Raw genomic sequence first — 56168 nt, forward strand, 5'->3', positions numbered from 1 at the left:
GCCGCGGCCGCCGCCGGGGCCGGGGGTGCGGCCGGAGCCGCCGGCGCGGGCGGCGCCGCCGCCTGCCCGGACGCGCCGGCGGGCGCCGACAACAGTGCGCTAAGAGTTACAATGACGAAAGCGTTTTTCAAGGCAACCCCAACAAGACGGTGATGTACGATTCTACGCCGAAGCCCGCGCCGACGTGCGCATGGGAAATGCGAAAACCGGCGCCGCCGCGCTCGCCCCGAACCGACCCCAGACCCGCCATGCCAGAACTGCCCGAAGTCGAAGTCACGCGCCGCGGCGTGGCACCCCACATCGAAGGCCGCCTCGTCGAGGCCGTGCTGACCCGGCGCGCCGGCCTGCGCTGGCCGTTCCCGGACGGCCTGCCGGCCCTGCTCGCCGGCCGGCGCGTCCTGCACACGGGCCGGCGCGGCAAATACCTGCTGATCGGCTTCGAGCACGGCACCCTGATCATCCACCTGGGCATGTCGGGCCACCTGCGCGTGCTGCCGCGCGGGGTGCCGCCGGGCAAGCACGACCATTTCGACCTCGTCGTCGGCGGCGCCGGGCCGCAGGTGCTGCGCCTGACCGACCCGCGCCGCTTCGGCGCCGTGCTCTGGCACGCGCACGCCGACGGCGAGCTCGGCGGCCACCCGCTGCTGCGCGGACTCGGCGTCGAGCCGCTCGGGGAGGCCTTCTCGGGCGCGCTGCTGCACCGCGAAAGCCGGCGCCGCGGCGCCCCGATCAAGCAGGTATTGCTGGCCGGCGACATCGTTGTGGGGGTTGGCAATATTTACGCCTGTGAAAGCTTGTTCAGGGCGGGCATCAACCCCAAGACAGCGGCCGCGAAGATCGGCCGCGCCCGCTGCGACAGGCTCGCGGCGGCCATCCGCGAGGTGCTCGCGGCCGCGATCGTGCAGGGAGGCAGCACTTTGCGCGACTTTATTGATGTCAATGGGCAATCAGGGTATTTCCAACAGACATATTTCGTCTATGATCGTACCGGAGTGCCTTGCCGCAATTGCGGATCCCCCATTCGCCAGATAAAGCAGGGGCAACGCTCGACATTCTATTGCGTCCGTTGCCAAAAATGACACGGGCGACAAGATTGGCGGGGGGGTGGAAGGATGACAAATTACGCCGGTTCGCGAGGACCCGCATCGAAGGTTTAAGTGAGCAGGAGGTTTACGTGAGCATCATTGTGCAGGATTTCCAGCATTACAGCAGCTGGCGCGAAGGCGTCGTCGCGGCGCTCAAGCGCTACCAGTCCTGGGTCGGCGCGGCCGAGCTGAGCGACGGCGCGACCGAGCAGCGCATCGCGCGCGCGCTGGCGCGCCTGGCCGACGACAAGCTGTCGGTGGCCTTCGTGGCGGAGTTTTCGCGCGGCAAGTCCGAGCTGATCAACGCGATCTTCTTCGCCGACTACGGCCAGCGCATCCTGCCGTCGGCGGCCGGGCGCACCACCATGTGCCCCACCGAGCTGATGTACGACGCGGCCTACCCGCCCTGCATCCGCCTGCTGCCGATCGAGACGCGCGCGACCAACCTGTCGACCAGCGACTACCGCGACGACAAGGCCGCCTGGACCGTGCTGCCGCTCTCGCTCGACGCCGGCGACGACATGCACGAGACGTTCAAGCAGGTCAGCATGACCAAGCACGTCACGCTGGCCGAGGCCGCCAGCTACGGCCTGTACGACAAGGACGACCCGGACATCGCCGCGACGCTCGACGCCGACGGCAGGATCGAGATCTCGCTGTGGCGCCACGCGATCATCAACTTCCCGCATCCGCTGCTCAAGCAGGGGCTGGTGATCCTCGACACGCCGGGCCTGAACGCGATCGGCACCGAGCCCGAGCTCACGCTCAACCTGATCCCGAACGCGCACGCGGTGCTGTTCATCCTGGCCGCCGAGACCGGCGTGACCAAGAGCGACATCGAGGTCTGGCGCACCCACATCGGGCCCGGCTCGGGCCGGGTGGTGGTGATGAACAAGATCGACGCCATGTGGGACGAGCTCAAGTCGGGCGCCGAGAACGACGCCGAGATCGAGCGCCAGCAGACCAGCGTGGCGCACACGCTCGCGCTCGACAAGCAGCAGGTGTTCCCGGTGTCGGCGCAGAAGGCGCTGGTGGCCAAGATCAACGGCGACATGGCGCTGCTCGAGAAAAGCCGGCTCGGCGCGCTCGAGGGCGCGCTGTTCAACGAGCTGATCCCGGCCAAGAAGGACATCATCCGCAAGCAGCTCTCGGCCGACCTCGACGCCCTCTCGGGCGCCCAGCACGCGATGGTCGGGGCGCGCATGCGCGACGTGGTCGAGCAGCTCCAGGAGCTCAAGAGCCTGCGCGGCAAGAACCAGGGCGTGATCGCCCACATGATGAAGCGCATCGACGCCGAGAAGAAGGAGTTCGACGGCAGCCTGTTCAAGCTGCAGGGCACGCGCTCGGTGTTCACCCGCCTCTCGACCGAGCTCTACAACACGCTCGGGATGGCCATCATCCAGCAGGAGATCGGCACCGTGCGCGATTCGATGGAGGCGAGCCGCTTCGCCACCGGCATGCGCGGACCGGTGCGCCAGTTCTTCGACCAGGCCCGCGCCAACCTCGACCAGTCGTCGCAGAAGGTGGTCGAGATCAGCGAGATGATGGAGATCATGTACCGCAAATTCTCGTCCGAGCACGGCCTGACGCTGGCGCTGCCGGCCACCTTCTCGCTCGACAAATACCGGCGCGAGGTCGACGCCATCGAGGAGGTCTACACGCGCCAGTTCGGCACCACCACCCTGCTCATGAGCACCCGCGGGACCCTGATGGAGCGCTTCTTCGACTCGATCGCCTCGCGCGTGCGGCGCAGCTTCCGCGCCGCCAACGCCGACGCCGAGGCCTGGCTCAAGGTCATCATGGCCCCGCTCGAGGCGCAGATCCGGGTCCACAAGGAGCAGCTCAAGCACCGGCTGGCCTCGATCCAGCGCATCCACGACGCCTCCGACAGCCTCGAGGAGAAGATCGACCAGTTCCAGGCCGAGCTGGTGCAGCACGAGCAACTGCGCGAGCGCCTCACCGCGATGGTCGGCGCGGTCAGCGCCGCCATGGACGCCGAGCGGGTGGCGCTGGGCGCGGCCGCGTGAGGGACGGCGCGGCCGGCGGCGGCGCCGGCGGCCCCGCCGATCCGGCGTTTTCAAGCGCCGTGGTCGCATGGCAGAGGGCGCACGGGCGGCACGCGCTGCCGTGGCAAAACACGCGCGACGCCTACCGCATCTGGCTGTCCGAGATCATGCTCCAGCAAACCCAGGTCGGCGCCGTGCTGGCCTATTACGCGCGCTTCCTCGCGCGCTTCCCCACGCTCGAATCGCTGGCCGCGGCGCCGCTCGACGACGTGATGGCGCTCTGGAGCGGGCTGGGCTACTACACCCGCGCGCGCAACCTGCACGCCTGCGCCAGGCGGGTGGCGGCCGAGTACGGCGGCGTCTTCCCGGGCGACCCGGCGCTGCTGGCGCAACTGCCCGGCATCGGCCGCTCGACGGCGGCGGCGATCGCCGCGTTCTCGGTCGGCGCGCGCGCCGCGATCCTGGACGGCAACGTCAAACGCGTGTTCGCGCGCGTGTTCGGGGTCGAGCAGTACCCCGGCCTCAAGCCGGTCGAGGACGCGCTGTGGCGGCGCGCCGAGGCGCTGCTGCCCGACGGCGGCGGCGGCGCCATCGAGTCGTACACCCAGGGCCTGATGGACCTGGGCGCGACGCTGTGCACGCGCTCCAGCCCCGACTGCGCGCGCTGTCCCTTGCGGGATCGCTGCGTCGCCCACGCGGGCGGGCGCACGGCCGAACTGCCGGTGCGCAAACCGAAGAAAACACTGCCCGAGAAGCAGGCCGCGATGCTCGTCATCGTCGAGGGCGGCGAGGTGCTGCTCGAGCAGCGCGCGGAAAAGGGCATCTGGGGCGGTCTGCTGTCGCTGCCGGAACTGGCGGGGCATCACGCCAACGCGGACGACACGCCCGACGGCGCGATGGTCGACGCGGCGTTGGCCGCGTTTGGCAGCGTCGACCAGGTGCGGGCGCTGCTGCCTTTGGTGCACGTGTTCACGCATTACAAGCTGCACATCACGGCGCACCACGCGACGCTGTCGGCGCGCGCCCCGCTCGCGCGCGGCCACCAGTGGTGGAGTCTGGCCGACATCGGCGCCGCGCCGCTGCCGGCGCCGGTCAAGAAGCTGCTGCTCGAGCTGCACCGGCCGGGCCTTTTCTAAGCAGCAAAGGCCGGATATCGGGGTCTGACCCCGATATCCGAACTAGTTGCCGCGCAATCGGGGGCTGACCCCGATACCGGAACTGGTTGCCGCGGGTTGCTACAGATCGTCGATCGAGTACAGGCGCCGGTGTTCGAGCACGGCGTAGCGGTCGGTCATGCCGGCGATGTAGTCCGCGATCGCGCGCGCCTGCCGCTGCGGCTCGCCGCGCCCGCTGCGGTGATCCGGCGGCAGCAGCGTCGGGTCGCCGTGGAAGGCATCGAACAGGTCGCCGACGATGCGGCGCGCCTTGAGCGTCATGCGCTGCAGCTGGTAGTGGCGGTACAGGTTCTCGGTCAGGAAGCGTTTCAATTCGGTCGCGTCGGCGCGCATCGCGTCCGAGAAACAAATCAGCGGCGCGCCCGCGCGCACCGCCTCCACGCTGTCGGGCCGCGCCGCCGCGATCCGCTCGTTCGACGCCGCGATCAGGTCCGTCACCAGCGCGTTGATCATGCGGCGCAAGGTCTCGTGGATCGCGCGCCGCCCGCCCAGCCCCGGATACGCCAGCTCCACCTCGCGCCGGTGGCGCGCGAAAAAATCGACCTCGCCGATCTGCCCGATCGTGATCAGGCCGGAGCGCAGGCCGTCGTCGATGTCGTGGTTGTTGTAGGCGATCTCGTCGGCCAGGTTGGCCACCTGCGCCTCGAGCGTGGGCTGCCTGCGCAGCAGGAAGCGCTGGCCCAGCGCGCCGAGCGCGCGCGCGTTCGCCTGCGAGCAGTGCTTGAGGATCCCCTCGCGCGTCTCGTACATCAGGTTCAGGCCGTCGAAGGCGCCGTACTGCTGCTCGAGCGTGTCGACCACGCGCAGGCTTTGCAGGTTGTGCTCGAAGCCGCCGTGCTCCCGCATGCAGTGGTTCAGCGCGTCCTGGCCGGCGTGCCCGAACGGGGTGTGCCCGAGATCGTGCGCCAGCGAGATCGCCTCGACCAGGTCCTCGTTCAGGCGCAGGCTGCGCGCCAGCGCCCGGCCCACCTGCGCCACCTCGAGGCTGTGCGTGAGGCGGGTGCGGAACAGGTCGCCCTCGTGGTTGAGGAACACCTGGGTCTTGTACTCGAGGCGCCGGAACGCGGTCGAATGGACGATCCGGTCGCGGTCGCGCTGGAACTGGCTGCGCCCGGCCGCGGCCGGCTCGTCGACGACGCGCCCGGCGCCGCCGCCCGAGCGCGCCGCGTACGGCGCCAGGCCCCGCTCGTGCTCGGCGCCGCGACCCATCAGCCCGGTGGCGCGGCGCAGGCGGCCAGCGTCGCCAGCAGCGCCGCCTCGGGCGCGCCCGTGATGCTCGGGCTGCCCAGCGGCTTGAGCAGGATGAAACGGATCGCGCCGCCCTCGTTCTTCTTGTCGACCTCCATCAGCTCGAGCCAGCGCGCCGCGCCCAGGTCGGGCGCCACCGTCGGCAGCCCGGCCGCCGCCACCAGGGCGCGCATGCGCGCCACGGTGGCCTGCTCGACCAGCCCGAGCCGGCACGACAGGTCGGCCGCCATCACCATGCCGCAGCCGACGGCCTCGCCGTGCAGCCAGGCGCCGTAGCCGAGCCCGGCCTCGATCGCGTGCCCGAAGGTGTGGCCGAAATTGAGGATCGCGCGCAGCCCGCCCTCGCGCTCGTCCTGGCGCACCACCTCGGCCTTGATCTCGCAAGAGCGCGCGATCGCGTGCGCCAGCGCGGCCTCGTCGCGCGCCATGAGGCGGTCGATGTTGGCCTCGATCCATTCGAAGAACGCGAGGTCGGTGATGGCGCCGTGCTTGATCACCTCGGCCAGCCCGGCCGACAGTTCGCGCGCCGGCAGCGTGGCCAGGGTCGAGGTGTCGGCCAGCACCGCGCGCGGCTGGTAGAAGGCGCCGATCATGTTCTTGCCCAGCGGGTGGTTCAGGCCGGTCTTGCCGCCGACCGAGGAGTCGACCTGGGCCAGCAGCGTGGTCGGCACCTGCACGAACGGCACCCCGCGCATGTAGCTGGCCGCGGCGTAGCCGGTCAGGTCGCCGACCACGCCGCCGCCGAGCGCGACCAGGGTGGTCTTGCGGTCGCACTTGTTGGCCAGCAGGGCGTCGAAGATGGCCATCAGCGAGGACCAGTTCTTGTGCTCCTCGCCGTCGGGCAGCACCACCGTGATGACGTCGCGCCCGGCCGCGCGCAGCGGCGCGGCGAGCCGCTCGAGGTACAGCGGGGCGACCGTGGTGTTGGTGACGATGGCGACCTTGTGGCCGCCGATGTGGCGCTCGAGCAGGCCGGCGTCGGACAGCACGCGCGCGCCGATCGCGATCGGGTAGCTGCGTTCGCCTAGCTCGACGTTGAGGAAAATGCTTGATTGTTCGATCATCGATGCGTCCGCGTAAGGTCTGTGCGCCGACTGCGCGCCCGAGGCTTCGAGCGCGGCCAGCTGCGTCAGTATGGTCTGGACCATCGATTGTACGTTAGGTCGGCCGGTGTCGATGACCAGGTCGGCGATTTCGCGGTACAGGGGTTCGCGCTCGGCCGTGAGCTCCTCGAGCCGGCGCCGCGGGTCGGCCGTCTGCAGCAGCGGCCGGTTCTTGTCGTGGGAGGTGCGCGCCAGGATCGAGGCGACGTTGGCGCGCAGGTAGATGACGGTGCCGCGCGATTTGAGGAAGGCGCGGTTCTCGGCGCTCAGGATGGCGCCGCCGCCGGTGGCGAGCACAATGCCGTCGCACGCCGTGAGGTCGCCGATGACCTCGGCCTCGCGCCGGCGGAAGCTCGGCTCGCCCTCGATCTCGAAGATCCACGGGATCGAGGCGCCGGTGCGGGCCTCGATCTCGTGGTCGGAATCGATGAAGCGTTTCCCCAGCTTTCTGGCCAGGATGCGGCCGATGGTGGTCTTGCCGGCCCCCATCAAGCCGACCAGGAACAGGTTGGCCGACCTCAAGGCGCCACTGGCCCCGACTGGAACGTGAACACCGAGCCGTTCTGCTTTGGCGTGAGCACCCTGACCCCGAACGAGTCGGACGAACAGGCGTCGTCCGGCTTGACCGTGACGGTGTGGAATGTGCCGCCGGCCGCGTTGGTCGAGGTGATCAGGTTGGGCGCGTAGGTGCCCGGCAACACCTTGCCGGTGTCGACCGAGCTGACCGTGGTGCCGAACGGCATCGGATTGTCGTGCAGGTCGGTGATGCGCATCTCGAGCACCATGCTCTTGCAGCCGGGGCCGTGCAGGTTCGGGATCACGCGCTGCGGGCTGGTGCTCCAGGCGTTGCACACGCCGGCGAAGGTGCAATGGCGCCAATACATGGTGGCCACCGAGCCGCTCAGGATCAGCTCGATCGAACTGTTGATGTAGGTGATGCCCCAGCGCCCGCTGTCGGCGCTCAGGTAGTTGGCGTGGCCGTAGGGGAACGGCAGGTCGCCCTTGTCCGCCTCGTACACCTTGTTGAAATCGGTGTCGAGGAAGGCGTCGCCCTGCGCCGTGTAGGCCTCGCCCTGGTCCTTCACGCACAGGTCGATCAGCGGGCGGTACGGGTCGGTGGTGGCGGTGCCGTCGGGCTTGGTGTAGACCTTGCAGGTGTACTGGCCATCGCCGTTGGCGTCGTTGAAGGTCTTGATGCCCTGCGCGTACGCAAGCACGCTCACCCGGCCGTTGACGGGGCGGAAGTTCTGGCTGCGGAAATTGACCGTGCAGCCGCCGTCGACGGTCACGCAGGCGCCGATCTGCGAGGAGCCGACCGCGCCGCCCTCGGCGACCAGGTTGACGGCGGTGTCGTCCGAGACCGGGTTGCCGTACTGGTCGGCCATGCGCACCGTGACCCTGGAGATCTCGCCGTCGTAGCTCCAGCCCTCGATGTTGTAGATGTCGGCGCTGAGCGAAAGCGACTTCTGGATCGGCAGCCCGGTCGAGATCACCAGCGTGTCCGACAGGCCGCTCATGACCACGCCGTTGCGGGTCGCCTCGGCGATCACGCGCACCGGCGTCGGGATCGTGCCCGACGAGACCGTCACAGACACGTTGCCCTGGGCGTCGGTGGTCGCGTTGAGCGGCGACAGCGTCAGCCCGCCCGTGGTGGTGGTGGCGGTGAAGGCGACGTTGACGCCGCCCAGGCCGGTGTCCTGCTGGTCGACCACGCGGAAGTTCAGCTGGGCCGACTCGGAGCGGCCCAGGCCGCCCGAACCCTTGAGCACGATCGAGGTGGCCACGCTCGAGCTGACGAACTTGACGGTGCCGATGTTGGCGGCGCTGACCGGGATCGTGATGCTGGCCGACGAACTGCCGATCGCGGCCGTGATGACGTCGTTGACGCGCAGGCAGCCGCGATTGGTGTAGGTGGCCGACAGCTGGCCGTTCGAGAGCGAGCCGACCACCAGGCTGGCGCTGCCGTCGCCGGTGCAAAGCGAGGTCAGCACGAGGCCGTTCGCGGTGCTGGCGGGGGCGCCGCCGCTGGTGACGGGGATGACCAGCGAGGCGGTGCTGAAGGCGGGCAGGCTGGCCGGCGGCAGCGGCGAGAAGCGCAGCGCGCCGACCGTCAGCGGGGCCGCGCCGACCGCGATGTTCTTGGCCGCGGCGGCGGTCTTGGCGCCGACCACGGTGCTGGCGCTGATCGACAGCGCGCCGGCCGAGCTGAAGCTGGCCGGCTTGAGGCTGACCACGGCCACGCCGGCCGCGTCGGTCAGGGCCGAGGCCGATTCGGGCGTGAACGTGACGAGCGTGGCGTCGGAGGCCTCGAACTTGACGATCGCGTTGGGCACGGCCTTGTCGTCGGCGCCGAGCACGGTCACGCGCACCACGGCGCTCTGGCCGCCCGACAGGGTGGTGATGCCGTTGCCGGCGCCGTCGAGGATGACGAGCGTCATTTTCGGTCCCGGCACCGGCACCGGCGTGACCGGGTCGCCCGGGGTCGGGGGGACGATCGGCCCGACCTGTCCGGGCGAGCCGCCGCCGCCGCCGCAGGCGGCCAGCAGGGTTGCGCAGGCGAGCGCGGCCAGTAGGCCGGGCAGGCGTTTCGTGTTGGTGCTGTCAGTCTTGTTCATATTCCTGCCTTGTCGATGCGTTCTTGGTGGTGCGAATTGGTCGCGGACGGCGCCGGCCGCCCGCCGCGCCTATTGGGCCGAGATGCGTTCGGCCACGATCTTCGGCGTGATAAACACGAGCAATTCGGTCTTGTTGCTGGTGCGCGAGTTTTTCTTGAACAGATTGCCGAGGATGGGGATATTACCAAGCAAAGGCACCTTCGTGGTGTCATTCAGGTCCTCCTGCTGGTAAATACCGCCGAGGACCACGGTGCCGCCGTTCTCGACCATGACCTTGGTCTTGACGTGCTGGGTGTTGATGGCCGGCCCGAAGGTGGTGTTCTCGCCCTTCGAGTCCTTGTTGACCTCGACCTCGAGCACGACGTTGCCATCGGGCGTGATCTGGGGCGTGACCTCGAGCCGCAGGTTGGCCTTCTTGAACGTGACCGCGGTCGCGCCGCTGCTCGAGGCGGCCAGGTACGGGATCTCGATGCCCTGCTCGATGATCGCGACCGCCTTGTCCTCGGTGACCACGCGCGGGCTCGAGATGATCTTGCCCTTGCCGTCGGCCTCGAGGGCCGACAATTCGAGGTTCAGGAAGCGGTTCGAGGCGGCCGAGAACAGGCTGAAGGCGATCGTCGCCGGATTGAGGTTGCTCGCCACCGGCAGGTTGACCATCTGGGTGTTGGTGTAGCCGTCGCCGGTGTCCGGGGTCTGGCCGGTGACCTGGCCGATGCCCGTCATGTTGCCGCCGAGCGCGACGCGGTTGCTGCTGCTGTTGTTGATCTGGTAGCCCGAATCGCCGCCGCGCAGGGTGCGCAGGTCGGCGAAGCCGAGCTTGGCGCCGAGGTTGCGGCTGAAGCTGTCGTTGGCCTCGACCAGGCGCGCCTCGATCAGGACCTGGCGCGAGGCGACGTCGGTCTTGCTGATCAGGCGCCGGATGTCCTCGATCTTGGACGGCACGTCGGTGACGAACAACTGGTTGGTGCGGGCGTCGATCACGGCGCTGCCGCGCTTGGACAGGATGCGGTTCTTCTCGCTGCCGCCCGAGCCCTCGATCCCGAACACGGACTTGAACGCATCGGCCTTCTGGTAGTTGAGCTGGAAGATCTCCGACTTGAGCGGCTCGAGCTCGGTGATCGCGGCGCGCTGCTCCATCTCGAGCTTCTCCTTGGTCAGCAGCTCGTCCTTGGGGGCGATCCACAGCACGTTGCCGTTCTTGCGCATGTCGAGGCTCTTGACCTGCATGATCACGGCCAGCGCGTGGTCCCACGGCACCTCCTTGAGGCGCAGCGTCAGGTTGCCGTTGACCGACTCGCTGGTGATGATGTTCAGGCCCGAGACGTCGGCGATGGCCTGCAGCGCGGCGCGCACCTCGACGTTCTGGAAGTTGAACGAGAGCTTCTCGCCGCGGTAGCCCTGGGTGCCCTGGGTGAGCGCGTTCGGATCCTCCTTGATCGGCTTGACGTCGATCACGAGCTGGGTGTCGCTCTGGTACACGGTCTGCTCCCACAGGCCCCTGGCCTGGATCGTCATGCGCGTGTTGTCACCCTGCGGCACGGTGGTGATCATGCTCACCGGGGTGCCGAAGTCGGTCGGGTCGAGGCGCCGGCGCAGCGTCTCGGGCAGGCCGGTGTTGAGGAAGTCGACCACGATCGAGTTGCCGACCGTGCGCACGTCGACCGCGACCTGGTTGTTGGGCAGGTCGACCACGACCCGGCCCTCGCCGTTGCTGCCGCGGCGGAAGTCGAGGTTGCGCAGCATCTGGCGCTTGGGCGCGGCGCGCCCGACGAAGGCGCCCGCCTGCGCGGCCGGCAGGCCGTTGGCCTTGACCGCCTGGGCCACGCCGCCCGAACCCTCGACCGTCACGATGACCGACTTGCCGTCGATCGCGGTGGCGTAGTTGAGCGAGCGGTTGAGGTTGAGCACGAGGCGGGTGCGCGACCCGGCCTGCACCACGTTGACGCTGCGCAGGTCGCCCACGTTGAGCTCCTGGCCGGTCTTGCCGCTGGCGTTGCCCGTGGCGCCGAAATCGAGCGCGATGCGGCTCGGGTTCGAGATCGAGAATCCGATCGGCAGCTTGTCGGGCGCGCGCGTCATCGCGATGTTGACGATCACGTTCGAGCCCTGCTGGTTGGCCGTGATCGATTCGATCGCGTTGTCCTGGGCCTGGGCCTGGGCGGCGCCCGCGCCGACGGTCAGGGCCAGCAGTGCGCCAAGGCGCAGGACTGGGGTCCACCAGCTGCGTGCCACGATGTTGTTAATTGAAATCATTTTCCGGTCTCCTGTACCTGCAACTCCAGCTTCGACATGCGCTCTACCCACTCGCCGGCGGCATCCTGTACTACTTCCCTAAGGTCGATCTCCTCTTCGCCCACGGCCGTGATGACGCCGAAGTTCTGGGCGATCCGCTGTCCCGGGCGCACCTTGTGCAAGGTGGCGTCGATCCTGACCAGGCCGTACATCACGCCGCCCTTGTTGAGAGTGCCGACCATGCGCATGGTGTCGAGCGGGTAGGTCTCGAGCAGCTCGCGCCGGCGCGTGTCGTCCGGCTTGAGCGGATTGACCGACTTCGCCGCGACCCGGGCCAGTTCGGCCAGCAGCTTCTCGGGGTTGTACGGGTCGGTCGCGTCGGTGCGCGCGTAGGCGAACGGGATGAAGGTCTTGGGCGGCGCGATCGGGTCGACCCGCACCTTGGTCTCCTTCTTGACCTGGGCCATCCAGTCCTGCACCTCCTTGACGTCGCTGTCGCTGCAGGCGCCCAGCAGCAGCGGAAGCAGCAGCGGCAGCAGCGGCGCCAGCGGCCCGCGCGGCCGGCCCGGGAATGGTTTGGTGGCGCTCATCATGGTTTGTTATCCTTCTTGGCGGGGCCCGCTTTGGCCGCCGCGGCGGCCTTGGCCTCGCGCTGGGCGTTGACCTCCTCGGGGTCGAGGTAGCGGAAGGTCTTGGCGAGCGCCTCGAGCAGCAGCACGCCATCCTTGGCGGTGAGCGACATGTTGTTGAGCGTGACGATGCGCGGCAGGTTGGCGATGTCGCCGGCGAAGGCGCCGATGTCGTGGTAGCTGCCGGTGACCTTGATGTCGATCGGCTGCTCGGCGTAGTAGTCCTTGACCACCGGCGGCTCCGGCTTAAACAGGGCGAATTGCAGGCCGCGGCCGACCGCGGCCTGGTTGATGTCCGACAGCAGCTCGTCCATCTCGGCCTTGCTCGGCAACTGCTTCTGGAGCCTGTCGACGTACTGGTCGACCAGCCTCTTCTGCTCGATCAGGGCCTCGAGGTTGATCGCCTGCGCCATCTTGCCGCGGTACTCCTCGCGCAGCTTGACCTCCTCGCCGGCCTTGAGGGCCTGTTCCTCGAACTGGGCGCTGAGGTAGGTGAAGTAGCCGAGCGCGACGACGCCGACGACGACCCCGATGCCGCACAGCACGCGCGGCACGATCGGCCACTGGCCCGGATGGCGCCCGTTGAGGTTCTCGAATTGCCCGCTCAGCGAGGCGCCGAGCTGTTTGATGTCAATGCTCATGTTGGTGTCCGATCTGGGCTACTGGGCGGGTGGCGGTGTGGTGGTGACCACGGTCGAACCGGCCGGCGCCACGACGGTGTTGGCGCCGTTGGTGACCGTCACGCTGCCTTCGGCCGCCTTGGTGGCGGCGGCGTCGCGGTCGCGCGGACGCTTGATGCCGACCGCGAGCGTGAAGTCGACCACCTTCTTGACCGCCTTGCCCTGCTGCAGGCTGGCCGCCTTGACCTCGGTCAGGTCGGGCCGCTCGAGCCACGGCGAATGGTTGTTGACGTTGCGCAGCAGCTCGGCGACCCGCTCCTGCGACTGCGCGTAGCCGTTGATGACGACCCGCTGGCCCTCCTGCTTGAACGACTTGAGGAACACCCCGTCGGGGATCTGCTTGACCAGTTCGTCGAGCAGGAACACCGGCTGGTTGCGGTCGCCCTGCAGGTCCTCGACCGCCTGCTGGCGCGCCTTGAGGCCCTCGATCTCGATCTTGAGGGTGGCGATCTGGGCGATTTTCTTGTCGAGGTCGACGTTGGCGCTGCGCAACACCGTGTTGCGCTCGTCCTGGATCGACAGCCGGCTGGCGTTGTAGCCGGCCACGACGAGCACGATGGCGCCGCCGACGACCGCGCCGAGCGCGAGCAGGGCGTAGAACGCGGCCATCTTCTGTTTGCGTTTTTCCTCGCGGTGGGGCAATAGGTTAATTTTGATCATCAGTCAAATCTCCGCAACGCGAGCCCGCAGGCGACAAGATAGGCGGGCGCCTCGGCGCGCAGCTGCTGCTCGCGCACCAGCGGGCTCAGTTGCATGCCCTTGAACGGCGACACCACCGCGCTGGCGATCTTGGTGCGGCTGGCGACCGTCTCGAGCAGGCCCGGGGTGACCGCGCAGCCGCCGGCCAGGAACAGCTGGTCGATCCGGGTGTACGGGGTCGAGGTGTAGAAGAACTGGATCGCGCGCGTGATCTCGAGGGCGGCGTTCTCGAGGAAGGGCGTGAGCAGCTCGGCCTGGTAGTTGTCGGGCAGGTCGCCCGACTTCTTCTTGGCGTCGGCCTCCTCGAACGACATGCCGTAGGCGCGCACGATGTCCTGGGTCAGCTGGTTGCCGCCGAACGGCTGCTCGCGCTCGTAGATGGTTTCGCCGTCGAGCATGACCGAGATGTGGGTGACCTGGGCGCCGATCTGGAACAGCGCCACGATCTGGTCCTGCGGCGCGCCGGCGGTCTGCAGGTTGACCCGGTCGAGCGCGGCGCGCGCCGCGTACGACTCGATGTCCATCACGACCGCCTTCAGGCCGGCGGCCTCGGCGATGGCGATGCGGTCCTCGACCTTCTCCTTGCGCGAGGCGGCCAGCATGACGTCGATGTCGTCGGGCGAGCCGGCCGACGGGCCCATGACCTCGAAGTCGAGGCTGACGTCGTCGAGCGCGAACGGGATGTACTGGCTGGCCTCGGATTCGACCTGCATCTCGAGCTGGTCCTCGCTCATGCCGGCCGGCAGCACGATCTTCTTGGTGATCACCGACGCCGGCGGCATGCCCAGCGCGACGAGCTTGATGCGGGTGCCGCTCTTCTTCCAGACCCGGCGCACCGCCTCGGCGACCTGCTCGATGTTCTCGATGTTGCCATCGACCACGGCGCCGCGCGGCAGCGGCTCGGACGCGTAGCGCTCGAGCCGGATGCCGGTCTTGCCGGCCATCACCAGCTCCACCAGGCGCACGCCCGAGGTGCTGATGTCGAGCCCCAGCAAGGGTGGGCTCGCTTGCCCGAACAAGGTACCTAGATTGACCATAACACGCGCACTCCCTGACCCGCCGAATCACTGCTTACACTGCGAACACATGAAAAAAATGCATTGCAGAACGAATAACGCCCGGTTCCGCGCCGGGAACCGGTTTTAAAACCGCCATTTAGAATGTATATATCAGGCATTACATTAAATCGTAGCAATAAGCGTCATGGCATGTAAAGGTATTTCTGCTTTGAAATTTTCCGCGGGCGGGCGGATATGCGACACTGTGTGACCGTGGCGACATCACAGTTGTCGCTTGGTCCACCCCGCGCGCGCGGGCGCCGCGCGGCCACCTGCGCCCGTTGGCGGTGCTTTATAATGATTCGCATCGACAAAGCGAAAGAAGCCGCCCGCATGACAACCTCCCGTCCGGACCCGAATCCCCCCCATCCCGCCGGCGCCGCCCGGCGCCGCACGCCCGCGCGCTGGCTCCTGCTCGCGCTGGCAGTGGCCACCGGCGGGGCGCTGGTGGCCCTGCTCGTGGTGGTGTTCGCGCTGGCGATGGCCTACCCCAACCTGCCGGCGCTCGACGCGCTGACCGACTACCGCCCCAAGATGCCGTTGCGCATCTTTTCGGCCGACAGCGTGCTAATCGGCGAGTTCGGCGAGGAGCGGCGCAACCTGGTGCGCATCAAGGACATCCCCGACATCATGAAGAAGGCCGTGCTCGCGATCGAGGACGACCAGTTCTACGACCACCAGGGGGTCAACTACCTGGGCATCGTGCGCGCGGCGCTGCACAACGCCTCGGGCGGCGCCAAGCAGGGCGCCTCGACCATCACCCAGCAGGTGGCGCGCAACTTCTTCCTCTCGAGCGAGCAGACCTACAAGCGCAAGGCCTACGAGATCCTGCTGGCCTGGAAGATCGAGAAGAACCTCTCCAAGGACCAGATCCTCGAGGTCTACATGAACCAGATCTACCTCGGCCAGCGCGCCTACGGCTTCGCCTCGGCCTCGCAGATCTATTTCGGCAAGCCGCTGGCGGCCGTCACGCTGGCCGAGGCGGCCATGCTGGCCGGCCTGCCGAAGGCGCCGTCGGCCTACAACCCGGTGGTCAACCCCAAGCGCGCGCGCACCCGGCAGCAATACATATTGCTGCGCATGCACGGCCTGGGCTACATCACGGACGCCCAGTTCGCCGCCGCCAAGGCCGAGCAATTGAAAATCAAGACCGACAGCAGCGAATTCGGCGTGCACGCCGAATATGTTGCGGAAATGGCACGCCAGCTGGTCTACGAGCAGTTCAAGGAGGAGACCTACACGCGCGGCCTGAACGTGTTCACCACCATCACCAAGGCCGACCAGGACGCGGCCTACCTGGCGCTGCGGCGCGGGGTCATGGAGTACGAGCGGCGCCACCCGTATCGCGGGCCCGAGGCCTACATCGAGATCCCGGCCGCCAAGGAGGAGGCCGACGAGGCGATCGAGGCCGAGCTGGCCGAGCATCCCGACAGCGACGACATCGTCGCCGCCGTGGTGCTGCAGGCCTCGCCGGCCGGGATCACGGCGGTGACCGCCTCGGGCGAGGAGATCAGGCTGTCGGGGCGCGGCCTCGCGTTCGCCTCGTCGTGGCTCTCGGCCAAGGCGGCGCCGACCCGGCGCGTCAAGCGCGGCGCCGTGATCCGCGTCACCCGCGAGGGCGGCAAGGACTGGAGCGTGAGCCAGATGCCGGCGGTCGAATCGGCCTTCATCGCGGCCGACCCGCACGACGGCGCGATCCGCGCGCTGGTGGGCGGCTTCGACTTCAACCGCAACAAGTTCAACCACGTAACCCAGGCCTGGCGCCAGCCCGGCTCGGCGTTCAAGCCGTTCATCTACTCGGCCTCGCTCGAGCGCGGGCTGTCGCCGGCGACCATCATCAACGACGCCCCGATCTCGTTCGACGCCGGCCAGACCGGCGGCCAGGCCTGGGAGCCCAAAAACTACGACAACAAGTACGAGGGACCGATGAGCATGCGGCGCGGCCTGACGCGCTCCAAGAACATGGTCTCGATCCGGATCCTGAACAAGATCGGCGCCAAGTACGGCCAGGAGTACACCAGCCGCTTCGGCTTCGAGCCCGAGCGCAACCCGCCCTACCTGACGCTGGCGCTGGGCGCCGGCGCGACCACCCCGCTGCAGCTGGCCGGCGCCTACGCGGTGTTCGCCAACGGCGGCTACCGGGTCAGCCCCTACCTGATCTCGAAGGTCACCGACAGCGACGGCCGGGTGCTGTCGCAGGCCACGCCCGACCTGGCCGGGGTCGAGGACAACCGCGTGATCGACGCGCGCAACGCCTACCTGGTCGACTCGATGCTCAGGGACGTGGTCAAATACGGCACCGCGACCAAGGCGCTCTCGCTCAAGCGCGCCGACATCGCCGGCAAGACCGGCACCACCAACGACTCGATCGACGCCTGGTTCGCCGGCTACAATTCGAAGCTCGTCGGGGTCGCCTGGATCGGCTACGACCAGCCCAAGAACCTTGGCAACAAGGAGACCGGCGGCGGGCTGGCGCTGCCGATCTGGATCGGCTACATGCAAAAGGCGCTCAGGGACGCCGCGGTCGAGGAGCGCCCGGTGCCCGAGGGGCTGGTGCTGGTCGGCTCCGAGTACTACTACGCCGAGAACCCGCCCGGCACCGGGGTCGAAAGCCTCGACATCGGCGCGCGCGGCACGCCGGCCGAGGAACAGGTCAAGGACGCGGTCAAGAACGAATTGTTCTAGCCGGCTGCCGGACCCAGGATCGGCGCTTGGACTACAATGCCACCTGGGCCCCGCCCTGCGCGCTCGCCAACAGCGACAGCGCGGCAAACAATTCGGAGCCGTCGCGCGTGTTGATCCACGCCCCGTCGACGCGCCGGTAGTGGAATCCACCCGATTTCGCCGCCACCCACAGCTCCTGCATCGGGGCCTGGCTGTTGACAATGATTTTCGAGCCGTTGTCGATGAATTCGATCTCGAGCACGTTGCCGCTGCGCTTGCATTCGACGTCGATCAGGTCCTCGTCGTTGAGGCGGTCGAGCGCCACCTCGATCGCGCCCAGGGTCGACTCGGCCAGGTCCAAAAATTCATTTTCGCTCATGCTACACTCCAAAGTCTTTTAATCAAACCGTGATTCTAATCGTGAAGCCCACCACCGCACGCAATACCGCACTCGCCACCATGGTCTTGGCCGCCACCGCCGCGCTCGCCGGCTGCGGCCAGCCCGGTCCGCTGACCATGCCGAACGCGCCGGGCGCGCCGGCCAGGGCGGCGCCCGCGCCCGCGCCGGCCCAGGCCGGCAGCGAGGCGCTGCCCGAGGCGGCGCCCGCGCCCGCCGCCGCCCCGGCCAGATAGGCGGCGCTTCCAATCCGGGCCCTCCAAGCAGCATTTTCAAATAAGAACGAGTCCATGTCGCACTTCACCCACCACCACGGCCAGCTGCACGCCGAAGGCGCCGCGCTGGCCGCCATCGCGCAGCAATACGGCACCCCCACCTATGTGTATTCGAAGGCCGCCCTGCTGGGCAATTTCGACGCCTACGCCGACGCCTGCGCCGGGCGCGAGGCGCTCGTGTGCTACGCCATGAAGGCCAATTCGAACCTGGCCATCCTCGACCTGCTCGCGCGCCGCGGCGCCGGCTTCGACATCGTCTCGGGCGGCGAGCTGCTGCGCGTGGTCGCGGCCGGGGGCGACCCGCGCAAGGTCATCTTCTCGGGCGTGGGCAAAAGCGAGGCCGAGATGCGGCTGGCGCTGTCGCACGACATCCTGTGTTTCAACGTCGAATCGATCCCCGAGCTGCACCGCCTCAACCGGGTCGCCGGCGAGATGGGCATAACCGCGCCGGTGTCGCTGCGGGTCAACCCGAACGTCGACGCCAAGACCCATCCCTACATCGCGACCGGCCTCAAGGCCAACAAGTTCGGGGTCGCCTTCGACGACGCGCTGGCCACCTACCGCGCGGCGGCCGCGCTGCCGCACCTGCGGCTCGAGGGCATCGACTGCCACATCGGCTCGCAGCTGCTCGACGACGCGCCGCTGCTCGAGGCGCTCGACAAGCTGATCGAACTGATCGACACGCTCGGCGCCGAGGGCATCGTGCTGCGCCACCTCGACATCGGCGGCGGCATCGGCATCAACTACGGCGAGGCCGGCGAGGCGCCGCCGGTGGCCGTGGGCGACTACCTCGGGCGCCTGTTCGCGCGCATCGACGCCTGGCGCGCGGCAAGCCACGCGGGCGCGCCGATCAAGGTGGTGTTCGAGCCGGGCCGCTCGATCGTGGGCGACACCGGGGTGCTGCTGACCAGGGTCGAGTACCTCAAGCCGGGCGCCGAGAAGAATTTCTGCGTGGTCGACGCGGCCATGAACGACCTGATGCGCCCGGCCCTGTACCAGGCCTGGATGGACGTGCAGCCGGTGCGCCCGCGCGCCGGCGCCGCGCTGGTGTACGACGTGGTGGGGCCGGTGTGCGAATCGGGCGACTGGCTAGCGCGCGGGCGCGCGCTGGCGGTGCAGGAGGGCGACCTGCTGGCGGTCATGGCGGCCGGCGCCTACGGCCTGACGATGTCCTCGAACTACAACACGCGCGGGCGCGCCGCCGAGGTCATCGTCGACGGCGCCGCGGTGCACCTGGTGCGCCAGCGCGAGCAGCCGGCCGACCTGTTCGCGCTCGAGTCGCTGATCAAATAGGGACCGGGTCCGGCGCGCGGTGGTCGAAAAAATTCTGGCACGCCATGCGCCGTCGCGCCCGCCCGGATGCATAATGGGGCCACCGAACCCATGCATAAGGGAGAACCAGCGTGCCGAATCGCCCCACCCCACCCCGCGCCCGGCTGACGGCCGGCCTCGTGTGCGCCGCCCTGCTGCTGGGCGCCTGCGGCGGCGGCGGCGGCGGCGCCAGCCCCGCGCCCAGGCCCACACCCGCGCCCACCCCGCCGCCCGGCAGCTTCGCCGACCCGGTCGGCTATTCCGGCGCGTCCAACGGCGCCCTCGCCGGCGCGCAGGAGGGCAAGGCGGTGGTCTCGACCCACATCACGCTGGCCGGCAAGACGCTCGCCTACACCGCCACCACCGGCCACCTGAACGCGACCGCCCCGGGCGCCAGCGGGCCCGGGGCCTCGTTCTTCTACGTGGCCTACACCGCCGGCAACCTCGAGGCGGCGCGCCGGCCGGTCACCTTCTTCTACAACGGCGGCCCCGGCTCGTCCACGCTGTGGCTGCACATGGGCTCGTTCGGGCCGCGCCGCGTCGTCACCAACTACCCGTCGACCAACATGCCCAGCCCGGCCCAGCTGGTCGAGAACCAGGAGACCTTGCTCGACCACTCCGACCTGGTGTTCGTCGACGCCATCGGCACCGGTTTTTCGCAGGCGGTGGCGCCGCGCCGCAACATCGACTTCTGGGGCGTCGACGAGGACGCGGCCGGGTTCCGCGATTTCGTGCAGCGCTACGTGGCCGTCAACGGGCGCCAGGCCTCGCCCAAGTTCCTGTTCGGCGAGTCGTACGGCGGGCCGCGCTCGGGCGTGCTGGCCAAGCTGCTCGAGGTGGCCGGCGTGCGCCTGGCCGGCGTGGTGCTGCAGGCGCCGGCGATGGACTACAACAGCAACTGCGGCGTGTTCAACCCGGGCAGCATCAGCTGCGAAGCCTACCTTCCGAGCTACGCGGCGGTCAGCGCCTACCACCAGCGCGCGACCCCGGCGCCGACCGACTTCGCGGCCCACATGCAACAAACGCGCGACTTCGCCGCCGGACCGTACCAGGCCGCGGTCGGACCCTGGATCAGCGCGAAAACCACGCCGCCGGCCGACGTGCTCGCGCATCTGGCCGCCTTCACCGGGCTGAGCACGCAGCAATGGACCCAGGATTTCTCGATGGGGCCCGGCACCTACCGCCAGCATCTGCTGCCCGGCACGATGATCGGGCGCTACGACGGGCGCGTCAGCGCGCCGCTCGGCAGCGCGCTCGCGGCGCAGGGCGACCCGTCGCTGACGGCGGCCAGCGCGACCTTCACGAAGACCATCCTCAGCTACCTCCAGAACGACCTGCTATACACGGCGGCCAGCTCGTACCTGCCGTTCAACGACATCATCAACAGCTGGAATTTCAGCCACGACGGGCGCAACGTTCCCGACACCATCCCCGACCTCGCCGCCGCGCTGATCATCAACCCGGACCTCAAGATCGTCGCCATGAACGGCTACCACGACCTGGCCACGCCGTTCCACCTGACCGAGCGCGACCTCGCGCGGCTGGGCAGCAATCCGAACATCACGGTCAAGAACTACCAGAGCGGCCACATGTCCTACCTCGACGACAGCGCGCGGCGCGCCCAGCGCGCCGACATGAACACCCTGTACAACAGCGAATCGGTGGCCAAATGAACATGCCAAAACCCGTGAACAGGCTAAAACCCGTCCTCACGCTCGGCCTCGCCGTGCTCGCCGCCTCCGCCGCGGCGCAAACGCCCCAGTTCGGCCCCACGCTGCCGCCGGCGCTGCGCACGCCGTCGGGCCCGCCGCCGGCCTCGGGCCCGGCGCTGCGCGAGCAGGCCATGCAAAGGCTCAAGCGCCATTTCGACGAGGCCGACCTCGACGCCGACGGCCGCCTGACCCGGCAGGAGGCCGAGCGGGCCGGCCTCGGCTTCGTCAGCGGCCGCTTCGAGCAGATCGACCAGGACAAGCGCGGCGCGGTCAGCTTCGGCGACGTGCGCCGGGCGCTGCCGCCGCGGGCGAGGTAGCCGCGGGCGAGGCCGCCGCGGGCGAAACCGCCGCGCGATAGCGAGCGCGCATGAAAAAAGGGGGCGGCGCCGCGGCGCCGCCCCCTTTCGTTCGCGCGCGCGGCCTACAGCGCGCCGTACGAGTGCAATCCCGACAGGAACATGTTCACGCCCAGAAAGGCGAAGGTCGTCACCAACAGGCCGAGCACCGTCCACCACGCCGCCACGCGCCCGCGCAGGCCCGACATCAGGCGCATGTGCAGCCAGGCCGCGTAGTTGAGCCAGACGATCAGGGCCCAGGTCTCCTTCGGATCCCACGACCAGTAGCCGCCCCAGGCGTCGGCGGCCCACAGCGCGCCGAGGATGGTGGCGACCGTGAAGAACGCGAAGCCGATCGAGATCGACTTGTACATGATGTCGTCGAGCACCTCGAACGCGGGCAGGCGGTCGGCCAGGATGCCGTGCGATTTGAGCAGGTAGGCGCTGCCGACCATGGCCGACAGCGCGAAGCTGCCGTAGCCGATGAAGTTGGCCGGCACGTGGATCTTCATCCACCAGCTTTGCAGCGCCGGCACCAGCGGCTGGATCCCGGCGGCGTCGCGCGAGACCGTGTACCAGAGCAGGAACACGACCGCCGCGGCGATCACCAGCAGCACGAAGGCGCCCAGCTGGCGCGTCGCGTAGTGCTCCTCGTAGTACAGGTAGAACATGGCGGTGATGATCGCGAACAGGATGAACACCTCGTACAGGTTCGACACCGGGATGTGGCCGACGTCGGCGCCGATCAGGTAGGACTCGAACCAGCGCACCAGCATGCCGGTGGTGCCGAGCACCACCCCGGCCCAGCACAGCTTGGAGCCGACCGAGGTGCCGAAATCCTTGCGGCTGAGCAGGCCGATCCAGTAGAACACGGTCGAGAACACGAACATCGCGCTCATCCACAAAATCGCGGACTGGCTCGACAGCATGTACTTGAGCAGGAACTTCTGGTTGCCCATCGCCAGGTCGCCGCCGTACAGCGAGATCGCCCACAGCGACAGCAGCGCCGTCAGCGGCATGAGCCAGCGCACCGGCTTCCAGTGCCAGCCGAGCGCGGCGAAGGTGGGCGCGCACAGCGCCAGGATCACCTTCTCGTAGATGTCCATGTAGGCGCCGTAGCGCGCCAGCGCGTAGGCGGCGGCGCCGGCCAGCGCGGCCGCGAACAGCCAGTCGAGCGCGCCGAGGCGCTTGAAGTAGCCCGGCGCCTGCGCGTAGGTGGTGGTGGTGGTGCTGCTGCTGCTGTGTGTCGCTTCCATCATGTTCCTCCAGATGCGGCCGGGGCCGTTTTATCGGCCATCGGCAGGATTGCCTTGATTTCGTTGAATTCATGCTCGAAGTCGAGCGTCTTGCGCTGGGTGCTCATCGCCATGAGGGCGCGCGTGCCGCCGCCGGGCTCGTCGCTGAGCCAGACCCACAGGCGCCGCTCGCGGATGTAGAACATCGAGAACACGCCCAGCACCAGCAGGATGCAGCCGAGGTAGACCACGTTCTTGCCGGGCGAGCGCGTCAGCTGCAGCACCGAGGCCCGGACCTGGGTGAAGTCCTCGAGCTGCAGGTAGACCGGGGCCCCGTACAGGAAGTTGTCCGACAGCGCGTTGGTGGCCAGTTGCAGGAAGCGCGCGTGGGCCTCGTCCTCGGCCACCGGGGCGAGCGCGTCGCGCGCGCGCGCGGCCTGCCACAACTCCCACAGGGTGCCGTTGAGGATCTTCATGTAGATCTCGGCGGCCTTCTTCTGCTCGGCCGCGGGCACCTGCTCGAGGAATTTGGACACGGCGGTGTAGCCGCCCTGCTTGCCGTCGCCGGCGAAGATGGCGAGGCTGCGCGCGCTCGAGCCGGCCAGTTGGTCCCGCAGCGCCTCGCTGCTGCCGGCCGGCATCGCGCGCGCCGCGTAGCGCTGCGCCGCGAGCGCGCGCAGCGCCGCATCGCTCAGGGCGGCGCGCAGGCGCATCCATTCCCTCACGCTCGAGGCGTCGTCGGCCGGGATGCGCAGGTAGTTGAACGGGTCCGACGGCATCGCGCGCACGCCCGAGAGGTAGAACAGCGCGCCGTCGAGCGTGATCGGCTGCATGTAGTTCTGGTATTCGCGCGCCTGGCCGGTCTTGTCGCGCAGTTTGTACTGCACGCTCGGGCCGACGTTCTTGAGGTCCTTGTTGTTGGCGTTCTGGCCGGCCGAACCCGAATGCTTGTCGAGCCCGGACGACAGCTGCGCGGCCAGCGACTGGCCCTGTTTGACGTCGCGCACGTCCTGGCCGGCAGCCGTGTTTTCGACGTTGAAGGCGCGGAAATCGGACCACTCGACCGAGTACTCCTGGCCGGCGCGCACCAGCGGATTGGCGCCTCCGACCTCGCCGGCGATCTCGAACGGCGCGTGGCCGGCGCCCTCCATCGGGAAGCCCGTCAGTTTCAGCTTGCTGCCGCCGTCCTCGAAACTGGACTGGTACACGGCCACGCCCTTGTAGATCAGCGGTTCGTTGACCTTGATGGTGGCCGGGAAGCGCGCGCCCGTCTCGTGGTCCTGCACCTCGACGTGGCTGGCGAACAGCTTGGGCATGCCGGTCGAGTAGAAATCGATGTCGAATTTTTTGAGGTGGATGGTGAACGGCAGCTCCTGCACCAGCACGCCGTCGGCGCGCTGGATCGTGGCCTGGCGGCTGCTCTCGCCTTCGGGGATCAGGGTGTTGGCGCGGAAGGTCGGGTTGCCCGCGCCGAGCCGGTGGCGCGGCTCGAGCGGTCCGGCGCCCGGATACGCGGTCTTGCCCATGAACCATTGCTGGAACTGGATCGGGAGGTCCGAGTCGAGCAGGCCGCCGACCAGGATGATGATGATCGAGCTGTGCGCGAAAATGTAGCCGAACTTGTTGGCCGCGCCCTTTTTGGCCGCCACCAGCGTGCCCCTGTCCTTCTCGACGATCTTGACCGCGTAGCCGGCGTGGCGCAGGCGCTCGGCGTTCTGGCCGGCCAGCGCGGCGCGCCCGGACGCGGAGACCCATTCGTGCTTGTGGTGGAAATTGCGCAGCGAGACCTCGCGCACGTTCTCGCGCCAGCTGCGCATGTCCTTGATCATCTTGGGGCCGTTGCGCGTGATGCACAGCGCGGTCGAGGTGATCAGGGCCGCCAGGATCAGCAGGAACCACCAGGCCGAATACACGGCGTACAGGCCGAGCTTGTCGAACACGGCGAACCAGAACGGCCCGAACTGGTTGACGTAGTTCGGCATCGCCTCGCCCTGCTTCATGACGGTGCCGATCATCGAGGCGATCGCGATGATGACGAGCATGCTGATGGCGAAGCGCATCGACGAGACCAGCTCGACGGTCTCGGCCAGCGCGCGGTGGCGCGCCTTCACTGCGCTGCTAAGTTCAATTCCTGTGGTGCTCATGCTGTGGTGCTCATGCTGTGTCGATCCCTGTGTGCCGGCCTGCCCCAGTTTGCCGGTCCGCCCGCGGCGCGGACGGATTCAAGCGGCGAGCATACCAACAAAAAGGGCGGCCCGCTCGCGCGCCGCCGCCCTCCCTCCCAGCCGGTGGCGCCGCCCGCCGGGCGGACCGCCAACTGTATACTTACCGCATCTGCCTCAAGCGTATTTACTTCGCACGTACTTACTTCAAGCCGGCGACGTATTCGGCCACGGCCGACATTTCCTCGTCGGACATGCGCTTGGCCAGCGTGGTCATCTGCGCGCTGTTCTTGCGCTTTTCGCCCTTGAACAGTTGCAACTGGGCGATCGTGTAGTCCGGGTGCTGGCCGGCCAGGCGCGGGTATTGCGCCGGGATGCCGGCGCCGCTGGCGCCATGGCAGCTCGCGCAGGCGGCCACGCCGCGCTCGGCGATGCCGCCGCGGTAGATTTTCTTGCCAAGCGTGGCCAGTTCCTTGTTCTTGGCGGCGCCCTGCTTCGGGGTCTGCGCGGCCAGGTAGGCGGCGACGTCCTTCTTCTCCTGCGCCGTGAGCATCTTGGCGAAGGTGGTCATGACGGGATTGGCGCGCGCCGGCGTGGTGAAGTCGACCAGCTGCTTGTGGGTGTAGGCGGCGATCTGGCCGGCCAGCTTGGGGTTGGCGGCCATGGTCGAGTTGCCGGCGTCGCCGTGGCACGAGATGCAGGCGGCCAGGCCGCGCGCCGGGTCACCCCCGGTGTACAGGGCCGCGCCCTTCTTCGCGTCGGCAACGGCCGCGGCCGGCGCGTCGGCGGCCGACGCGAGGCCCGGGCCGGCGATGGCGGCAAGCAACAATACTTTCACAAACGATACAAAGGCACGATTCATTAAAAACACCCTGAGACTAGTCAAAAATTGGTTTTACGTAGATTTTACGTGGAAAAATAGTGCGGACGATCTTGACGGGACGCTATGGCTTTTGCGCCGCAACAATTCGCAACCCCTTATTGTACAATAGCTTCCTCGCGTTATCGCCCCCTTTTGTTGCATTTTCTGCCCATCCCATGTCCAAACTCTGGCAAGCCCGCTTCTTTACGACCGTCAACCAACTGCGCGATCTGCCCGACACGCAGGCGCCCGAGATCGCCTTCGCCGGCCGCTCGAACGCGGGAAAGTCGACCGCCATCAACATCCTGACCAACCAGAAGGGGCTCGCGTTCGCCTCCAAGACGCCGGGCCGCACCCAGCACATCAATTATTTCTCGATCGGCGGCGCGCACGTGGGCCAGCACCGCAAGGACGCCACCATCGTCGACGAGATCGAGGCGCTGCTGGTCGATTTGCCCGGCTACGGCTACGCCGAGGTGTCCGGCTCGGCCAAGCTGCACTGGCAGCGGCTGCTGGGCGACTACGTGCAGCGCCGCGAGCAGCTCGCCGCGCTGGTGCTGATCATGGATTCGCGCCGCCCGTTCACCGAACTCGACGTCCAGATGCTCGAATGGTTCGCCCCCACGGGCAAGCCGATCCATTGCATCCTGACCAAGGCCGACAAGCTCAACCGCAACGAGTCGACCAACGCCCTGCGCCAGGCGAAAATGATGCTCGAGAGCTATGTCGACGAGGACGGCAACGGCTTCCCGTTCACGGTGCAGCTGTTCTCGGCGCTCAAGCGGGTCGGCATCGACGAGGCCAACGCCAAGATCATCGACCTGCTCGGCCTGACCGACATCGCCGCGCCCGAGGGCGCCGAACTGGTCGACCCGGTCGATTCCGACCTCCCCCCGGACAACCAATAACCACGGACATGCCGAGCAAGCACATGCCAATCAACCCGCCCTTCCCCGCGCTGCGCATGCGGCGCATGCGGCGCGACCCGTTCTCGCGCGCGCTGATGCGCGAAAACACCGTCACCGCCTCCGACCTGATCTACCCGGTGTTCATCCTCGACGGCGCCGGCCAGCGCCAGCCGGTCGCCTCGATGCCCGGCGTCGAGCGCGTCTCGGTCGACCTGCTGCTCGGCGTGGCCGAGCAATGCGCCGCGCTCGGGATCCCGGCGCTGGCCCTGTTCCCGGTGATCGACGCCTCGCTCAAGACCGAGGACGGGATCGAGGCGACCAACCCGGACGGGCTGGTGCCGCGCGCGGTGCGCGCGCTCAAGGAGCGCTTCCCGGAGCTCGGCATCATCACCGACGTCGCGCTCGACCCGTTCACGACCCACGGCCAGGACGGCCTGATCGACGCCAACGGCTATGTGCTCAACGACGAGACCATCGCCATGCTGATGCGCCAGGCGCTGACCCAGGCCGAGGCCGGGGTCGACGTGGTGGCGCCGTCGGACATGATGGACGGGCGCATCGGCGCCATCCGCGGCGCGCTCGAGGGCGGGCGCTTCATCCACACCCGCATCATGGCCTACTCGGCCAAATACGCGTCGAGCTTCTACGGCCCGTTCCGCGACGCGGTCTGCTCGGCCGGCAACCTGGGCAGGAGCGACAAGAACAACTACCAGATGGATCCGGCCAACGGCGACGAGGCCCTGCGCGAGGTCGGGCTCGACATCGCCGAGGGCGCCGACATGGTGATGGTCAAGCCGGGCATGCCGTATCTGGACATCGTGCGCCGCGTCAAGGACGAGTTCAAGGTGCCGACCTTCGCCTACCAGGTCAGCGGCGAATACGCGATGCTCAAGGCGGCCGCGCAAAACGGCTGGCTCGACCACGACAAGGTCATGATGGAGGCGATGATGGCGTTCAAGCGCGCCGGCGCCGACGGCGTGCTGAGCTACTTCGCGCTCGACATCGCGCGCCTGCTCAAGGCGCGCGCCTGAGAGGCCGGGAGTCTTTCGAGCATGCCCGGTCGGCGCGCAACCGGAGGCGGCGGCGCGCCGGACCCCTGGCGCCGCGCCGGACGGCTAGCGCCGCCCGCCCCGGCGCTCGCTCGGGAACATCTCCTTGTACAGGAACGCGTGCAGGGCCTCGGTGTCCTCGACCCGCGCGCTCATGGTCACCACGCGCTGCAGGCGGTTCGAGTCCCATTCGAAATCGCCCTTCTTCTCCTTGCGGATCAGTTCGATCATCTTCTTGATGATGGCCGTCTCGATATCCTTCTCCAGGCCCACCTCGACCGTCACCTGCTGCAGCCAGCGCCGCTTGAAGTTCGGGTTCCAGCCGCGGAACTTGACGTCGGCGCTCTGGCCGGTCTGGTTGGCGATGCTGAACACCCCGCCCGTGTCGTTGCTGTCGTCGCCCACGCTGCGCCCGTTGGCGGCGGCCACGTTGGCGCGCGCGAGCCGGTTGCCGCGCTCGTTCTCGGTCTCGCCAACCTGGTCGCTGGCGGCGCCGCGCTTGGCCTTTTGCGCCGCCACGTAGGCGGCCATGTCCATGTTCTCGGGGATCGGCTCGCGCACCGGCTCGGGCGGCTTGGGCTCCTCCTTTCTGACCACCTCGACCGGCTCGGGCTTTTCGGGCGGCACGGTGATGGTGTCGGGCAATCGCCGCACCTTGGGCGGCGGGGTGTTTTTGACCGGCTTGGCCGGCTTGCTGGCGGCCACCTTCGGCTGCGGCTTGCCCAGCATCGGCGAAACGTAGGTGATGCCCCCGGCCGGCGGCGGCGCCGCCTTTTTCTCGAGCTTGCCGTTGATCAGAAACAGTACGATCAGCAGCACGTGCAGCGCGACGATCGCGGCCAGCGCCCGCTTGTTCGGTCCCTTCGGCCGGTAACTCGGCTCGTGGTCCGGCAGGGCCTGCCCACATTGCGAGCAAATGCCGTTGCCGTGCGTCGAATAGTGGGAGTGTTCGGACAAAATTGGGTGCAACTTTCTGGGCTGGTGGCGGGTCGTGGCAAGGCTCGGCAAAAACGCGGCGCAGGCCGGCAGTCTAGCCTGTTCGGGCCGGTCCTGCGCGACGCTACGCCGCGTATTCTACAAGATGGCACGCCCGGGCTTGTTACATTGTGTATCAACGGGCCGGCCCCGGCCAGCCGCCCGGTTCTAGCCTAGTGCGCCGGCGCGCGCGCCTCCAGTTGCGCGTCGGTCATCGGGCCGGTCCCGCTGTACTTGTCGAGGAACAGGTAGATCACGGGCGTGATGTACAGCGTGATCACCTGCGAGAACAGCAGCCCGCCGACCACGGCCAGGCCGAGCGGCTGGCGCAGTTCGGCGCCGGCGCCGAGCCCGAGCGCGATCGGCAGCGCCCCCATCAGGGCCGCCAGCGTGGTCATCAGGATCGGCCGGAAGCGCTGGATGCAGGCCTGCCGGATCGCATCGAACGGCGCCATGCCCTCGTTGCGCTGCGCCTGCAGCGCGAAGTCGATCATCATGATCGCGTTCTTCTTGACGATGCCGATCAGCATCAGGATGCCGATGATGGCGATCATGGTCAGGTCGAGCCCGAACAGGCGCAGCGTCAGCAGCGCGCCGACGGCCGCCGAAGGCAGCCCGGCCAGGATCGTGAGCGGGTGGATGTAGCTCTCGTAGAGCACCCCGAGCAGCACATAGATGACCCCGACCGCGGCCAGGATCAGGATCAGCTGGCTCGACTGCGAATCCTGGAACACGGCCGCGTCGCCGCCGTACTTGGCGATGACCGACGGCGGCAGCTTCATGTCCCGGGCCATCTTGTCGATGCGCGCCGTGGCCTGCCCCAGCGGCATGTTGGGCGCCAGGTTGAACGAGAGCGTGATGGCCTCGAGCTGGCCCTGGTGGTTGACCGAGGTCGGGCCGACGGTGCGCTCGACGGTGGCGAAGTTCGACACCTGCACCAGCGCGCCGCTCCCGCTGCGCACCGACAGGCGCGCCAGCGCGTCGTCGAACTGGCGGTCGGGGGCGTCGGCCTCGAGGATCACCGCGTAGCTGGCCGCCGGCGCGTAGATGGTCGAGACCTGGCGCTCGCCGAAGGCGGCGTACAGCGCGCCGCGCACGTCGGCCAGCTGGACCCCGAGCACGCTGGCCTTGTCGCGGTCGATCCTGAGGGTGGCCTGCAGGCCGCGGTTCTGCGCGTCGCTGGTGACGTCGCGGAAGGCCGGGTCGGCCCGCATCGCGTCCTGGAAGCGGGCGGCCCACTCGCCGAGCGCGTCGGCGCTGACGCTTTGCAGGGTGTACTGGTAGCGGCTCTTGCTGGGGCGCCCGCCGAGCTGCAGGTTCTGGATCGGGCTCAGGTAGACGGAGGCGCCGGGGACGGCGCGCGTGGCGCGCCGCAGGCCGTCGACCACCTCGGCCATCCCGGCGCGCTCGGCGCGCGGCCTGAGCGTGAGGAACATGCGGCCGATGTTGCCCCCGCCGCTGAACGAGGACACGTGCAGCACGCTGGGGTCGGCCTTGACCACCGCCGCCACGCGCGCCTGCAGCGCCTGCAGCGCGGCCGACGAGATGTCCTCGGAGGCCTCGACCGTGACCCGGATCTGGCCCAGGTCCTCCTCGGGGAAGAAGCCCTTCGGGATCGTCACGTACAGCACCACGGTCAGCACGAAGGTGCCCAGCGCCACCAGCAGCACCAGGTTGCGGTGCGCCAGCGCGACGTCGAGCGAGCGCTCGTAGCCGTTGCGCAGCCGCAGGAAGCCGGCCTCGAACCGGCGCGCGACGATGCCCTTCTCGCCGCCCGCGGACGCGTCGTGCGCCGGCAGCAGGCGGCTCGCGAGCATCGGCACGAGCGTGAGCGAGACCAGCGCCGACACCAGCACGGCGAGTCCGACGACGACCGCGAATTCATGGAACAGCAGCCCGATCACGCCCGGCATGAAGAAGATCGGGATGAACACGGCCACCAGCGAGACCGAGATCGAGACGATCGTGAAACTCATCTCGCGCGAGCCGACCAGCGCCGCCTGCAGCGGCTTCTTGCCCATCTCGATGTGGCGCACGATGTTCTCGAGCACCACGATGGCGTCGTCGACGACCAGCCCGACGGCGAGCGTGATGCCGAGCAGCGAGACGTTGTCGAGGCTGTAGCCGAGCCAGTACAGCAGCAGCAGCGCGCCGAGCAGCGAGATCGGCATCGTCACGGCCGGGATGAAGGTGGCGCTGGCGCGGTGCAGGAACAGGAAGATCACCAGCACCACCAGCGCGATCGTAAACAGCAGCGTCAGGTTGACGTCGTGGATCGCCTCGCGGATCGAGGCCGAGCGGTCGTTGGCGAGGTGGATCTTGATCGAGGCCGGCATCTGCGCCGAAAAGCGCGGCAGCAGCGCGCGCACGGCGTCGACCACCTGCACCGTGTTGGCGTTGGGCTGGCGCTGCACCATGATCACGATCGAGCGTTCGCCGTTGTAGCTGCCGGCGTTCTTGGTCGACTGGAAGCTGTCCTCGACCTGCGCGACGTCGCGCAGGCGCACCGGCTGGCCGTTGCGGGTGGCGACGATCAGTTCGGCGAACTCGGCCGCGTTTTTGAGTTGCTCGTTGCCCTGGATGGTCAGGGTCTGGTCCGGCCCGTCGAGGATGCCGAGCGGCGAATTCGAGTTCGCCGCCCGCACCGCCTGCGCCAGCTCGTCGTACGTGAGGTCGCGCGCGTTCATCAGGCCGGTTTTGGCGCGGATCCGCACCGCGTAGCGCTTCTGGCCGTTGACGTTGACCTGGGCCACCCCTGGCAGGGTCGACAGCGAGGGGCCGATCAGGTTCTCGGCGTAGTCGTTGAGGTCCGACAGGCTCATCGACGGCGAGGTCAGGTGGATGAACATCACCGGCGCGTCGGCCGGGTTGACCTTGCGGTACGAGGGCAGCTCGGTCATCTCCTGGGGTAGCGCGCGCTGGGCCCCGAGCAGCGCGGCCTGGACGTCGACGGCGGCCGCGTTGACGTCGATGCTGGGGTCGAATTCGAGCGTGAGCGAGGTCGAGCCGAGCGTGCTGGTCGAGGTGATCAGGCTGATCCCTGCGATGGTCGAGAACTGCTTCTCGAGCGGCAGCGCGACCGACGAGGCCATGGTCTGCGGGCTCGCGCCCGACAGATTGGCCTGGACGTTGATGACCGGCGTGTTATAGCTCGGCAGCGCCGCGACCGGGATCGCCATGTAGGCGAGGATCCCGGCCAGCACCAGGCTGAGCGACAGCAGCACCACCATCACGGGGCGCCGGATGCACAGTTCGGAGATGTTCATGCCACCCATGTCAGCGCGCCCCGCGCTGTGCGGCGGCCGGTTTGCCGGCGCCGTCGGCGGCGCCGCCGGCACCCTCGGCACCATCGGCGCCATCGGCGCCGCCCTTGCCGCCGGGCTTGCCGGCCAGTTTGACCTTGCCGCCCGGGCGCAGGTTCTGCTTGCCGTCGGTGATCACCAGCTCGCCGCCCGCCAGGCCCGACACCACCACCTCGGCGCCGAACGGGTGCACGCGCCCGACCGGCACCTGGCGCGCGCTCTGGTCGGGGTCGACCACGTACACGAAGGTGCCGCCCGGGTTGGTCACGATGGCCGTCTGCGGCAGCACCAGCGCGCCGCGGATGGTGCGCAGGGTGACGCGCGCGGTGACGTACTGCCCCGGCCACAGGCTGGCGTCGCGGTTGTCGAAGCGGGCCTTGACGCGGATCGCGCCGGCCACCGGATCGACCTGGTTGTCGATGAAGCTGAGGGTGCCGCGGGCCGTCCCGGCGCTAACCGCGACCGGCCCCGCCCGCTGCGCCGCCAGCAGGTCGGCCAGCGCCGACTCGGGCAGCGTGAAGCCGACATTGATCGGATCGAGCTGGGTGACCGTGGCCAGCGCGGTGCCGGGCTGCACCAGCGCGCCCGGATGGATGTCGATCGCGCCGACCCGGCCCTCCATCGGCGCGCGGATCGCGCCGTGGCTTTCGCCCACGCGCGCCGACTGCAGCGCGGCCTGCTCGGCCGCGAGCCCGGCGCGGGCCGCCTCGAGCTGGCTGCTCAGGGTGTCGAGCGCGCTCTGGGCGATGAATTTTTGCGCCACCAGCTCCTCGCTGCGACGCCGCTGGCGTTCGAGGTCGGCCACCGCGGCGCGCGCGCGCGCGACCTGGGCCCCGGCCTTGGCGAGCTCGGCGCGCGCGGCGCGCCCGTCGAGCGAGAACATCAACTGGCCGGTCTTGACGAACTGGCCTTCGCGGATGTGCACCCGGCTCACGGTGCTCGTCGTTTGCGGATGCAGCACCACCGTGCTGACCGGCGTCACGCTGCCGCTCGCCTGCAGCACCACCGGCACGTCGCGGCGCGCCGGCGCGACCACGCTGACGACCGTGGGCGGGCCGCCCGCGCCGCCGGCGCCGCGTCCGCCGCCAGCGCCCGGGCCCGCCGTGGCCGCGGCCTGGGGCCGCAGCAGGTAGGCGCCCGCGCCGATAAGCGCGGCGGCGCCGATGATCAATCCGATGGCCTTTTTTTGCATACGTTTTCCTGGCCGCCGGGCGGCTGCATCAAATTAAGTTGGTGCTGCGTGTTGGGTGGGCGCCGCGCTCAATCGGCCCCGTAGTACTTCGGCAGGATCAGGGTCACCTCGAGCCCGCCGTCGGGGTGGTTGGCCAGCGCGATGCTGCCGCCGTGCTGCTCGGCGATGTTGCGCGCGATGGTCAGCCCGAGTCCGGTGCCGCCCGACTCGCGCGAACGCGAGGTTTCGATCCGGTAGAACGGCTCGAACACGCGCGCCAGCTCCCCGGGCGCGATGCCGGGGCCGCTGTCGCGGATGCGCACGCGCGCCATGCCGGCCATGCGCTCGGCCGACACGCTGGCCTTGTGGCCGTACTTGACGGCGTTGTCGACCAGGTTGACGAGGCAGCGGCGCAGGGCCAGCGGGCGCCCCATCAGCGCCATCTGGGTGCGCCCCGACAGCAGCACCGGCTGGCCGGCGTCGGTGGCGTCGGCGCATACGCTGTCGAGCAGCGAGTCGAGGTCGAGCGCCTGCATCGCCTCGCCCGTGTCCATGCTGCGCGCCAGGTCGAGGCCCTCGCGCACCATCTCCTGCATCGCCGACAGGTCGCCCACCAGCCGCTCCCGCAGTTCGGGGTCGGCCACCTTCTCGAGCCGCAGGCGCAGCCGCGTGAGCGGCGTTTGCAGGTCGTGCGTGATGGCGGCGAGCATCTGGGTGCGCTGCGCGATGTGCTGGCGGATGCGCGCCTGCATCGCGTTGAAGGCGGCGCTGGCCTGGCGGATCTCGCTCGCCCCCGACAGCGCCAGCGGCGCATGGTTGATGTCGTCGCCGAGGTCCTTGGCGGCCTTGGCCAGCCGCTTGAGCGGGCGCGTGGTCATGCGCGCGACCAGGTAGGCGAGCACGCCTATGCTGAGCAGGAACAGGGCGATGATGGTGCGGTAGTCGGTGTTTTGCGCCAGCAGCGAGGGCGGCGGCGGCAGCACCCGCAGGCGCAGTTGCTCGCCGTCGCGCAGGCGCACGTCGACGCTCTCGCACACGCCGGCCCAGCGCAATTCGGTCGGCCCGAACATGCTCGCCTGGGTGCGCGGCACGTCGCACGCGGGCGGGCGCTGGGCCACCGAGACCAGCGCGTAGTCCTTGCCCAGGCGCGCGGCCAGGGTTTCGGCGAACGGCGTGCGCGCGTCGGCCGCGGGCAGTTGCTCGGCGATCTCCTCGAGCCGGATGCCGGGGCGGTTGGCCACCGCGAGGTAGGCGATGCGGCTCGACGCCGGCACCGTCTCGGCGGCAGTGATGAGCTGTTCGGCGCGGTCGAGCGCCTGCAGGTCGCGCAGCCTTTCGATCACGCGCTGGCGCTCGGCCTCGGCCAGCAACTGGGTGCCGGCGGCCGCGATCACGGTGCCCAGCATCAGGGTCAGGAACACGCGTCCCGTCATCGACCCGAAGAACGCCCTCACGCGAGCGGCTCCACGGTGACCTGGCCGGCCAGCACGTAGCCGCCGTTGCGCACCGTCTTGATGATCTGCGGCAGGCGCGCGTCCTCGCCGAGCTTCTGGCGCAGGCGGCTGATCTGGATGTCGATCGAGCGGTCGAACGGGTCGGCGTCGCGGCCCTGGGTCAGGTTCAGCAGCTGGTCGCGGTTGAGCACCCGGTTCGGGTGCTCGAGGAACACCCGCAGCAGGCGGAACTCGGCGCCCGAGAGCATGATCACGAGGCCGTCGGGGTTGAGCAGGTGGCGCGCCGTCAGGTCGAGCGTCCAGCCGGCGAAGCGCAGCTGCTGGGCGCTGTCGGACGGGGCGTTGGACGGCATCGCGTGGCTGCGCCGCAGCACGCTGCGGATGCGCGCGAGCAGCTCGCGCGGCTCGAACGGCTTGGGCAGGTAGTCGTCGGCGCCCATCTCGAGGCCGAGGATGCGGTCGAGCGGCTCGTTGCGCGCGGTCAGCATGATGACCGGCAGCGTCGAGCTCGCGCGCAGCTTGCGGCACAGGGTCAGGCCGTCGTCGCCGGGCAGGTTCAGGTCGAGCACGAGCAGGTCCGGGCGCGCCTCGTCGAGCGTTTTCCACATCGCCGTGCCGTCGCCCGCGCACAGGGTGCGGTAGCCGTTGGTCTCGAGGTAGTCGGCCAGCAGGGTGCGGATGTCGCGGTCGTCGTCGACGATCAGAATGGTAGAAGGAGTATCCATGGCGTCAATTATCGCCACTCTGGGCGGCCCTGAACAGCCCATTTGTATCGCCATGTATATTGCCATGCGGTCGAAACAACTTGATACAAACCGCTTGGTACCGGACATGCCCCCGGGACCGGCCGAGCCCATCATGTGAAGCATGTGCGGGGCGCCCTGCGCCGCATCCACGACAGAAGGAACACCATGACGACGCTTCGCAAAATCCTGGCCATCGCGATGGCCGCACTGATCATGGCCGGCTCCGGCCTGGCCGCTCATGCCCACCAGGGCGCCCACGCGGGCGGAACGGAGCCTGGCGCGCGCCACGCGCAGATGCACGGGAAGGGGGCGCACGGGAAGGGGGAGCACGGGAAGGGGGCGCGGGAAAAATGGGCGCAGCGCAAAGCCGAACGCCAGACCAGGCTGCACGACGCGCTCAAGCTGAGCGCCGCGCAGGAGCCGGCCTGGGCGGCCTACCAGGCCACGCTCAAGCGCGCCCCGCGCGACGCCGCCAAGGGCGCCGGCCACGGCCAGCGCGTGGCGCTGCCGGCCCCGGCGCGCATGGAACGCATGATCGCGCGCCAGAAGGCACGCACCATGGCGATGGAGGCGCGCCTGCCGGCCCTGGGCGCGCTGTACGCCGCGCTCAGCCCCGAACAAAAGAAAGTGTTCGACGAGCAACGCCACGGACGCGGCCAGCACGGCAAACGCCACCACGGCCGCCATTGACCGCGCGGCCGGATGGTCGGGCCGCAAGGTCCGCCAAACCGGCCGCCGGAACCGGCGCGGGATTGTGGCGCGAAATTCGGGCGCGAAATTCGGGCGCGGGGCGGGAGCGAAGGCTTCCGCCCCGCGCTTTTTGGCGTCGCCGCGACGCGCGCGCTGTTACATTTTGTGCATTTCAGTAAATATTTATGCCGCACGCCTTGCATCAAAGCGAATTCCTCGTGTACCCTCGGAAATAGCCTTTGAGCAACTTCATACTGCTTCGCGCATTGTTGCTTACCGTATAATCAAGAGGTCATTAAAAGCTTTGGGGGCGGACGTGAAAACCAGTGTGTATGACAAGACCGACAAGGGGCGCGAAGAAATCGCGACGCGCAAATACCAGGTCCCGAGCAAGCTGCGGGCGCTTTTGCTGCTGGTCGACGGCCGCCACACGCTCGAAGTGCTGCTCAAGAATGTCGCCGGGCTCGGCCTGACCCAGGAACACATGACCGAATTGCTCGAGGGCGAGTACATCGTCCTCATCAGCGGCGGGGAGGTCGAGCAGGCGCCGGCCGAACCGGTCGCGCGCCGCCTGTCGTCGGCCCGGGCCCGCGTCGGCACCCATGCCCGCGCGCCCGTGTACACCCCCAGCCCCGAAGAACTGGCCGCGCTGGCCGAGGCCGAGCGCTTCCGCGCGCTGCAGGACTTTTACAGCCAGACCGTGAAAAGCACTTTCGGCCTGCGCGGCTTCGCGCTGCAGATGAAGGTCGAGAAGGCCAGCACGGTCGACGACCTGCGCGCGCTGCGCCTGCCCTACCTCGAGGCCGTGCTCAAGGCCAAGGGCAGCGAAATGGCCTTGTCGCTGCGCGACCGGCTCGACCATCTGCTCGGCGAAAAACCCGACAGCGACGAGTTCGTCGCCTAAAAGGCTGCCGGGCTTTTCTACTTGAGTTTCTCGAGCGAGACGAGGAATTTCGCGCCGTCCTGGTAGCCGACCACGCGGCTGTCGGCGATCTCGCTCCCGGCGCCGTCGAACAGGATGATGGCCGGCGGCCCGAACAGGCCGAAGCGCTTGAGCATGGCCTTGTCGGCGGCGTCGTTGGCCGTCACGTCGACCTGCAGCAGCACCGTGCCGGCGAGCCGCGCCTTGACCGCCGGCACCACGAAGGTGAATTTTTCCATCTCCTTGCACGAGACGCACCAGTCGGCGTAGAAGTCGAGCATGACCGTCTTGCCCTTGGCCGCGGCCAGCGCGGCGTCGAGATCGGCCTCGGTCTTGACGCGCGCGAAGTCGATGCCGTGCGCCGGCGCCGGCGCGCCCATCCGCGAGAGCGGCGCCAACACGTCGCGGCTGCCGCTCGCCAGGCCCACCAGTTGCAGCGCGCCCAGCGTCGAAAACACGGCGCCCAACGCCAGTGGCTGCCATTTGCGCGGACGCATGCGCAGCAGGTAGGCGCCGTAGCCGAGCAGCAGCGCCATCCAGCCGAACATGTAGAGGGCCGGCGGAATCGCCGACACCGCCAGCCAGAGCGCCAGGCCGAGCATGACCACGCCGAAGAAGCGTTTGACCTCGACCATCCAGGCGCCGTTCTTGGGCAGCAGGCCGGCCGAAAAGCCGAGCAGCATCAGGGGGATGCTCATGCCGACGGCGAGCGCGAACAGCGCGCTGGCGCCGACCACGACGTCGCGCGACTGGCCGATGTAGACCAGCGCGGCGGCCAGCGGCGCGGCCACGCAGGGGCCGACAATGAGGGCGGAGATGGCGCCCATCGCGAACACGCCGATCAGCTTGCCCGACGAATGGCGCCCGGAAGCGCGCACCAGCAGCGTCTGGAGCGCGCTCGGCAACTGCAGCTCGTAGAGGCCGAACATCGACAGCGACAGCGCGGCGATCAGCAGGGCCACGCCGCGCAGCACCCAGGGGTCCTGCAAGGTGGCGCCGAGGCCCTCGCCGGCCAGGCCGGCCGCCACGCCGAGCACGGTGTAGACGAGGATCATGCCGGCCGAGTAGCTGGCCGACAGCGCCAGCGCGCGCCTGCGGGTGGCGCGCGCGCCCTCGCCGACGATGATGGACGACAAAATCGGCAGCATCGGCAGCACGCACGGGGTGAAGGCCAGGCCGAGCCCGAGCAGGATGAAAGCCGGAATGATGACGAGCAGTTTGCCGCCGCCGAGCACGCCGGCGATGACGCCCAGCTCCGAGGTCGGGGCGGCGCCCGCCGGCGCGGCCCCAGTTTGCGCGGCCCCAGTTTGCGCGGCGCCGGCGGCGCCGGTGTCGAGGCTGGCGCTCGCGTCCTGCGGCGAGTAGCACAAGCCCTTGTCGGCGCAGCCCTGCGAGCTCGCGGTCAGCGTGAACCGGCCGTCCTTGGGCGCCACGGCCACCGGGACCGCGATCGTGAGGCGCCCGCGGTACATCTCGACGTCCTTGTTGAAGGTCTCGTCGAATTTGATTTCGCCCTTGGGCATGACCGGCTCGCCCAGCGTGGCGCCGGCGGCGGTGAACTTGAAGCGCTCGCGGTACATGTAGTAGCCGTCGGCGATCTCGTAGTTGACCTCGACGGTCTGGGCGTCGCGCATGCGGGCCGAGAATTTGAAGGCGTCCGCCGGATCGAGGAACTCCTCCTCGGCCAGGGCCGGGGCCGAAGCGAACAGGCAGACCAGGGCGGCCAGCAGTGCCAGCGCGAGGCCGAGCCAGCGCGCGGGAATCGATGCGCGGGCCCCTGCCTGCGGTTGTGATATAGACATGACTTCCTGATGGTTGGTTGGATGTGGCCGGCGCGTGGCACGCGGCGCGCAACTGGCATGGTACACCTGCGCCAAAAAGCGCGCCTGAGGCGTGGCTTAAACGCCGATGGCGCCCAAGCTCCGCGCGGCGATGTCGTCGAAGATCGTCGCCAGCACGACCGGTGCGGATGGAGCGGGGACGCGAGTTGGGCGTGCTCAGGAGGCCGGCAGGACGGCAACACTATTGGCGCGCAAGGTGTTGTCCTCGGTGGATGTGGATACTGCGTAAGCGTCCAACTCACCAAGTACTGGCACGATCGCGCGGAACTGAGCTTATGTGAACAGCCAGTCGAAAAATTTGCCCATCAGGCCTTGTTCTGGTGGATTCTGCCTGGCCGGCTGGGGGCGCTGCTGCTGCCTTGTTGGCGTAGCTTTGGCCTGGGGCGGTTGGGTATTCCCGCTACCCTGAGCTCTCCTGAGGCTGTCCAAAATGTCTTTGTTTAGTGGGGCCGAAGCCGCCGGGATCTGGCTAGCCGGCGCCGTCGTCGGACGCCCTTTTATCTTGTCCAACGCCTCGCGGTTGGTGGCGAGGGCCTGAACGCTCTTTGTCGAGGACGGGGTCAATCTGAACTTAGCCTCGACCTCAGAGATGATCGTCATCTGACCGTTGGCAGCCACGTTGATCGACAAATGGGAGTATTTGAACCGGTTGTTCGTGTAGGGTGGCTCCATAAGTCCAACCACACTGACCCATTTTCCTACATATGAGGTGTCGGGTTTGTTGGAAATAGCCGCGAATCCCTCAGACCAAATCGCGATCTTGAATATCTTGCCTTGCCACGGGCCGAAGTTGATAAAGATGTAGGGTTGGCCGTTGCGGGCCTTGTCCAGTTTGACCTCCACGATGCGGCCAACGACCTCAACTTTGTCGCCTACGCGGTGTAGACAAAGCGCGTAGTTGTTCGCATCGAGGACGTCATAGACGCCCATGTATCCGAGCTTTGGACGGCCATCCATTGGTTTGATGGTGATTTGGAGCGTGCTGGCGGGAATATTTTTTCCTGCAAGAAAATCTTCAAGGCTGGGCGTTTTATCGAGTGGCGCCCGGCATACTGCGGCGAAGTTTTGGGCCTGCGTTGCCAGCGCTGGCTTGCGCATCAACTCGGAAAAAGCAACCGATGAAGACGGATCAATGAAGTCGCTTGCCCGGAACACAATCGCGTCGGCGTCGGAGTTTGTCTTGCCCCATAACGTGGGATCTTCGTTTAGACCTTTGAGCGCGAGCGAGAGTGCGATCAGGGAGAAACGGTCCATCGTTGGTGAGAACGGATTCTTGGCCTTCCGGTCCGGATGTTGGAAATTGATATTACCGAGTTCGGAATTACCGAGATCACGAATATCTTCAACAAACATACCATCATAGTCGATGAGCTGGATAGCGCTGGCAGCCCCCGAAATCATAATGTTACCGGGGGACATATCCCCGTGGGCGATGCGCTCCTTTTCAAGGTAGATTGATAGCGCAAGCAGCGAGGTAGGCAGGCTCGCTAGCGCTCCTTTGCGTCCATGGTTGTCCTCAAGGTACTCGCCGAGCGTCACGCCTGACGCCCATGCCATCTTAACAATGGGATAGGCGTGGCCATTAACGTTGATGCCTTTGGGCTCAAAGTTAAAGTTAAGAAAATACGTGGAGTTCAGCTGGGCGAGCCGCTTAGCGATCGCTTGGTAACGCCGCTCAAGAGATTTCGATTCCCGGTGAAAGCACCGGACCGCGTATTTTTTCTGGCCAACTTTTATGGTGTACGTGAGTGCGAAGCCCCCGCTTATTGCATGCGGCACCCCAAGGCCCGTCTTTGTGACAGTACCCTTTTTAAGTTCTGGATCCGCAAGCAGATGCTGATGGGCCGAGAAGGCATTGTTGTATTGTTCAAAGGAAGGGTAAGCCATCAGCCTACTCTTCCAAGTCAAATGCTGCTATAAGAAGCGTAGAGTCATCAATGCGCATACGTCCGGCGCGCCTTTCCTCGACAACTAGAGCAACAAGCTCTTCTTCCGTTGTCAGCGCGAGTAAACGCCCCACAGCATCGTAGTTAGATTGAGTCTGCCGTAGCATCCATTCCCCTAAGGCATCGGTCACGCAAATCAGACGTGGGGACTCCAATTCGCCTAGCTCGAAATACTTCCCGTGTGTTGTCCAAAACCCCGAACTGGATATAAAAGCGTTGTGTTCGGGCAGCGTGGCGAGCAAGGTAGGATGATCCTTGAATCGCTCAGGATCGGAATACGGCCAGCTGGAAACTAGTCTTCCGCTATCGGCTAAAACTGCGAGACTGTCGCCCACGGCAAGTACCTCGACGGTTTTATTGCCTGGGATATGCTGCACGCCGAGTAGTGTCGAGAAGCTACCGCGCTCGTAGGATGCCTGGCGCGACCATGACATTCCGGCGAAGTCATGCTGAGAAGCGTAATCAGTTAATGCGTTGTCGACCCAACCCAGTGTCACCGCGGGATCCAAGACGAATTTGTCTCCGAGAATCTGAGCCAAGACCGACGAATTGAAGGATTCGCTGGCGCCGTCACATAGTGCTAGCGTCCCTCGGTCTTCGTCAAAAGCCCAACGGTCCTCATTGATATCGCTTCCGAGGGGATCCTTCGGGCAGGTGCCCCGGAAAAGGAGCTTCATTGTCTGCTCAGCGAAGTTGGGAAGCCCTAGTACCGATGTCGAAGAAGTCGACGATCTCCGGAGCGTCCGCGTTGAACATGAACCCGCGCGACTCGCTGCCAACTATGTAGCCCTTCCCTTGGGCGACCGTGATGAGATGCTCGGGTAGTTGGCTCGACATGCGAAACAGCAATTTCGCGTAATCGTCGGGGAGTCCAGTGACACTTGACGGGAAGCGGATAGTGTCCGCTCTAAGTGAGCTTACGTGGAGGTTGAGGATTAGCACAGCGCCGTCGTTCGTACGGATCTGGCTCAGGTGGGTCGCGATTTCCTCAGGGTCGCCGTCACTGGATTCGCCATCGGTCACATGAAGGATCGTCGGTGGATAGCAGTCAGGATGAGCGTCGCACCAAGCGACGAGCTCCTCGGCTGCACGGGTCAGTCCGTCGCGCATAGGCGTACCGCCGCTTGCCTTGGGCTCAAACCAAACCGGGAATTTTACGGATGTCTCCAAAACGCCACCCGCGCCGTCATCCATTTTCTTTTTCCGGTCCTCAACCCGAACGGGATTCTGCTCAATGGCGGAAATGGGGTTAAGAACACACGCACCGAGGTTTCCAGAAAATCCGTTGCCAACGCCGTTGCCGCCGTATCCTACAACGCCAATTTCGAAGTAATCGCGCACACCCTCAGCTTTTGTGCAGCGAATGACAAGGTCCATCACGATTTTATTGAGGGCGTCTGCGACGAACTCCGCCTTACTCCGACCTGACGCCATTTTGTCGGACATCGAACCAGACTGGTCCACTACAAAAAGAAATGCTGTAGGGTGGCTGCGGGTGATTTGCGCTTCGTAGGTCATTGCCTTCTCTTTTCACTAATTTTTCGTTGTGCGTTTATTACCAATCTGCCGCAATCAATAATACCGTTACACCAATTTTCATGCTTATAAGCATACCAGAAATTAAACTTGGCAACTGATTTTTGGAATGAATTCGCCCACAACGACGCCCGAGCTAGAACCGTAGGAACGGTAGCCGCCTAAATATGAAGTGACTACACATTAAAAGTTTTTACATGGCAATAAAGTCAGCCTTCACCGCGCGCGTACGCGCCGTCTAAATGTCAATGGCGCCGGGCTGCCAGCGGCCATCGGCTTGCATTTATAAAAAGGATCCTAGCCGCCGCGGTTTTGGCGTCCGCGCGACTGCGCCTGCCTGACCAGCACCTTCCACTTGGCGCGGTCGGCGATGCGCTCGAGCGGTGTCTGTTCGGTCCGCCTGACTTCCCTGAGCAGCTTGTGGTAGTTCAGGATCCGGTCCGGGTCGACCGCGCCGCGCACCGCGCAGCCCGGCTCGGCCTGGTGGCGGCAATCGCGGAACTGGCATTGCCGCGCGAGCGCCGCGATGTCGTCGAAGGTGGCCGCCAATGCGTCCTCGCCGGCGTCGGGCTGCCAGCCGCGCAGGCCCGGGGTGTCGATGATGCAGGCGCCGCCAGGGCAGCGGTGCAGCGAGCGCGCGGTCGTCGTATGGCGGCCCCGGCTGTCGTCCGCGCGCACGCCGCCGGTCGCCTGCGCGCTGTTGGCCAGGGCGTTGGTCAGGGTCGATTTGCCGGCGCCCGAAGTGCCCAGCAAAATCAAGGTCTGGCCCATGCCGAGCCACGGCGCGAGCACCCGCGCGCTGTCGCCGTCCAGGGTGTTGAGGGCGAACGCCGGCACCTGCGGGCCCAGGCGCCGGCGCAATTGCGCCATGCGCGCCTCAACGTCGATGCCGATGTCGGCCTTGGTCAGCACCGCCACCGGCGCCACGCCGGCGGCGTCGGCCAGCGCGATGTAGCGCTCGAGCCGGCGCAGGTTGAAGTCGTGGTCGAGGCCCATGACCAGCAGCGCCGTGTCGACATTGCTAGCAAGCGATTGGCGCCGGCCCTCGCTGGTGCGGCGCGCGAGGTGGTTGAGCGGGGTGAGCCGCGCGCTGAGCCAGTGCACGTCGTCGCCGTCGGTGCTTAGCAGCACCCAGTCGCCGACGGCGAGCGCGGCGTCTTCGGCGGCGAGCGCCCGCAGCAGCCGGTTCAGGGGCCGCGCGTTCAGTGCGGTGGCGCCGTCGTGCACGCCGATCCAGTCGCGTTGCACTTCGCACACGCGCGCCAGCCTGCCGCCAGGCACTGCGTGGTCGAAGGTGGTCAACTGGCTGGTGATGCTGTGGTTCAGGCCGATCAGGCGGAGTGATTCAAAATTGATGTCGAGCATGGTGGTTGGATTCCCGGATTCGTTAAACCCGCGGCGCGCGCGGGCACAGCCGGCGGGCACGGGCGCGCAGGCGAGAGAAAACGGTGGTCGGCGCGCGATCAGGCGCGCATCAACACGACAGGCTCCGCGGGGGCGCGGGTTGGGGCGTGATCAGGCGGCCGACAGGACGGCAATATCGATGGTGCGCATGGGGCTGCCTCCTGTGGATGTGATGTGGATTTTGCAGTATGCGGGCGGTGCTTGCGGGCGTCAAAATTGTGCGTAAGCCGCCGCCGTCTTGCACGGGATGGGATGCAGCCCGGAAGCATCGCGGCGCCGCTGGCAATTTCACGTTCCTTTCACAGCGCTTTGGCTACGATCGGGCGAACCCAACCAGAGGAAGCTATGCATATGAATTTGGAAGAACTTTCGGTCTGCGCAACTGCCAGCGGGTGCCAACCCCGATGATCAAGAAGCTCCTTTTTGCCGGCGCCGCTTGTGTTGCCTTGCTTTTGCTGCTGGCGGCCGGACTCCTGCTATGGCCGCTGCCCGACATGCCGCGCGATGGCGTGGAGGGCGACTTCGTTATCCGCAATGTCGCGGTGGTCGACGTCGGGACCGGAACGATCTGGCAAGGCCGGGATGTTGTCTTGCGCGATGGGAAAATTACATCGGTCGGCCCGGCGGCACCGTCGCGTGCGGACGACGCGCTGATTCCGATCGATGGCAGAGGAAAGTATTTGATGCCGGGGCTGTGGGATATGCACACCCACTCCTTGAAGATATCTCCCCATTACATGCACCCCCTGTTCATCGCCAATGGCGTCACCGGGGTGCGCGACATGTCGGGTTGCATGTCGGAGCCGGACAGCTTTTTTGCCTGCATCGGCGATCGGAATGCCTGGAACAAGGCGACCAAGGATCGCAGCGGCCTTTCGCCCCGATACGTTCTTCAAAGCAGCTTTCAGATCAATGGCGGCAACGAGGTCCCGGACGGGTTCCCCGGCTTCTTCAAGGCCCGCAACGCCGGGGAAGCGCGCCAACTGGTGTCATTCTATCGCCAGGCCGGCGCGAATTTTCTCAAACCCTACAGTGAACTCTCGCCAGTTGCGTATCGGGCCTTGGCGGACGAGGCGCGCAGGCAGGGACTGACGCTGGCCGGGCACCGTCCGCTCAGGGTCTCGCTCGGGGACTTGTTGGCGGCGGGACAGCGTAGCGTGGAACATCCGCGCATCTTCCTGCAGGAATGCCATAACGGCGCGGCGGCCGTGCGCGCGCGGCCCGACCCGTTGGCCGCCTCCAATGCGCAGTTGGCCTGGCGCTTGGTCAACGAGCATGATCGCGGGCGCTGCGCGGAGCTGATGGACGCGATGGCGAAATCCGATACCTGGTGGACACCCACCCTGCAGGTGCTGCAAATGGGCGCACTTGCCGGCAACGAGGCGTTTCGAAACGACCAGCGCCTGCGCTACATTCCCTTTCTGTTCAAGAAATTCCTGTGGGCGCCCGACGCTGACCGCGCCGCACGTCAGCCCGCGGATGCTTCGGGCCGCTCACTATATGCGACCCAGTACCAGATGGCGTTGGGGCACGTCGGCCAGGCCAGCTCGGCGGGCGTGAAGATTTTGGCTGGAACCGACGCTGGTGACACCTACGTATTCCCCGGCTTCGGCATCCACGATGAACTGGTGGAGCTTGTCAAAGCCGGCCTGTCACCCGCACAGGCGCTGAGGAGCGCGACGCTCGATGCGGCCATTTTTTCCGGGCTGGAAGACGAGTTCGGATCGGTCACCATGGGAAAAACCGGCGACTTGATACTACTTGACGCCGATCCGCTGGCAGACGTGCGCAACACGCAGCGAATTGCCGGCCTGTTTTTTGGCGGGCAATTCTTCGATCGCACCGCGTTGGATAAATTACTTGGGTTTGCCGAGGAGCGGGCGGGCAGCGTGCGCACCAACCTCCACCTGCTGTGGGATGGGCTCAACAGCGAGCTGTTGCGGGTGCAGGCCGCAGATTGACGCGTGGGACCGGGGCCCGGGCGCGCGGCCGGGCCCCGCCAAAAACAAAAGCCAGGCAATGCCTGGCTTTTGTCACAACAGCTAAAACGAATCGATTACTCGGTCGTTGGAGCTGCGTCCATGTCGCTGACTTCTGGACGGTCCATCAGTTCAACGTAGCACATAGGCGCATTGTCGCCGACGCGGAAACCCATTTTCAGGATGCGTAGGTAGCCGCCGTTACGGTTGGCGTAACGCGGGCCCAGTTCGGCGAACAACTTGAGGACCATTTCACGGTCGCGCAGGCGCGAAAATGCCAGGCGCTTGTTGGCCAGGGTGTCGGTCTTTCCCATCGTCAGGATCGGCTCGACGACGCGGCGCAGTTCTTTTGCCTTCGGCAGGGTGGTCTTGATTGCTTCGTGGCGCAGCAGCGATACTGTCATGTTGCGCAGCATGGCGAGGCGGTGGGAAGAGGTACGATTTAACTTACGAAGGCCGTGACGGTGACGCATGGTAATTCCTTTCAGTTGGTTTTAAATCCAGCTCTTCGATCGCTATGCATGAATGCATGAGCGCGGGCCGGTTGATACATGTGTGAATACCCGGGACACGCGTCCCGGGCGGGTGCCGCTTTTACTTCTCGAGGCCGGCTGGTGGCCAGTTCTCGAGTTTCATGCCCAAGGTCAAGCCGCGTGAGGCGAGCACTTCCTTGATTTCGTTCAGGGACTTGCGGCCCAGGTTCGGCGTCTTGAGCAGTTCGTTTTCCGAACGCTGGATCAGGTCGCCGATGTAGTAGATGTTCTCCGCCTTGAGGCAGTTGGCCGAACGCACGGTCAGCTCGAGGTCGTCGACCGGACGCAGCAGGATCGGATCGACCAGCGGAGCGCGCGATGGCGCCTCGGCGGCCGCTTCCGTGCCTTCGAGCGCGGCGAACACGTTGAGTTGGTCGACCAGCACGCGGGCCGACTGGCGGATCGCCTCTTCGGGCGTGATCACGCCGTTGGTCTCGATATTGATGACCAGCTTGTCGAGGTCGGTGCGCTGTTCGACGCGGGCCGATTCAACGAAGTACGACACCCGGCGCACGGGCGAGAACGACGCGTCGAGGATGATGCGGCCGATGGTCTTGTTGGTGTCTTCCGACAGGCGGCGCACGTTGCCCGGCACATAGCCGCGGCCTTTTTCAACCTTGATCTGCATGTCGAGCTTGCCGCCGGCGGTCAGGTGGGCAATCACGTGGTCCGGGTTGATCAGCTCGACGTCGTGCGGCAGATCGATGTCGGAAGCGAGGATCGCGCCCTCGCCTTCCTTTTTCAGGGTCAGCGTGACGGAGTCGCGGTTGTGGACTTTGAAGACCACGCCCTTGAGGTTGAGCAGCAGGTCGACCACGTCTTCTTGAACGCCATCGAGGGACGAGTACTCGTGCACGACGCCGGCGATGGTCACTTCGGTTGGCGCGTAGCCGACCATGGACGAGAGCAGGACGCGGCGCAGCGCGTTGCCCAGGGTGTGACCGTAACCACGCTCGAACGGCTCCATCACGACTTTGGCGTGACCGGCACCGAGTGCTTCAACATCGATGATACGTGGCTTCAACAGACTGTTTTGCATGAAATGTCCTTTTCAATACCCTCGGTTCATTACACCGATAAGGCTGATGGCATTAGTGAAAACGCCCACTCGAGAGAATGGGCGGGGAAAATTCGTTCCCGCCTGCGCGGGAGTGGTTCCGGCCGGAGCCAGGAACGGGGTATTAACGGCTGTACAGTTCGACGATCAGCGATTCGTTGACGTCGTTGGCGATCTCGTTGCGCTCTGGGAAGGACTTGAAGGTGCCTTCCATTTTCTTCGAGTCAACCGAAACCCAGCTAGGCATGCCGATTTGCTCAGCCAGCGACAGGGCTTCGACGATACGCACTTGCTTTTTCGATTTTTCGCGAACGGCGATGATGTCGCCGGTCTTGACCGCGTACGAAGCGATGTTGACGACATTGCCGTTGACGGTGAACGCTTTGTGGCTCACCAGCTGGCGCGCTTCAGCGCGGGTCGAGCCGAAGCCCATGCGGTAGCAGACATTGTCCAGGCGTGCCTCGAGCAAACGCAGCAGGGTTTCGCCGGTGTTGCCTTTACGACGGTCAGCCTCGGCGAAGTAGCGGCGGAACTGACGCTCCAGGATGCCGTACATACGCTTTACTTTTTGTTTTTCGCGCAGCTGATTGCCGTAGTCCGAAGTGCGGGCACCGGATTTTACGCCGTGCTGGCCTGGCTTGACGTCCAGTTTGCATTTCGAGTCGAGCGAGCGACGTGCGCTCTTGAGGAACAGATCCGTACCTTCACGGCGGGACAGTTTTGCTTTAGGTCCGATATAACGTGCCACGATGCTTCCTTTTTTTCAATGATGACGCCCCGGCGGCATGGCTTAAGCGATGCGGCAGGCGCTAGTTCGGGCCGGTGGGCCGGAACGGTGGCTTCCAACGCCTGCACGCACAACTGCGGCAGGCGACAACAGCCGGGCAGTATATCCCAAATGGAATCTGCGCCGGCGATTTATTTTTACTACGGGCACTGCATGACGATCAAAAGACAGAAAACGGCGGCATGCGCTGGGCGCAGTCCGCAATTTGTGACTTAGATGCGACGGCGCTTCGGTGGACGGCAGCCGTTGTGCGGCACTGGCGTCACGTCCTGGATTTCGGTGATCTTGATACCCAGGTTGTTCAAGGCGCGAACTGCCGACTCACGACCAGGACCTGGGCCCTTGATGCGCACTTCGAGGTTCTTGACGCCGCACTCAACAGCGACCTTGCCTGCTGCTTCAGCCGCAACCTGCGCCGCGAACGGGGTCGATTTACGCGAGCCCTTGAAACCAGCACCGCCGGACGTTGCCCACGAAAGGGCATTGCCTTGACGATCGGTGATCGTGATGATGGTGTTGTTGAACGATGCGTGGACATGTGCGATGCCCTCGGCGACGTTCTTTTTAACTTTTTTGCGTACGCGCGCTGCTGCGGCGCTGCTTTGTTGCTTAGCCATGGTCGTTTCCTATTATTTCTTAAGCGATTGTGCAGCTTTGCGCGGGCCCTTGCGGGTACGTGCATTGGTGCGTGTACGCTGGCCGCGGCAAGGCAGACCCTTACGGTGACGCATACCGCGGTAGCAACCCAAGTCCATCAAGCGTTTGATGTTCATGGAGATTTCACGACGCAGATCGCCTTCGACGATAAACGTGCCGACGGCTTCGCGCAGCTTTTCGAGCTCGCTGTCGTCGAGATCTTTGACCTTTTTATTGGTCGCGACACCCGTGCTGGCGCAGATTTTCTGCGAGCGTGGGCGGCCAATACCGTAGATGGCGGTTAAGCCGATAACGGTATGCTGATGATTTGGGATATTAACCCCTGCGATACGTGCCATTCGTTATTCCTCAATAAATAACGTTAAATTAACCTTGACGCTGCTTGTGACGTGGTTCCACGCAGATTACGCGGACAACGCCTTTGCGCTTGATGATCTTGCAGTTGCGGCAGATCCGCTTGACTGATGCGAGAACTTTCATTTTGCACTCTCTTATTGGTACTGATTGCTTCGATTATTAAAATGTTACTTGGTGCGGAACACGATCCGGGCCCGGCTCAGGTCATACGGCGTCAACTCCACCGTGACCTTGTCGCCGGGCAGGATGCGGATATAGTTCATCCGCATCTTCCCTGATATGTGCCCCAACACCACGTGTCCGTTTTCCAGCTTCACTCGGAATGTCGCATTCGGCAGATTCTCAAGAATCTCACCCTGCATTTGTATGACGTCGTCTTTTGCCATTCTGTCTGTGCAGTCCTGGGCGCTTATCGCGTCGGGATCCCGCCCTTGAAATTCGCCTTGCGCAGCAGCGATTCGTATTGCTGCGACATGACGTAGTTTTGTACCTGCGCCATGAAATCCATGGTCACAACCACAATGATCAAAAGGCTGGTGCCACCGAAGTAGAAAGGCACCTTCCATTGGGCTTGCATAAACTCAGGCAACAGACACACCAGCGTGATGTAAATCGCGCCAGCGAGCGTCAAACGCATCAGGATCTTGTCGATGTAGCGTGCGGTCTGGTCGCCGGGACGGATCCCGGGAACGAACGCGCCGCTCTTCTTCAAGTTTTCGGCCGTCTCTTTGCTGTTGAACACCAGCGCTGTATAGAAGAAACAGAAGAAAATGATTGCAACTGCGTACAGCAAAGCATGCATCGGTTCGCCAGGGCCCATCGATGCCGCCAGGTCCTTCAAGAATACGACCACCGGATTATCGCTGTCTCCACCCTTCGCGAACCATTCCACGATCGTCGCCGGGAACAGAATGATCGACGAGGCGAAGATCGGCGGGATCACGCCGGCCATGTTGAGCTTCAAAGGCAGGTGGCTGGTGGTGCCGCCGTACACTTTGTTGCCAACCTGGCGCTTCGCGTAATTGACCAGGATCTTGCGCTGGCCCCGTTCGACGAAGACGACAAACCATGTCACGGCAGCGATCAGGACGATGATCATCAGCGCGCCGAAGTTGCTGATCTCGTTGCGTTGTACCAAGCCAAGCAAGGAGGCCATCGCCGACGGCAAACCTGCGACGATACCGGCAAAAATGATAATCGAAATACCGTTACCAATGCCGCGTTCGGTAATCTGCTCGCCAAGCCACATCAGGAACATGGTGCCGGTCAACAGGGACACGACGGTCACGAACCGGAAGAACAGGCCCGGGTCGAGCACCAGTCCGGGCTGCGACTCGAGCATGACGGAGATGCCGAAAGCCTGGAACAGCGCCAGCACCACCGTGAAGTAGCGCGTGTACTGGGTGATCTTGCGGCGGCCCGCCTCGCCCTCTTTCTTCAGTGCTTCCAGCTGCGGCAGCACGATGGCGCCGAGCTGCATGATGATCGAGGCCGAAATGTAAGGCGTGATACCAAGCGCGAACACGGTGAAACGTTCAACTGCGCCACCCGAGAACATGTTAAGCATGCCCAGGATGCCGCCGGAGTTTTGCTCGAACAACGATGCCAGCTGCCCCGGATCAATCCCAGGAACTGGGATGTGCGTTCCGATCCGGTACACGACCAAGGCGCCGAGCAAAAACCACAACCGCCCCCAAGGAAAACCGGCAGCCGCACTTTTACCAAGTTGTGAATTAGTCGCCAATTTTTGCTCCGTTCAAGCGTTTAGCCGTCAACTCAGGCTACCGAGCCGCCAGCAGCTTCGATTGCCGCTTTCGCGCCTGCAGTCACTTTCAAGCCCTTGAGGTTCACCGCTTTGGTGATCTCGCCGGACAGGATCACGCGCACATCGCGCGCCAGCACTTGCAATACGCCCGCTTGCTTGAGCACCAGGATGTCGACATCGCCGACCGCCAGGTTGTTCAGGTCCGAGAGACGCACTTCAGCTTTGAACGTTGCGTTGAGCGACTTGAAACCACGCTTAGGCAGACGACGCTGCAAAGGCATCTGACCGCCTTCGAAACCAACCTTGTGGAAACCGCCCGAACGCGACTTTTGACCTTTGTGGCCACGGCCAGCGGTTTTACCGATGCCCGAGCCAATACCGCGACCAACGCGACGCTTGTAGTGCTTAGCGCCTTCTGCTGGCTGAATTGTATTCAATTCCATGATTTCTCCGTTCGCGAGGCCCTAGGGCTTACGCGACAACTTTAACGAGGTACGAGACTTTGTTGATCATGCCGCGCACCGATGGGGTGTCTTCCAACTCGGAGACCGAGTTGACGCGACGCAGACCCAGACCGCGCACGGTAGCGCGATGCGACTCGCGCGTGCCGATCAAGCCCATGACCAACTGAACTTTGAGTGTTTTGGTAGCTTTTGTCATTTTGTCCGCCTTAAGCCAGAATCTCTTCAACCGACTTGCCGCGCTTGGCGGCGATGTCGCTTGCAGTACTCATTTTCGACAAACCGTCCAATGTGGCACGAACCAGGTTGTAAGGATTCGACGAGCCCGTGGATTTCGCCACGACATCGGTCACGCCCATTACTTCGAAGATCGCGCGCATTGCGCCACCAGCGATAACGCCGGTACCAGGCTTGGCAGGCATCATCATGACTTTCGATGCGCCGTGCTGGCCGGTTACTGTGTGGTGCAAGGTGCCATTCTTGAGCGGAACCTTGATCAGGTTGCGACGAGCTTCTTCCATTGCTTTTTGCACGCCAACCGGCACTTCTTTCGATTTGCCCTTGCCCATGCCGATGCGTCCGTCGCCATCGCCAACGACGGTCAATGCTGCGAAGCCCATGATACGACCACCCTTGACCACTTTGGTCACGCGGTTGATCGCGATCATTTTCTCGCGCATGCCATCATCCGGCTTGTCGCTTTGCATTTTTGCTTGCATTTTTGCCATGACGATTCTTCCTTAGAACTTCAGACCGGCTTCACGCGCGGCTTCTGCCAACGCCTTCACACGGCCGTGGTAACGGAAACCGGAGCGGTCGAACGCAACTTCGGTAATCCCTGCTTTCAGTGCTTTCTCGGCGACGCGCTTGCCAACCAGTGCGGCAGCGGCGGCATTGCCACCCTTGCCGGACTTGCCTGCCAACTCGGCGCGCACTTCGGCTTCGGCGGTCGAGGCCGAAACGATGATCTTTGCGTCCGGGCTGATCAGGCTGGCGTAAATGTGCAGGTTGGTGCGGTGCACCGACAGGCGATTTACTTTCATCTCCGCAATCTTGATGCGGGTCTGGCGTCCACGACGCAGACGTGATTCTTTCTTGTCCATGGTCAGCCTTATTTCTTCTTGGTTTCTTTAAGCTTAACCACTTCGTTCGCATAGCGAACGCCCTTGCCCTTGTAAGGCTCAGGGGAGCGGTAAGCACGCACTTCGGCAGCGACTTGGCCGACCTGTTGACGATCGATACCCTTGATCAGGATTTCGGTCGGCGTCGGGGTGGCGCAGGTCACGCCGGCTGGCATCGAATGCACAACCGGATGCGAGAAACCCAGCGAGAGGTTCAGCTTGTCGCCGGCGGCTTGGGCCTTGTAGCCCACGCCCACCAGGGACAGCTTCTTCTCGAAGCCTTTGGTCACGCCGGTCACCATATTGTTGACCAGGGCACGCAGGGTGCCGGACATCGCATTCGACTCACGGCTGGCGTCGACCACGTCGAACGTCAGGGTGCCGCTGTTGTTTTCAACTTTTACGAGGCCATTGAGGGGCTGAACCAGCGAACCCAATGGACCTTTTACCGTGATCGCTGCCGCTGTGATCGCCACTTCGGCGCCAGCTGGTACAGCGATTGGCATTTTAGCTACTCGAGACATCGTCTACTCCTTAAGCCACGTAGCAAATAACTTCGCCGCCGACACCGGTGGCGCGCGCTTTGCGGTCAGTCATGACACCTTGCGGGGTCGACACGATCGCCACGCCCAAGCCATTCATGACTGTAGGGATGTCATCTTTGCCCTTGTAGACGCGCAGTCCCGGACGGGACACGCGCTCTAAGCGCTCGATGACTGGACGGCCAACATAATACTTCAAACCGATTTTGAGTTCCGCTTTGCCACCGGTGGCGGTGACGGCGAAATCTTCAATGTAACCCTCGTCCTTGAGGACGTTGGCAATCGCTACTTTGACTTTCGACGATGGCATGGCCACGGTCGTTTTTTGTACGCCTTGTGCGTTGCGAATGCGGGTCAGCATATCGGCGATAGGATCGCTCATACTCATTGCATATTCTCCTATTACCAGCTTGCTTTAGTCATACCCGGAATTTCACCACGCATGGCGAATTCACGGAGCTTGATACGACCCAGACCGAATTTACGGAATGTGCCACGTGGACGACCGGTGATCGCGCAGCGGTTACGCTGGCGGGACGGTGCCGAGTTGCGCGGCAGTGCCTGCAACTTCAGACGAGCCTCATAACGTTCTTCTTCCGACTTGGACTGGTCATTAATGATGACCTTCAGAGCGGCACGCTTCGGGGCGAATTTCTCCACCAGGTCTGCACGCTTCTGTTCGCGGTTAATCAGTGCTAGTTTTGCCATGATCTCAGTTTCTGAACGGAAATTTAAAGGCGGCGAGGAGTGCTTTCGCTTCGTCGTCGGTCTTGGCGGTTGTCGTAATGCTGATATTCAAACCACGCAACACGTCAATCTTGTCGTACTCGATCTCAGGGAAAATGATCTGTTCCTTGACACCGATGTTGTAGTTGCCGCGGCCATCGAACGAACGGCCATTGACACCACGGAAGTCACGCACGCGCGGCAGGGCCACGGTGATGAAACGGTCGAGGAACTCGTACATGCGAGCGCCGCGCAGCGTCACCATCGTGCCGATCGGGTAGCCTTCACGGATCTTGAAACCGGCGATCGCCTTGCGGGCTTTCGTGGTAACCGGCTTTTGGCCGGCGATCTTGGTGAGGTCGCCGACGGCGTGCTCGATGATCTTCTTGTCCGCGATCGCTTCGCCAAGGCCCATGTTCAGGGTGATCTTGGTCAGGCGCGGGACTTCCATTGCCGATTTGTAGCCAAATTTGGCGACCAGGTCGGCAACGACCTTATCTTTATAAAACTGCTGGAGACGGGCCATGATTAAACCTTCACTACTTCGCCGGACGACTTGAAGACGCGGACTTTTTTGCCGTCAACGTCTTTGAAGCCTACGCGGTCTGCCTTGCCAGTCGCTGCATTGAACAATGCAACGTTGGACACGTGAATCGGCATTGTCTTATCGACGATACCACCAGTTACGCCGGTCATTGGGTTAGGCTTGGTCGCTTTTTTAGCGATGTTCACGCCTTCAACCACGACATGCTCAGCATCGATGCGTTGCTGAACAACACCGCGCTTGCCCTTGTCTTTCCCGGTCAGTACGATGACTTCGTCGTTTTTACGAATCTTATCCATTACGACTCCTTACAGGACTTCAGGTGCCAGGGACACGATTTTCATGAACTTTTCAGTGCGCAGTTCGCGCGTGACTGGTCCAAAAATACGGGTACCGATCGGTTCCAGCTTGGCGTTGAGCAGTACGGCAGCGTTGCCGTCGAACTTCACCAGGGAGCCGTCTTGGCGGCGCACACCTTTAGCGGTGCGCACAACCACAGCGTTATAAATTTCACCTTTTTTGACACGGCCACGTGGCGCAGCGACCTTGATGGTCACCTTGATAACGTCGCCAATGCCAGCATAACGGCGCTTGGAACCGCCCAATACCTTGATGCACATAACTTCTTTGGCACCGGTATTGTCGGCTACTTCGAGCCGGCTTTCAGTTTGAATCATAGTATTCTCTTTCCCAACTTAAGCCGAAGAATCCCCACAATGTGGGCCTGCGGTCAGTCTTGGTCCCGCCGACCGCGCCTAGCTGGCACTGCCGATTGGGTGATGGACTTTCCAAAAACTTACGTTGCAGACCGCTGCCACCGGGGTGACTGGAATAACACGGCGATACATGAACGAAGCCCGCTAGTATCGCAGAATACTGGCGGGCCCGCAAGGACTTTCTTTCGGGTACGGGACCGGGCGGCTTTGCATTGCAAAACCGCCGCGCCCCCTGCTCCCTGTATTTTCAGGGCCGTTGCCGGCCCCGATCAACGCATTTAGATCACCTGGGCTGCTTGCACAACGCGGGTAACGGTCCATGCCTTGGTCTTGGAGATCGGGCGACCTTCCTGGATCTCGACGGTGTCACCCATCTTGACCGTGTTGCCTTCGTCATGCGCGTGATACTTGTTCGAGCGCATGATGATCTTGCCGTACAGCGGGTGCTTGACGTGACGCTCGATCAGGACGGTGACCGTCTTGTCCATCTTGTCGGACACCACTTTACCGACCAAGGTGCGCTTCAGGGCGACTTTAGTTGTTTCGGTCATTTGGCATCCTTCGAGTTCATAACAGTCTTCACACGCGCGATATCGCGGCGACCCTTCTTGATTTGCGAAGTATTAGTCAGCTGTTGCGTAGCGATTTGCATGCGCATGCCGAACTGGGCCTTCAACAATTCGTTCAACTCTTTTTGGAGAGCTGCCTGGTCTAAGCCGCGGAGTTCTTTTGCTTTCATTTACAACCCCTTTTATTGGCCAACTTGGCGGATGACAAAAGTCGTCGCCAGTGGCAGTTTGGCGGCGGCCAGACGGAACGCTTCCCGGGCCAGCGTCTCGTCGACGCCGTCCATTTCGTACAGTACCTTGCCTGGCTGAATCTCAGCGACGTAGTACTCCGGGTTACCTTTACCGTTACCCATACGGACTTCAGCTGGCTTGTTCGAAATTGGCTTGTCCGGAAAAATACGGATCCAAATACGACCACCGCGCTTGATGTGACGGGTCATGGCACGACGAGCTGCTTCGATCTGACGTGCTGTGATACGGCCGCGGGCGACTGCCTTCAGACCGAATTCACCGAACGAGACAGCGGTGCCGCGTGAATGCGAAATGCCGGTGTTACGGCCTTTCTGCTCTTTACGATACTTCCTGCGTGCTGGTTGCAGCATGATTATTCTCCTGCTTTCTCAGCTGGTGCAGCAGCGGCGGCCACGGTCGGCTTGACGGCAGCGCGAACACGTGGAGCGCCAGCAGGTGCGGCTGGGGTTGTACCTTCAGGACGACGGGCGCCAGGTGCGGCACCGGCTGGGCGCGGACGGCCAGCTGGCTTGCCATCGTCGCGGCGCGGGCCGCGGCTCTTCTTGTCGTCGGCCGGGGTATCGATGACTGGTGCGTCGCCGTTCGGCGCGCGGTCACCCTTGTACACCCAGACCTTGACGCCGATGATGCCGTAGGTCGTTGCTGCTTCGCTGGTACCGTAGTCGATATCAGCGC

The 56168-nt window shown here is 65.4% G+C and carries 57 protein-coding genes (1 of these 57 running past the window's edge); 13 read left to right on the forward strand and 44 right to left on the reverse strand.

From position 1 onward, the window contains the following. Positions 1-248 precede the first annotated feature (248 nt). The 3 genes from mutM (at position 249) to mutY (ending at position 4227) form a co-directional block, all read left to right on the forward strand. Complete coding sequence (gene mutM / locus C7C56_RS04565) at positions 249-1079, forward strand: bifunctional DNA-formamidopyrimidine glycosylase/DNA-(apurinic or apyrimidinic site) lyase (RefSeq protein ID WP_106756305.1); 831 nt, start codon at positions 249-251, stop codon at positions 1077-1079. A gap of 104 nt (positions 1080-1183) precedes the next feature. Next, positions 1184-3112 carry a dynamin family protein gene (locus C7C56_RS04570; RefSeq protein ID WP_106756367.1) on the forward strand — a complete coding sequence of 643 codons (1929 nt, stop codon included), beginning with the start codon at positions 1184-1186 and terminating at the stop codon, positions 3110-3112. Continuing rightward, positions 3109-4227 (forward strand): A/G-specific adenine glycosylase, encoded by a 1119-nt coding sequence (gene mutY / locus C7C56_RS04575; protein WP_106756306.1) that lies wholly within the window; start codon positions 3109-3111, stop codon positions 4225-4227. Before C7C56_RS04570 ends, mutY begins: the two co-directional genes overlap by 4 nt. 99 nt (positions 4228-4326) lie before the next feature. Here mutY and C7C56_RS04580 read toward each other — a convergent pair whose 3' ends face one another. From C7C56_RS04580 to C7C56_RS04615, 8 genes are all read right to left on the reverse strand, one after another. Next, positions 4327-5475, reverse strand: coding sequence for a deoxyguanosinetriphosphate triphosphohydrolase (locus C7C56_RS04580; RefSeq protein ID WP_106756307.1), 1149 nt, complete (start codon positions 5473-5475; stop codon positions 4327-4329). After that, the gene (aroKB, locus tag C7C56_RS04585) at positions 5475-7106 is read right to left on the reverse strand and encodes a bifunctional shikimate kinase/3-dehydroquinate synthase AroKB (RefSeq protein WP_106756368.1); all 1632 of its coding nucleotides are present in this window, start codon (positions 7104-7106) and stop codon (positions 5475-5477) included. Before aroKB ends, C7C56_RS04580 begins: the two co-directional genes overlap by 1 nt. Positions 7107-7135: 29 nt before the next feature. Beyond that, positions 7136-9232 (reverse strand): Ig-like domain-containing protein, encoded by a 2097-nt coding sequence (locus C7C56_RS04590; protein ID WP_106756308.1) that lies wholly within the window; start codon positions 9230-9232, stop codon positions 7136-7138. Positions 9233-9301: 69 nt separating this feature from the next. Next, positions 9302-11485 (reverse strand): type IV pilus secretin PilQ, encoded by a 2184-nt coding sequence (locus C7C56_RS04595; protein ID WP_106756309.1) that lies wholly within the window; start codon positions 11483-11485, stop codon positions 9302-9304. Then, positions 11482-12057 (reverse strand): pilus assembly protein PilP, encoded by a 576-nt coding sequence (locus tag C7C56_RS04600; RefSeq protein WP_307719023.1) that lies wholly within the window; start codon positions 12055-12057, stop codon positions 11482-11484. Before C7C56_RS04600 ends, C7C56_RS04595 begins: the two co-directional genes overlap by 4 nt. After that, entirely contained in the window at positions 12054-12734 is a 681-nt protein-coding gene (locus C7C56_RS04605) for a type IV pilus inner membrane component PilO (RefSeq protein ID WP_106756311.1), read from the reverse strand. Before C7C56_RS04605 ends, C7C56_RS04600 begins: the two co-directional genes overlap by 4 nt. Before the next feature lie 18 nt (positions 12735-12752). Next, positions 12753-13433 carry a PilN domain-containing protein gene (locus C7C56_RS04610; RefSeq protein WP_106756312.1) on the reverse strand — a complete coding sequence of 227 codons (681 nt, stop codon included), beginning with the start codon at positions 13431-13433 and terminating at the stop codon, positions 12753-12755. After that, positions 13433-14509, reverse strand: coding sequence for a pilus assembly protein PilM (locus C7C56_RS04615; protein WP_106756313.1), 1077 nt, complete (start codon positions 14507-14509; stop codon positions 13433-13435). Before C7C56_RS04615 ends, C7C56_RS04610 begins: the two co-directional genes overlap by 1 nt. 354 nt (positions 14510-14863) lie before the next feature. Here C7C56_RS04615 and C7C56_RS04620 point away from each other — a divergent pair, with 354 nt between their 5' ends. After that, positions 14864-17215 carry a penicillin-binding protein 1A gene (locus C7C56_RS04620; RefSeq protein WP_106756369.1) on the forward strand — a complete coding sequence of 784 codons (2352 nt, stop codon included), beginning with the start codon at positions 14864-14866 and terminating at the stop codon, positions 17213-17215. 31 nt (positions 17216-17246) lie between these two features. On the opposite strand, the gene cyaY is transcribed toward C7C56_RS04620, so the two are convergent. Next, positions 17247-17573: an iron donor protein CyaY gene (gene cyaY / locus C7C56_RS04625; protein ID WP_106756314.1), complete on the reverse strand. Its 327-nt coding sequence runs from the start codon at positions 17571-17573 to the stop codon at positions 17247-17249. Between the two features lie 80 nt (positions 17574-17653). Between cyaY and lptM the strand changes: the two genes are divergently transcribed. From lptM to C7C56_RS04645, 4 genes are all read left to right on the forward strand, one after another. After that, positions 17654-17827, forward strand: a complete 174-nt coding sequence (lptM, locus tag C7C56_RS29285) for an LPS translocon maturation chaperone LptM (RefSeq protein WP_219933107.1) — start codon at positions 17654-17656, stop codon at positions 17825-17827. A 54-nt stretch (positions 17828-17881) separates the two neighbouring features. Continuing rightward, positions 17882-19159, forward strand: coding sequence for a diaminopimelate decarboxylase (gene lysA / locus C7C56_RS04635; protein ID WP_106756315.1), 1278 nt, complete (start codon positions 17882-17884; stop codon positions 19157-19159). 110 nt (positions 19160-19269) lie between these two features. Then, on the forward strand, positions 19270-20850 hold the full coding sequence (locus C7C56_RS04640) for a S10 family peptidase (protein WP_106756316.1): 1581 nt from the start codon (positions 19270-19272) through the stop codon (positions 20848-20850). Between the two features lie 14 nt (positions 20851-20864). After that, positions 20865-21206, forward strand: coding sequence for an EF-hand domain-containing protein (locus tag C7C56_RS04645; RefSeq protein ID WP_146204285.1), 342 nt, complete (start codon positions 20865-20867; stop codon positions 21204-21206). A gap of 104 nt (positions 21207-21310) precedes the next feature. On the opposite strand, the gene ccsB is transcribed toward C7C56_RS04645, so the two are convergent. The 3 genes from ccsB to C7C56_RS04660 form a co-directional block, all read right to left on the reverse strand. Continuing rightward, positions 21311-22480 carry a c-type cytochrome biogenesis protein CcsB gene (gene ccsB / locus C7C56_RS04650; protein WP_106756370.1) on the reverse strand — a complete coding sequence of 390 codons (1170 nt, stop codon included), beginning with the start codon at positions 22478-22480 and terminating at the stop codon, positions 21311-21313. Continuing rightward, the gene (locus tag C7C56_RS04655; protein ID WP_106756318.1) at positions 22480-24603 is read right to left on the reverse strand and encodes a cytochrome c biogenesis protein ResB; all 2124 of its coding nucleotides are present in this window, start codon (positions 24601-24603) and stop codon (positions 22480-22482) included. Before C7C56_RS04655 ends, ccsB begins: the two co-directional genes overlap by 1 nt. 220 nt (positions 24604-24823) lie before the next feature. Further along, the gene (locus tag C7C56_RS04660) at positions 24824-25483 is read right to left on the reverse strand and encodes a c-type cytochrome (RefSeq protein WP_106756319.1); all 660 of its coding nucleotides are present in this window, start codon (positions 25481-25483) and stop codon (positions 24824-24826) included. Between the two features lie 176 nt (positions 25484-25659). Between C7C56_RS04660 and yihA the strand changes: the two genes are divergently transcribed. Further along, on the forward strand, positions 25660-26391 hold the full coding sequence (gene yihA / locus C7C56_RS04665) for a ribosome biogenesis GTP-binding protein YihA/YsxC (RefSeq protein WP_106756320.1): 732 nt from the start codon (positions 25660-25662) through the stop codon (positions 26389-26391). A gap of 23 nt (positions 26392-26414) precedes the next feature. Continuing rightward, positions 26415-27422: a porphobilinogen synthase gene (gene hemB / locus C7C56_RS04670; protein WP_106756371.1), complete on the forward strand. Its 1008-nt coding sequence runs from the start codon at positions 26415-26417 to the stop codon at positions 27420-27422. 84 nt (positions 27423-27506) lie between these two features. Here hemB and C7C56_RS04675 read toward each other — a convergent pair whose 3' ends face one another. From C7C56_RS04675 to C7C56_RS04695, 5 genes are all read right to left on the reverse strand, one after another. After that, a complete protein-coding gene (locus tag C7C56_RS04675; RefSeq protein WP_106756372.1) occupies positions 27507-28397 on the reverse strand; it encodes a hypothetical protein in 891 nt (296 codons plus the stop codon). Between the two features lie 191 nt (positions 28398-28588). Further along, positions 28589-31681, reverse strand: a complete 3093-nt coding sequence (locus C7C56_RS04680; RefSeq protein WP_106756373.1) for an efflux RND transporter permease subunit — start codon at positions 31679-31681, stop codon at positions 28589-28591. Between the two features lie 10 nt (positions 31682-31691). After that, positions 31692-32909: an efflux RND transporter periplasmic adaptor subunit gene (locus C7C56_RS04685; RefSeq protein ID WP_106756321.1), complete on the reverse strand. Its 1218-nt coding sequence runs from the start codon at positions 32907-32909 to the stop codon at positions 31692-31694. 68 nt (positions 32910-32977) lie between these two features. After that, a complete protein-coding gene (locus tag C7C56_RS04690) occupies positions 32978-34342 on the reverse strand; it encodes an ATP-binding protein (protein WP_106756322.1) in 1365 nt (454 codons plus the stop codon). Then, positions 34339-35067 (reverse strand): response regulator, encoded by a 729-nt coding sequence (locus tag C7C56_RS04695; RefSeq protein WP_106756323.1) that lies wholly within the window; start codon positions 35065-35067, stop codon positions 34339-34341. Before C7C56_RS04695 ends, C7C56_RS04690 begins: the two co-directional genes overlap by 4 nt. A gap of 186 nt (positions 35068-35253) precedes the next feature. Between C7C56_RS04695 and C7C56_RS04700 the strand changes: the two genes are divergently transcribed. Further along, positions 35254-35778 carry a Spy/CpxP family protein refolding chaperone gene (locus C7C56_RS04700; RefSeq protein WP_106756324.1) on the forward strand — a complete coding sequence of 175 codons (525 nt, stop codon included), beginning with the start codon at positions 35254-35256 and terminating at the stop codon, positions 35776-35778. A gap of 316 nt (positions 35779-36094) precedes the next feature. Then, positions 36095-36682, forward strand: a complete 588-nt coding sequence (locus tag C7C56_RS04705; protein WP_106756325.1) for a hypothetical protein — start codon at positions 36095-36097, stop codon at positions 36680-36682. Positions 36683-36699: 17 nt separating this feature from the next. Here the strand turns inward: C7C56_RS04705 and dsbD are convergent, their stop codons facing one another. From dsbD to rsgA, 5 genes are all read right to left on the reverse strand, one after another. Next, complete coding sequence (dsbD, locus tag C7C56_RS04710) at positions 36700-38502, reverse strand: protein-disulfide reductase DsbD (RefSeq protein ID WP_106756326.1); 1803 nt, start codon at positions 38500-38502, stop codon at positions 36700-36702. A 312-nt stretch (positions 38503-38814) separates the two neighbouring features. Next, positions 38815-40428, reverse strand: coding sequence for a protein kinase family protein (locus C7C56_RS04715; RefSeq protein WP_106756327.1), 1614 nt, complete (start codon positions 40426-40428; stop codon positions 38815-38817). Between the two features lie 4 nt (positions 40429-40432). Beyond that, on the reverse strand, positions 40433-41164 hold the full coding sequence (locus C7C56_RS04720) for a hypothetical protein (protein ID WP_106756328.1): 732 nt from the start codon (positions 41162-41164) through the stop codon (positions 40433-40435). A 7-nt stretch (positions 41165-41171) separates the two neighbouring features. Further along, positions 41172-42005, reverse strand: coding sequence for a hypothetical protein (locus tag C7C56_RS04725; RefSeq protein ID WP_106756329.1), 834 nt, complete (start codon positions 42003-42005; stop codon positions 41172-41174). 315 nt (positions 42006-42320) lie between these two features. Continuing rightward, a complete protein-coding gene (gene rsgA, locus C7C56_RS04730; protein WP_106756330.1) occupies positions 42321-43388 on the reverse strand; it encodes a ribosome small subunit-dependent GTPase A in 1068 nt (355 codons plus the stop codon). A 443-nt stretch (positions 43389-43831) separates the two neighbouring features. On the opposite strand from rsgA, the gene C7C56_RS04735 reads away from it, so the two are divergent. Continuing rightward, entirely contained in the window at positions 43832-45388 is a 1557-nt protein-coding gene (locus tag C7C56_RS04735; protein ID WP_181373023.1) for an amidohydrolase family protein, read from the forward strand. A 95-nt stretch (positions 45389-45483) separates the two neighbouring features. Here the strand turns inward: C7C56_RS04735 and rplQ are convergent, their stop codons facing one another. The 22 genes from rplQ to rpsC all read right to left on the reverse strand — a co-directional run. Continuing rightward, the gene (rplQ, locus tag C7C56_RS04740; RefSeq protein ID WP_106756332.1) at positions 45484-45879 is read right to left on the reverse strand and encodes a 50S ribosomal protein L17; all 396 of its coding nucleotides are present in this window, start codon (positions 45877-45879) and stop codon (positions 45484-45486) included. Between the two features lie 121 nt (positions 45880-46000). Continuing rightward, on the reverse strand, positions 46001-46978 hold the full coding sequence (locus tag C7C56_RS04745; protein ID WP_054265842.1) for a DNA-directed RNA polymerase subunit alpha: 978 nt from the start codon (positions 46976-46978) through the stop codon (positions 46001-46003). Between the two features lie 142 nt (positions 46979-47120). Next, positions 47121-47744 (reverse strand): 30S ribosomal protein S4, encoded by a 624-nt coding sequence (gene rpsD / locus C7C56_RS04750; protein WP_106756333.1) that lies wholly within the window; start codon positions 47742-47744, stop codon positions 47121-47123. 251 nt (positions 47745-47995) lie between these two features. Beyond that, positions 47996-48400 (reverse strand): 30S ribosomal protein S11, encoded by a 405-nt coding sequence (gene rpsK, locus C7C56_RS04755; RefSeq protein WP_008444339.1) that lies wholly within the window; start codon positions 48398-48400, stop codon positions 47996-47998. Positions 48401-48412: 12 nt separating this feature from the next. After that, positions 48413-48778, reverse strand: a complete 366-nt coding sequence (gene rpsM / locus C7C56_RS04760) for a 30S ribosomal protein S13 (protein ID WP_106756334.1) — start codon at positions 48776-48778, stop codon at positions 48413-48415. Positions 48779-48806: 28 nt separating this feature from the next. Beyond that, positions 48807-48920, reverse strand: a complete 114-nt coding sequence (rpmJ, locus tag C7C56_RS04765) for a 50S ribosomal protein L36 (RefSeq protein WP_010394471.1) — start codon at positions 48918-48920, stop codon at positions 48807-48809. A 44-nt stretch (positions 48921-48964) separates the two neighbouring features. Then, positions 48965-49183 carry a translation initiation factor IF-1 gene (gene infA, locus C7C56_RS04770; RefSeq protein ID WP_005663428.1) on the reverse strand — a complete coding sequence of 73 codons (219 nt, stop codon included), beginning with the start codon at positions 49181-49183 and terminating at the stop codon, positions 48965-48967. A 23-nt stretch (positions 49184-49206) separates the two neighbouring features. Continuing rightward, the gene (gene secY, locus C7C56_RS04775; RefSeq protein WP_106756335.1) at positions 49207-50541 is read right to left on the reverse strand and encodes a preprotein translocase subunit SecY; all 1335 of its coding nucleotides are present in this window, start codon (positions 50539-50541) and stop codon (positions 49207-49209) included. 32 nt (positions 50542-50573) lie between these two features. Beyond that, positions 50574-51005: a 50S ribosomal protein L15 gene (rplO, locus tag C7C56_RS04780; RefSeq protein WP_106756336.1), complete on the reverse strand. Its 432-nt coding sequence runs from the start codon at positions 51003-51005 to the stop codon at positions 50574-50576. 28 nt (positions 51006-51033) lie between these two features. Continuing rightward, positions 51034-51222: a 50S ribosomal protein L30 gene (gene rpmD, locus C7C56_RS04785; protein WP_106756337.1), complete on the reverse strand. Its 189-nt coding sequence runs from the start codon at positions 51220-51222 to the stop codon at positions 51034-51036. 10 nt (positions 51223-51232) lie between these two features. Next, complete coding sequence (gene rpsE / locus C7C56_RS04790; RefSeq protein WP_106756338.1) at positions 51233-51751, reverse strand: 30S ribosomal protein S5; 519 nt, start codon at positions 51749-51751, stop codon at positions 51233-51235. Between the two features lie 12 nt (positions 51752-51763). After that, on the reverse strand, positions 51764-52126 hold the full coding sequence (gene rplR / locus C7C56_RS04795) for a 50S ribosomal protein L18 (RefSeq protein WP_106756339.1): 363 nt from the start codon (positions 52124-52126) through the stop codon (positions 51764-51766). Positions 52127-52134: 8 nt separating this feature from the next. Further along, entirely contained in the window at positions 52135-52668 is a 534-nt protein-coding gene (gene rplF, locus C7C56_RS04800; protein WP_106756340.1) for a 50S ribosomal protein L6, read from the reverse strand. Between the two features lie 10 nt (positions 52669-52678). Next, positions 52679-53074 carry a 30S ribosomal protein S8 gene (rpsH, locus tag C7C56_RS04805; protein WP_106756341.1) on the reverse strand — a complete coding sequence of 132 codons (396 nt, stop codon included), beginning with the start codon at positions 53072-53074 and terminating at the stop codon, positions 52679-52681. A 14-nt stretch (positions 53075-53088) separates the two neighbouring features. Further along, the gene (rpsN, locus tag C7C56_RS04810) at positions 53089-53394 is read right to left on the reverse strand and encodes a 30S ribosomal protein S14 (RefSeq protein WP_106756342.1); all 306 of its coding nucleotides are present in this window, start codon (positions 53392-53394) and stop codon (positions 53089-53091) included. Positions 53395-53398: 4 nt separating this feature from the next. Beyond that, positions 53399-53938 (reverse strand): 50S ribosomal protein L5, encoded by a 540-nt coding sequence (gene rplE, locus C7C56_RS04815; RefSeq protein ID WP_106756343.1) that lies wholly within the window; start codon positions 53936-53938, stop codon positions 53399-53401. Positions 53939-53940: 2 nt separating this feature from the next. Next, positions 53941-54255: a 50S ribosomal protein L24 gene (gene rplX / locus C7C56_RS04820; RefSeq protein WP_106756344.1), complete on the reverse strand. Its 315-nt coding sequence runs from the start codon at positions 54253-54255 to the stop codon at positions 53941-53943. A gap of 9 nt (positions 54256-54264) precedes the next feature. Continuing rightward, the gene (rplN, locus tag C7C56_RS04825; protein ID WP_099789560.1) at positions 54265-54633 is read right to left on the reverse strand and encodes a 50S ribosomal protein L14; all 369 of its coding nucleotides are present in this window, start codon (positions 54631-54633) and stop codon (positions 54265-54267) included. Positions 54634-54950: 317 nt separating this feature from the next. Continuing rightward, entirely contained in the window at positions 54951-55223 is a 273-nt protein-coding gene (gene rpsQ, locus C7C56_RS04830) for a 30S ribosomal protein S17 (protein WP_106756345.1), read from the reverse strand. After that, positions 55220-55411 carry a 50S ribosomal protein L29 gene (rpmC, locus tag C7C56_RS04835; protein WP_106756346.1) on the reverse strand — a complete coding sequence of 64 codons (192 nt, stop codon included), beginning with the start codon at positions 55409-55411 and terminating at the stop codon, positions 55220-55222. The genes rpsQ and rpmC overlap by 4 nt, the downstream gene beginning before the upstream one ends. 12 nt (positions 55412-55423) lie before the next feature. Continuing rightward, a complete protein-coding gene (rplP, locus tag C7C56_RS04840; protein ID WP_099789552.1) occupies positions 55424-55843 on the reverse strand; it encodes a 50S ribosomal protein L16 in 420 nt (139 codons plus the stop codon). 2 nt (positions 55844-55845) lie between these two features. Next, positions 55846-56168: the final stretch of a 30S ribosomal protein S3 gene (gene rpsC, locus C7C56_RS04845; RefSeq protein ID WP_106756347.1), read on the reverse strand. Its footprint extends 535 nt past the window's final position; only the last 323 of its 858 coding nucleotides appear in the window; its start codon lies off the right edge, out of view; its stop codon occupies positions 55846-55848.

This window comes from Massilia glaciei (assembly GCF_003011895.2).
GTDB classification, from domain to species: Bacteria; Pseudomonadota; Gammaproteobacteria; order Burkholderiales; family Burkholderiaceae_D; genus Telluria_A; species Telluria_A glaciei.

Coding starts and splice junctions, on each gene's coding strand:
- mutM (WP_106756305.1), top strand. CDS start 249: ATGCCAGAACTGCCCGAAGTCGAAGTCACGCGCCGCGGCGTGGCACCC.
- C7C56_RS04580 (WP_106756307.1), bottom strand. CDS start 5,475: ATGGGTCGCGGCGCCGAGCACGAGCGGGGCCTGGCGCCGTACGCGGCG.
- aroKB (WP_106756368.1), bottom strand. CDS start 7,106: ATGGGGGCCGGCAAGACCACCATCGGCCGCATCCTGGCCAGAAAGCTG.
- C7C56_RS04590 (WP_106756308.1), bottom strand. CDS start 9,232: ATGAACAAGACTGACAGCACCAACACGAAACGCCTGCCCGGCCTACTG.
- C7C56_RS04595 (WP_106756309.1), bottom strand. CDS start 11,485: ATGATTTCAATTAACAACATCGTGGCACGCAGCTGGTGGACCCCAGTC.
- C7C56_RS04600 (WP_307719023.1), bottom strand. CDS start 12,057: ATGATGAGCGCCACCAAACCATTCCCGGGCCGGCCGCGCGGGCCGCTG.
- C7C56_RS04605 (WP_106756311.1), bottom strand. CDS start 12,734: ATGAGCATTGACATCAAACAGCTCGGCGCCTCGCTGAGCGGGCAATTC.
- C7C56_RS04610 (WP_106756312.1), bottom strand. CDS start 13,433: ATGATCAAAATTAACCTATTGCCCCACCGCGAGGAAAAACGCAAACAG.
- C7C56_RS04615 (WP_106756313.1), bottom strand. CDS start 14,509: ATGGTCAATCTAGGTACCTTGTTCGGGCAAGCGAGCCCACCCTTGCTG.
- C7C56_RS04620 (WP_106756369.1), top strand. CDS start 14,864: ATGACAACCTCCCGTCCGGACCCGAATCCCCCCCATCCCGCCGGCGCC.
- cyaY (WP_106756314.1), bottom strand. CDS start 17,573: ATGAGCGAAAATGAATTTTTGGACCTGGCCGAGTCGACCCTGGGCGCG.
- lptM (WP_219933107.1), top strand. CDS start 17,654: ATGGTCTTGGCCGCCACCGCCGCGCTCGCCGGCTGCGGCCAGCCCGGT.
- lysA (WP_106756315.1), top strand. CDS start 17,882: ATGTCGCACTTCACCCACCACCACGGCCAGCTGCACGCCGAAGGCGCC.
- ccsB (WP_106756370.1), bottom strand. CDS start 22,480: ATGGAAGCGACACACAGCAGCAGCAGCACCACCACCACCACCTACGCG.
- C7C56_RS04655 (WP_106756318.1), bottom strand. CDS start 24,603: ATGAGCACCACAGGAATTGAACTTAGCAGCGCAGTGAAGGCGCGCCAC.
- C7C56_RS04660 (WP_106756319.1), bottom strand. CDS start 25,483: ATGAATCGTGCCTTTGTATCGTTTGTGAAAGTATTGTTGCTTGCCGCC.
- yihA (WP_106756320.1), top strand. CDS start 25,660: ATGTCCAAACTCTGGCAAGCCCGCTTCTTTACGACCGTCAACCAACTG.
- hemB (WP_106756371.1), top strand. CDS start 26,415: ATGCCAATCAACCCGCCCTTCCCCGCGCTGCGCATGCGGCGCATGCGG.
- C7C56_RS04680 (WP_106756373.1), bottom strand. CDS start 31,681: ATGAACATCTCCGAACTGTGCATCCGGCGCCCCGTGATGGTGGTGCTG.
- C7C56_RS04685 (WP_106756321.1), bottom strand. CDS start 32,909: ATGCAAAAAAAGGCCATCGGATTGATCATCGGCGCCGCCGCGCTTATC.
- C7C56_RS04695 (WP_106756323.1), bottom strand. CDS start 35,067: ATGGATACTCCTTCTACCATTCTGATCGTCGACGACGACCGCGACATC.
- C7C56_RS04700 (WP_106756324.1), top strand. CDS start 35,254: ATGACGACGCTTCGCAAAATCCTGGCCATCGCGATGGCCGCACTGATC.
- dsbD (WP_106756326.1), bottom strand. CDS start 38,502: ATGTCTATATCACAACCGCAGGCAGGGGCCCGCGCATCGATTCCCGCG.
- C7C56_RS04715 (WP_106756327.1), bottom strand. CDS start 40,428: ATGGCTTACCCTTCCTTTGAACAATACAACAATGCCTTCTCGGCCCAT.
- C7C56_RS04720 (WP_106756328.1), bottom strand. CDS start 41,164: ATGAAGCTCCTTTTCCGGGGCACCTGCCCGAAGGATCCCCTCGGAAGC.
- C7C56_RS04725 (WP_106756329.1), bottom strand. CDS start 42,005: ATGACCTACGAAGCGCAAATCACCCGCAGCCACCCTACAGCATTTCTT.
- rsgA (WP_106756330.1), bottom strand. CDS start 43,388: ATGCTCGACATCAATTTTGAATCACTCCGCCTGATCGGCCTGAACCAC.
- C7C56_RS04735 (WP_181373023.1), top strand. CDS start 43,832: ATGATCAAGAAGCTCCTTTTTGCCGGCGCCGCTTGTGTTGCCTTGCTT.
- rplQ (WP_106756332.1), bottom strand. CDS start 45,879: ATGCGTCACCGTCACGGCCTTCGTAAGTTAAATCGTACCTCTTCCCAC.
- C7C56_RS04745 (WP_054265842.1), bottom strand. CDS start 46,978: ATGCAAAACAGTCTGTTGAAGCCACGTATCATCGATGTTGAAGCACTC.
- rpsK (WP_008444339.1), bottom strand. CDS start 48,400: ATGGCTAAGCAACAAAGCAGCGCCGCAGCAGCGCGCGTACGCAAAAAA.
- rpsM (WP_106756334.1), bottom strand. CDS start 48,778: ATGGCACGTATCGCAGGGGTTAATATCCCAAATCATCAGCATACCGTT.
- rpmJ (WP_010394471.1), bottom strand. CDS start 48,920: ATGAAAGTTCTCGCATCAGTCAAGCGGATCTGCCGCAACTGCAAGATC.
- infA (WP_005663428.1), bottom strand. CDS start 49,183: ATGGCAAAAGACGACGTCATACAAATGCAGGGTGAGATTCTTGAGAAT.
- rplO (WP_106756336.1), bottom strand. CDS start 51,005: ATGGAATTGAATACAATTCAGCCAGCAGAAGGCGCTAAGCACTACAAG.
- rpmD (WP_106756337.1), bottom strand. CDS start 51,222: ATGACAAAAGCTACCAAAACACTCAAAGTTCAGTTGGTCATGGGCTTG.
- rpsE (WP_106756338.1), bottom strand. CDS start 51,751: ATGGCAAAAATGCAAGCAAAAATGCAAAGCGACAAGCCGGATGATGGC.
- rplR (WP_106756339.1), bottom strand. CDS start 52,126: ATGGACAAGAAAGAATCACGTCTGCGTCGTGGACGCCAGACCCGCATC.
- rplF (WP_106756340.1), bottom strand. CDS start 52,668: ATGTCTCGAGTAGCTAAAATGCCAATCGCTGTACCAGCTGGCGCCGAA.
- rpsH (WP_106756341.1), bottom strand. CDS start 53,074: ATGAGTATGAGCGATCCTATCGCCGATATGCTGACCCGCATTCGCAAC.
- rpsN (WP_106756342.1), bottom strand. CDS start 53,394: ATGGCAAAACTAGCACTGATTAACCGCGAACAGAAGCGTGCAGACCTG.
- rplE (WP_106756343.1), bottom strand. CDS start 53,938: ATGGCCCGTCTCCAGCAGTTTTATAAAGATAAGGTCGTTGCCGACCTG.
- rplX (WP_106756344.1), bottom strand. CDS start 54,255: ATGGATAAGATTCGTAAAAACGACGAAGTCATCGTACTGACCGGGAAA.
- rplN (WP_099789560.1), bottom strand. CDS start 54,633: ATGATTCAAACTGAAAGCCGGCTCGAAGTAGCCGACAATACCGGTGCC.
- rpsQ (WP_106756345.1), bottom strand. CDS start 55,223: ATGACCGAAACAACTAAAGTCGCCCTGAAGCGCACCTTGGTCGGTAAA.
- rpmC (WP_106756346.1), bottom strand. CDS start 55,411: ATGAAAGCAAAAGAACTCCGCGGCTTAGACCAGGCAGCTCTCCAAAAA.
- rplP (WP_099789552.1), bottom strand. CDS start 55,843: ATGCTGCAACCAGCACGCAGGAAGTATCGTAAAGAGCAGAAAGGCCGT.